The sequence below is a fragment of the Paraburkholderia ginsengiterrae genome, from assembly GCF_001645125.1.
Classification (GTDB): domain Bacteria; phylum Pseudomonadota; class Gammaproteobacteria; order Burkholderiales; family Burkholderiaceae; genus Paraburkholderia; species Paraburkholderia ginsengiterrae.
In genome coordinates this window covers 113,230-168,361 of sequence record NZ_LXKA01000022.1, presented here as the reverse complement: position 1 = coordinate 168,361, position 55,132 = coordinate 113,230, and the positions used below count along the sequence as shown (strand labels likewise).

Sequence of the window (55,132 nt, the reverse complement as noted above, 5' to 3'; positions counted from 1 at the left end):
GATCGTCACCGAAGACCACGACCGTGCGATGCGTTTCCTGCGGGAAGTGGATTCCGCGAGCGTGATGGTCAACGCGTCGACGCGATTTGCCGACGGCTTTGAATTTGGCCTCGGCGCGGAAATCGGCATTTCGAACGACAAGCTGCACGCGCGCGGCCCGGTGGGGCTGGACGGGCTGACGTCGCTCAAATACATCGTGCTGGGGCACGGCGAAGGGCGGCAATAAGCCATCAGGGCCTCTCGCCACCTCGTTTTCGCAAAGGCGCGCCGGCCCGCGCGCGCCGCTTTGCGCCACTACATGCACAAGGATCGCTGATGCTTTGGGTAAAAACGTTTCACATCGTCCTGATTGCTTCCTGGTTCGCGGGCCTCTTCTATCTGCCGCGCATCTTCGTCAATCTGGCGATGGAGACGGAACCCGCCGCGGTGGCGCGACTGTTGATCATGGCGCGCAAGCTGTTCCGCTTCATGACGTTTATCGCGGTGCCGGCGCTGGCGTGCGGATTGTGGCTGTGGCTCGCGGTGGGAATTGGCAGCGGGCAGGGCTGGATTCACGCGAAGGTGGGCGTGGTGGTGCTGCTGATCATCTATCACGCGTATTGCGGCGTGCTGCTGCGGACCTTCGAGCGCGGCGAGAATCGTCGCTCGGATAAGTGGTATCGGATGTTCAACGAGCTGCCGGTGCTGGGGATGCTGGCGGCGGTGGCGTTGGTGGTGATCAAGCCGTTTTAGGACGTGGGCGGTTTTTGATTGGGTGCTGCAAGTTGCAGGCTTCGATTTGTGAAAGGGCGGCTTGCCGGATTCGGTAAGCCGCCTTTTTTATTGTTGGTGCCGGTGTTGGACGCTCTGATTACGTTGTCCGAACACCTATGCGCTGGCACCACACGTCGTACTTGACGACACAATATGCCATGACTCTCCACGTCAGCGCGAACAGGACGTCGGCGTTCGTGCGACGCGCACCGTTAGGCATCGTCTCGGCGAACGAGTCGTCGAGCAGTTGGTCAAGGGTTGCGCGGTCACCGCGGATCGCGGCATCGACCCACGCCTGCTCAATCGAGGCAAAGGTGGCGTCGGCTTGCATCTCGGTATGAAGCCCAAGTGCTAGCACGCCGGCTGATAGGCCTATGACGCCAAGAAGCTTAGGTGTTTCATGACTTCCCTCTGATGAACTGGCGGACCGCGCCGTGCCGTGCTGGCCGCGGCGTCAAGATTACGTTGAGCCGCCGCTATATAGCCTTAGCGCAAGGGCCTGAGCGACATGCGAGACGAAATGACATGCCAGCCATCTGGGCGTCTTGCATAAACATCGGTGAATACATATTTCGTCGCTACAGAGCCAGGCGCTGGGGAATAGTAGTTGACGCCGGTGACGACACCAATATCACCGCTTACCTGCGCCTTGAGTTCGTCTAGCGACTGGGACGAACCCGCAGGCAGACCAGGCGCGGCGAGCGCATCTGCTTTCCTGCGATGCGTGCCGTTGGCCGTGACCTCGACATACGAATCGTCAAGCAATTTGTCGAGCGCGGCTTCGTCGTGACTGGAGGCGGCCTTCGCCCAGGATTGCTCGAGCGCGATCAGAGCGACTTCGTCTTGCGTCGCGGCGGATGCAGGCGATGCGGTCGACGCAAGCAGCAGGCCAACAGTGGTCAGAATGGCGGCGAGTTTCATGAGGATTCCTTGTGGAAGCTTTCCCTGGGAGGATGCCGAATTGGTTGATCGTCCGCGGGTGTGAATGAATGGGGCTGAGCGCTTAAGGTTGCTTGCGAATTCCACATGAAAATCGCACTGGCTAGTTTGATTGCGCCCTTTTTTGCGACCGTCCCGGTGATACGGACTTTGTCAGAAACAATGAATTCGATTTTGTAGATGGCCGCCGAATTTTTAAATAAGGCAATTCTTAGAAATTATTATATTTAACTGAGAAAATTTCGACGATTAAGCCAATAAATTCATGGCGAACGATTCATCAGGAAAGTTGATACTCAGTATCCAGTCTTTCAGACTAATCCTAGTGGTCGCGGCGTAGCCAAAAAAATCGCTGACTCTTTTATTGATTGTATTTTTTTGTCAAGCACTCTGATCAGAAGGGGAGGCATCGCGGACCGTAATTAAGACTAATCCTATGTAAGCTCTACTATTTTAAGATGTCTTCGCATGGTTTTAAGAATTTTCCCATGGAGGTATATGGTGGCCGATTTTATATTCGAATCATCGATCGAAGGTTTAATGAGATTGGTTGCAAGTTTCCTTTGGTAATCGGCTTTTCATTCCTTCGATAACTACCTGGTCTGCGTGCGGCACTCAAATTAGTCCGCTGCAAATCGGAAACATTTTTAACATGTTCGAAGGGAATGAATCCGTGAATAAGTCTTACAAAACTGTCTGGAATGAAACCACCGGCACTTACGTCGCTGCATCGGAAACGGCGAAAAGTCGAGGGAAGAAGAGCAGGAGCAAGGTGCTGCTTACGACCGCGCTGTTGGCGGCAGGGGCGGGCGTGTCGATGGATGTGTCTGCAGGTGCCCTGGACGGCGGCTCAGTGGTCGCGTCGTCGCAGGAAGCAATTGGCACTGGGGCAAGGGTGACGTACAACGGCAATGATGGCGGCAAGGGTGTCGCCATCGGCACGCAGGCGCTCTCGTCGGGAAGCTTAGCACTGGCTGTCGGAGCGTCCGCCACTGCTTCGGGCGACTCAAGCACTGCCGTAGGCAGCGGTGCAACCGCCAGTGGGACTTTCGGTCAGGCGTTTGGTTACTATTCGGTTGCGACAGGGTTTGCTGCACAAGCGATGGGTGAGGAGGCGACGGCGTCAGGCAGAGAAAGCCTGGCAATTGGCGCTCTTGCAAGCGCAACGACAACCAACTCTGTGGCACTGGGCTCAAGGTCAGTGGCGAACTCGACGACGCTGACGACGGCGGGCTTCACGCCGACCGGCGGCACGGCGATCTCGGCAGCGACGGCAGCCGGTGGTGAAGTGTCGGTGGGCTCGGCAGGCGCAGAGCGCCGTATCACGAACGTGGCGGCGGGCCTGAGCGGCACGGACGCGGTGAACGTGAGCCAGTTGATGTCGGAAGACGCAAAGGTAAATAACGTCATCGCGCAGGCCTTTTTCAATTTCATTAGTTTCTCAACCCTCGCCGTCGATCCTCAACCGGCCGATCACCCCTTTCGCCTGGCCCAACCGCTCCACCAATTCTGGCCCACGCTTGAGCGCTACGCCGACCGCCAGAATGTCGCCGATCGCCAGATGCGACATGCGCGAAGTCATCGGCGAAAACACGTCGTTTTCCTCCACGACGTTCGAGAACAGACAGATTGTCGCGACCCGCGCAAGCGGCGAACTGCCATGCGTAATCGCGATCACCTTCGCGCCGCGAGCGAGCGCCGAGCGCGCTGCTTCGATGATGTCGCGGGTGCGGCCCGTGTTGGACACCGCCACTACCACGTCGCCGGGTTCGAGCAGCGCCGCCGACATCGAATAAGTATGCGGATCGGAGTACGCGACGCTCGGCATGCCCAACCGGAAGAACTTGTGCTGGATATCCTGCGCGGCAATGCCCGAACCGCCCGCACCGTAGAACTCGATACGCGCCGCGTTCGCCAGCAGTTCGACTGCTGCTTCGACGCTATCCGGCGACAGGCTGTTGCGCACCTCGATCAGCGTGCCGATGGTCCGGTCGAATACTTTGGCGATCAGTCCGGGCGCGCCCTCATCCGGCCGCACGTCCCGATAGACGGTCGGCACGCCCGACGCAATCCCTTGCGCGAGCCGGATCTTGAACTCACGAAAGCCCGAAAACCCGAGCGCATGACAGAACCGCGCAATGGTCGGCTGGCTCACGCCGGCGCGGGCGGCCACTTCCGTCATCGACAGATCGAGCACTTCGCGCGGCGCCTCGATCACGTAGTCGGCCAGCTTGCGCTCGGACGGCCGCAACTGGTCGCGCATCTCTTCCACTTGGGACAGCATCATCGGAAAACTCGCACTATGCTGAAGAATGGCTGGACTATAGCCGATTGCAGAAGAAGGTACAAAAACTACATTTTATGTTCTAGGTGTAATCCCTAGGTCGCCTGTATTGCAGGCCGAAGCAAGGCCAGTAGGGCCGTGCGGCCGGATTTGGGATGCGGCGGCGCAGCAGGAGTTGTCGTTGCGATCATGTAGTTTTTCTACTAAGATGGCAACGTCAGCTGATCTGACATTCCCGCGATACTTACCTGGCATAGTGCGCGCCTGCCCGCCCGTCTCTTGGCCAGCGACGAAGGAGCTCCGATGGTTTCCCCGCATTCGCAATTGTTGAAGGTCACGCAACGCGTGGTCGAGCGCAGCAAGCCCACTCGCGAGGCGTACCTGGCCCGCATCCACCACGCGCAGGGCAAGTTTCCGGCGCGCGGCGCGCTCTCGTGCGCCAATCTGGCCCACGGTTTCGCCGGCCTCGAAGGCAACGACAAGCTCGCCATCAAGGCGATCCGCGAGCCGAACATCGGCATCGTGTCCTCGTACAACGAGATGCTGTCGGCTCACGCGCCGTACAAAAACTACCCCGAAATCATCAAGCAGGCCGCGCGGGAAAACGGCGGCGTCGCGCAAGTCGCCGGCGGCGTGCCGGCCATGTGCGACGGCATCACGCAAGGCAATGCGGGCATGGAACTGTCGCTGTTCTCGCGCGAAGTGATCGCGATGGGAACGGCGGTCGCGCTCACGCACAACATGTTCGATGCGGCGCTGTGCCTTGGCATCTGCGACAAGATCGTGCCGGGCCTGCTGATCGGCGCGCTGCAGTTCGGCCATATTCCGACCATCTTCGTGCCGGCCGGCCCGATGGGCAGCGGCCTCTCGAACGACGACAAGGCCAAGACGCGCCAGCTTTTCGCCAGCGGCCAGTGCGACCGCGGCGCGCTACTCGAAGCGGAAGCCGCCGCGTATCACAGCCACGGCACCTGCACGTTCTACGGCACCGCAAACAGCAACCAGATGCTGATGGAAGTGATGGGACTGCATCTGCCGAGCGCGGCATTCGTGCATCCGCACACGCCGCTGCGCGACGCGCTCACCGCGCAGGCCGCGCGCCGCGTGCTCGATCTGACGGTGGAGCGCGGCAACTACACGCCGATCGGCCACGTGATCGACGAGAAGGCGATCGTCAACGGCATCGTTGCTTTGCTGGCCACGGGCGGCTCGACCAATCACACATTGCACCTGGTTGCGATTGCACGCGCGGCGGGCATCGTGATCGACTGGGACGACTTCGACACGCTGTCACAAGCCGTGCCTCTGCTCGCCAAGATCTACCCGAACGGCAAGGCCGACGTGAACCACTTCCACGCGGCTGGCGGCGTCGCGTTCCTGGTGCGCAATCTGCTCGAAGGCGGCTTGCTGCATGAGGACGTGAACACCGTTGCGGGCAAAGGCCTCAAGCACTACACGGAAGAGCCGAAGCTGCTCGACGGCAAGCTGCAATGGGTGCCGGGCGCAGCGGCGAGCGCAGACACGGCGGTGTTGCGCGGCATTAAGGAGCCGTTCCAGCCGGACGGCGGTTTGCGTCTGATGCAGGGCAAGCTTGGGCGTGGCGTGATCAAGATTTCCGCGGTCGCGGCGCAGCACCGCAAGGTGAAGGCGCCAGCGATCGTGTTCGATTCGCAGGAAGCCGTGCAGGAAGCGTTCGACAACGGTGAACTGAAGCGCGACTTTGTCGCCGTGGTGCGTTTCCAGGGCGCGCGGGCAAACGGCATGCCTGAGCTGCATCGTTTGACGCCGTTGCTCGGTGTGTTGCAGGATCAAGGTTTCCACGTTGCATTGGTTACGGATGGTCGCATGTCCGGCGCGTCGGGCAAGGTGCCGGCGGTGATTCACCTGTCGCCGGAAGCGCTGCTGCAAGGGCCGATCGGCAAAGTGCGCACCGGCGACATGCTGGTGATCGACGCCGAAGCCGGCGTGCTCGACATCGAGATCGACGCGGCCGAATGGGCGGCGCGGCCGGGTGCCGTGCCGCAGCATCAGGCGCAAAACGAAGTCGGCTTCGGCCGCGAGCTGTTCGGCGTGTTCCGCGCCGCGGCGGCGCCGGCGGAGCAGGGTGCCTCGGTATTCGGTCCGATGGTGGGCGAGCATGCGGCGCAACAAGGTCATCAGGGCCATCACGCTAAAGTACACAGCGCACAACACACCAGCACCACGCAAGCTAGCTAAGTGCCGCACAAACAAGGAGTCTGACTATGACCTCGAAAACAGTAAGCGAAATCGTGCGCCTGGGCCCGGTGATTCCGGTGCTCGCGTTCGACTCGGCGGAACAGGGCGAGCACGTGTCGCGCGCGCTGCATGCGGGCGGCGTGAAGGTGCTTGAAATCACGTTGCGCACCGCAGCGGGCCTCGCAGCAATCGAACGTGCGAGCCAGTTGGCCGACGACATCGTGGTCGGCGTCGGCACGATCACGAAGCCCGAGCACTGCGCTCAGGCGAAGAAGGCCGGCGCGCAGTTCGGCGTGTCGCCGGGCCTGACGAAAGACATGCACAAGGCCGCGCAGGATGCCGGTTTGCCGCTGCTGCCGGGCGTGATGACGCCCAGCGACATCATCGCCGCGCTCGAACTCGGTTACGAGATCGTGAAGTTTTTCCCGGCGCAGCAGGCGGGTGGTGTGCCGATGCTGCAAGCTTTTCACGGGCCGTTCCCGACCCTGAAGTTCTGCCCGACCGGCGGTATCACCGCCGAGACGGCCACGCATTTCCTGTCGCAGCCAAACGTGGTGTGCGTCGGTGGCTCGTGGCTGACGCCGAAGGCCGCGCTAGCCGCACAGAACTGGGACGAGGTCACGCGTCTTGCGCGTGCCGCCAGCCAACTGGTCGCGGCGGCGCATTAAGTTGCAGCAGCGTATGCGTTAGCCCATTATCAAGGTCCGACGTTAAGGAGCCTCGTCGATGCAGCCGGTCAGGCTGTCGCGGCGAGGCTCCTTTGTAATAGGTGCGTGGTAAGGGCGTACTTTTCAGACAGCAAACAGTAAAATTCAGCGTCCGCGCGGCTCGCCCGGTTTTCTGGCTCCGCACAGGTCGCCGTGAGACAAGATGCCGGTTCGTGTCCGGCACACAATCAATAACGCAAAAGGAGGAGCTTCATGGAAGCTGTCCACGGCAGTATGCTGCTGGTCTACGCGGTGATCGCCATCGCCTTGCTGATCTTGATGATCACGCGCTACAAGGTGTATCCGTTCCTTGTCCTGATCATCGTGTCGCTGCTGCTGGGTCTTGCAGCCGGCATGCCGATGGCGACCATCGTCAAATCGTTCGAAACCGGTAACGGCAACACGCTTGGGCACATTGCCATCGTGGTCGGCCTGGGCACCATGCTCGGCAAGATGATGGCCGAGTCCGGCGGTGCCGAGCGCATCGCCACCACGCTGATCAACTTCTTTGGCGAGAAGAACATCCACTGGGCAATGGTGGTCGTCGCGATCATCGTCGGCTTGCCGGTGTTCTTCGAAGTCGGTTTCGTGCTGCTGGTTCCGATCGCTTTCAACGTCGCGAAGCGCACCAACAAATCGCTGCTGCTGGTCGGCTTGCCGATGGTTGCGGGTCTGTCCGTCGTGCACGGGCTGCTTCCGCCGCACCCGGCCGCGATGCTCGCCGTGCAGGCGTATCACGCGGATATCGGCAAAACCATCGCGTATGGCTTGATCGTCGGCGTGCCGACCGCGATCGTCGCCGGTCCGCTGTTCGCGCTGCTGATCAGCCGCTATATCAAGCTGCCGAAGGAAAACGCGCTCGCCGCGCAATTCCTCGGTCACGATGATGCCGCTAAGAACGGCGCGCAGAACGTAGCGCCGAAGCGCGAACTGCCGAGCTTCGGCGTGACGCTGGTCACGATTCTGTTGCCGGTGATCCTGATGCTGGTCGGAAGCTGGGCCGATCTCGTCTCCACGCCGAAAACCTTGCCGAACGACCTGCTGCACTTCGTCGGCAATTCGGACGTCGCGCTGCTGATCGCCGTGCTGGTCAGCTTCTGGACCTTCGGTGCGAGCCGCGGTTTCAATCGCGAGCAGATCCAGAAGTTCTGCGGCGAATGTCTCGCGCCGATCGCGGGCATTACGCTGATCGTCGGCGCGGGCGGCGGTTTCGGGCGCGTGCTGATGGATAGCGGCATTTCGAAGGAAATCGTCAACGTGGCGACCGCGGCGCATCTGTCGCCGCTGCTGTTCGGCTGGATGGTCGCGGCAATGATCCGTCTTGCGACCGGCTCGGCAACCGTTGCGATGACGACCGCGTGCGGGATCGTCGCGCCGATCGCGGCGGCGAGCGGCGTGCAGGTCAAGCCGGAACTGCTGGTGCTCGCCACCGGCTCGGGCTCGCTGATCTTTTCGCACGTGAACGACGGCGGTTTCTGGCTGATCAAGGAATACTTCGGTATGACGGTGGGGCAGACCTTCAAGACATGGTCGCTCCTCGAAACCATCATTTCACTGATGGGCTTGGGTTTGACCTTCGCACTCGCGGCGGTCGTGTAAGGAGTTTTAGATGATTCTGATCGCAATGGGCGTGTCGGGTGCCGGCAAGTCGAGAATTGGCGAATTACTGGCGGAACGCTTGCAATGCACGTTCACTGACGGCGACGCGTTTCACAGCGCCGCTAACAAGGAGAAAATGCATCATGGCATTCCGCTCACCGACGAAGACCGCTGGCCCTGGCTGAAAACCATTCGTGCCGCGATCGAAGAAAAACAGAATGCGGGCGAGACGGCGGTGTTCACGTGTTCGTCGCTGAAACGCTCGTATCGCGACATTTTGCGTAACGATGACAAGGACGTGTGCTTCGTTTACCTGAAGGGTTCGCGTGAAGTACTGGAGCAGCGATTGACCACCCGTACGGGCCATTTCTTCGATCCGTCGCTGCTGCAAAGCCAGCTCGACACGCTCGAGGAACCGGGCCCGGATGAAGCGATCACGGTGAGCATCGAGTTGTCGCCGGATGAGATCGTCGACGAAGTGCTCAGGCAGGTTGAGCAGCGCAAGTGAGTTTGCCGCGTCGTTGCAGATGAAAAAAAACCGCTCCTCGGAGCGGTTTTTTTACGCCCCGAATCACGAGGCGATCCACAGGCAAGCAGAGTCGCTTAGGCGATCCGTTTCGCCAGTTCGACTGCCTTGCCGATGTACGAAGCCGGCGTCATGGCGAGCAGGCGATCCTTCGCGTCTTGCGGAATGGCGAGACCGGTCACGAACGTTTGCAGCGCTTCGCGCGTAATACCCTTGCCGCGCGTCAGTTCCTTCAACTGCTCATACGGATTTTCGATGCCGTAACGGCGCATCACCGTTTGCACCGGCTCGGCCAGCACTTCCCAGCAATTGTCGAGGTCTTCGTTCAGACGCTGCGCGTTCACTTCCAGCTTGTCGAGACCGCGGATCAACGAGTCGTACGCGAGCAGCGAGTAGCCGAACGCGACGCCGATATTGCGCAGCACCGTCGAGTCGGTCAGGTCGCGCTGCCAGCGCGACACCGGCAGCTTGTCGGCGAGGTGGCGCAGCGTGGCGTTGGCGAGCCCCAGGTTGCCTTCCGAGTTTTCGAAGTCGATCGGATTGACCTTGTGCGGCATGGTCGACGAACCGATTTCGCCGGCCTTCGTGCGCTGCTTGAAGTAGCCGACCGAGATGTAGCCCCACACGTCGCGGTCCAGATCCAGCAGGATCGTGTTGGCGCGCGACACGGCGTCGAACAGTTCGGCCATGTAGTCGTGCGGCTCGATCTGGATCGTGTACGGATTGAACGTGAGCTTCAGGCGCTGTTCGACGACTTCGCGCGAGAACGCTTCCCAGTCGAATTCCGGATACGCGGACAGGTGGGCGTTGAAGTTGCCGACCGCGCCGTTCATCTTGCCGAGCAGTTCGACCTTGGCGATGCGGTCGATCGCGCGTGCCAGGCGCGCGGCGACGTTGGCCATTTCCTTACCGAGCGTGGTCGGGCTGGCCGGCTGGCCGTGCGTGCGCGAGAGCATCGGCTGAGCGGCATTCGCATGGGCGAGCGCAACCAGACGTTGATGCACCGAGCGCAGCGCCGGCAGAATCACGTGTTCACGCGCGCCGGCCAGCATCAGGCCGTGCGACGTGTTGTTGATATCTTCCGACGTGCAGGCGAAGTGGATGAACTCGCTCGCGCGCTCCAGTTCTTCCTGACCCTTCACCGATTCCTTCAGCCAGTACTCGACCGCTTTCACGTCGTGATTCGTCACACGTTCGATTTCCTTGATGCGCGCGGCGTCGTGCGCGGTGAAGCGCTCGGCCAGTTGCAACAGGAATTGCTCGGACGCTTCGGAGAAGCGCGGCACTTCGGCGAAACCGGCGCGCGACAGCGCGATCAGCCAATGGATTTCGACCGTCACGCGATTGCGCATGAAAGCGGCTTCCGAGAGCCAGTCGCGCAGAGCTTCGGTTTTCGACGCGTAGCGGCCGTCGAGCGGGGAGAGCGCGTTCAGCGCGAACAGGGTGTCGGGGCGGGTGTCGGACATGGTGGGGGCGGAGCGCAAGGGTGAAAACGCGGAGAAAACTGCGGGAACCGCGAATTTTACCACTGGACGCGGATTGCCCCGCTGTTGCCGCTTATTGCCCCGTGTCTGCGCCGATATTGCCGCGATGACGTTGCAGCCCACCTCGACCACGTCACGTCGGTTCGCCCGCCGCAGCCACTAGAATGCTGACTTCCTCCCTACCGTTGGCAGCAGGCCCCTGCATGGAACTGAAATGGCTCGAAGACTTCGTTTCGCTCGCTGAGACGCGCAGTTTCAGCCGCTCGGCTGAACTGCGCCACGTCACCCAGCCGGCGTTCTCCCGACGGATTCAGGCGCTCGAAGCGTGGCTCGGCACGGAACTGATCGACCGTTCGGTTTATCCGACGCGGCTCACGGCGGCCGGCCAGGTGTTCAACGAGCAGGCGCTCGCGATGCTGTCGCAATTCCACGAAGCGCGTGCGCTGCTGCGCGGCCACACGGCGACGCCGCAAGCGACCATCGAGTTCGCGGTGCCCCACACGCTGTCGCTGACCTACTTCCCACGCTGGCTGCAGCGGATCGAAGCGCAGATGGGCCCGATTCACACGCGGCTGCGCGCGTTGAACGTGCACGATGCGGCGCTCTCTCTGGTGGAAGGCGGCTGCGATCTGATGATGGGGTATCACCACCCCAGCCATCCGATCGCGCTCGATCCCGGCCGCTACGACATGCTGACGCTCGGCAACGAGCCGATCAGCCCGTTCTCGGCGCCCGGCCGCGCGGGCCGGCCGCGTCATACGCTGCCGGGTGCGAGCGACGCGCCCACGCCGTATCTGTCGTACACGCCGAATGCGTATCTGGGGCGCATGACTGAGGTCATCCTTGCCAACGCGTCGGAGCGCCTGCACCTGGACCGCCTCTATGAAACCGATATGGCCGAGGGGCTCAAGGCGATGGCGCTGGCCGGCCACGGCATCGCGTTCCTGCCGCACAGCGCGGTGGAAGATGCCGTGGCCACCGGCAAGCTGATCCGCCTTGATCGCGCCACGCGTGGCACGCCCGAGGGACAACTCACGCTGACCATGGAGATCCGTCTCTATCGCGACAAGCTCGCGGCGAAGAGCGACGATGCGCGGCAGATTCTCGTGCGTCAGTTGTGGGACGTGGTGTCGGAGGAGCTGGCGCAAGGCGCGGCCTGAAATCCTGCCTCGCTACGACGTGAAATTGCGGCTTCCCGCAGGTTATGCAAAAAAAACATAATCGGATAAGGAAACGGCATTGGATTTCGATACGGCGTTTTTCGACAATGCTGCAACTCGATCAACGCCGGAGCGTTCATGTCATCCCAGCAACAAGCAGTTCAATCCGCATCAACGTTGCAGTCGGTTCCTTCCTACCTGAATAAAGACGACCTGGGCCCGTGGGGCAACTACCTGCGTCAGGTCGACCGCGTCGCGCCGTATCTCGGATCGCTGTCCCGCTGGCTCGAAACCCTGAAGCGCCCGAAGCGCATTCTGGTTGTCGACGTGCCCATCGAGCTCGATAACGGCACGGTCGCTCACTTCGAAGGCTATCGCGTCCAGCACAACGTGTCGCGCGGTCCGGGCAAGGGCGGTGTGCGTTACCACCAGGACGTGACGCTGTCGGAAGTGATGGCGCTGTCGGCGTGGATGTCGGTGAAGAACGCAGCGGTGAATGTGCCGTACGGCGGCGCGAAGGGCGGTATCCGTGTCGACCCGCGCACGCTGTCGCGTGGTGAGCTGGAGCGCGTGACGCGCCGCTACACCAGCGAAATCGGCATCATCATCGGACCGAACACCGACATTCCCGCGCCGGACGTGAACACGAACGAGCAGATCATGGCGTGGATGATGGACACGTACTCCATGAACCAGGGCCAAACGGCCACCGGCGTCGTGACCGGCAAGCCGATCACGCTGGGCGGCTCGCTCGGCCGCCGCGAAGCGACGGGCCGCGGCGTGTTCGTGGTGGCCTCGGAAGCCGCACGCCGTATCGGTGTCGATATCGAAGGTGCGCGTATTGCCGTGCAGGGCTTCGGCAACGTGGGCGGTATCGCTGCTCGCCTGTTCCAGGAAGCCGGCTCGAAGCTGGTCGCGGTGCAGGATCACACCGGCTCGCTGTACAAGTCGACGGGTATCGACGCGGTCGCCCTGCTGGATCACGTGGCGAAGACGGGCGGCGTGGGTGGTTTCCCGGAAGCCGACGCGATCGCGAACGAAGAATTCTGGACGGTGGAATCGGACATCCTGATTCCGGCCGCGCTGGAAAACCAGATCACCGAAAAGAACGCCGGCAAGATCAAGACGAAGATCGTCGTGGAAGGCGCCAACGGCCCGACCACCACGGCAGCGGACGACATCCTGCACGATCGCGGCATCCTCGTGATTCCGGACGTCGTGGCCAATGCGGGCGGCGTGACCGTGTCGTACTTCGAGTGGGTGCAGGACTTCTCCAGCTTCTTCTGGACGGAAGACGAGATCAACGAGCGTCTGGAGCGCGTGATGCGCGAAGCGTTCGCCGCAGTGTGGCAAGTGTCGAGCGAGCAGAGCGTGTCCGTGCGGACCGCGGCGTTTATCGTCGCGTGTAAGCGGATTCTGCAAGCGCGCGAACTGCGCGGCCTGTATCCCTGATCTTTTCTGGTCGCACGGCGGTTCCGCTATCTGCGGGGCCGCCACAATCCCTGCTTTAACGCGGTCCACAAGACTGCGTATTTGACCCGGCGGGCGGCATCATATCGATGCCGCCCGCCTTTGCATGTCCGCAAAGGTTGACTAACCTTTTCGAAGCGCTGCGAAAACGTCGCTGTGGACACGCAACAACATGGTTTATAGCCATACTTTCAGAATAATTACTTTGCTAAACTGGCGCCGGTTCTTGCCAAGGAGATCACACATGAAGGTTAAAAAAGCTGCGCTGCTGCTCGCGACTCTCGGACTGTTTACGGTTGGCGCGCATGCGCAAGACGCTGGCACGCTGAAAAAAATCAAGGATACGGGCGTCATTTCGCTGGGCCATCGCGAATCGTCGATTCCGTTTTCGTATTACGACGACAAACAGAACGTGATCGGCTACTCGCAGGAATTCGCCCTGAAAGTGGTGGAGGCCGTGAAGCAGAAGCTGAATATGCCTAACCTGAAGGTGAAGCTCACGCCGGTCACGTCGCAAAACCGTATTCCGCTGGTGCAGAACGGCACCGTCGACATGGAGTGCGGCTCGACCACCAATAATGCCGAGCGCCAGCAACAGGCAGCCTTCTCGAACACGATCTTCGTGATCGGCACACGCCTGATGACCAAGAAAGACTCCGGCATCAAGGACTGGGCCGACCTGAAGGGCAAGACGGTCGTCACGACCGCCGGCACGACCTCCGAGCGCATCCTTCGCAAGATGAACCAGGACAAGAGCATGGGCATGAACATCATCAGCGCGAAGGACCACGGCGAGTCGTTCCTGACGCTCTCCACGGGCCGCGCCGCTGCCTTTATGATGGACGACGCGCTGCTCGCGGGCGAGCGCGCGAAGTCGAACAACCCGGGCGATTTCGTGATCGTGGGCACGCCGCTATCGCACGAGGCCTACGGTTGCATGATTCGCAAGAACGATGCGGAATTCAAGAAGGTCGTCGACGACGCGATCGCCAAGGTCGAAACCTCGGGCGAAGCCGACGCGATCTACAAGAAGTGGTTCGAATCGCCGATTCCGCCGAAGGGCCTGAACCTGGCCTTCCCGGAAAGCGACGACATGAAGGCGCTCTTCAAGAGCCCGAATGACAAGGCAATCGATTAAACCTTAGCTGTTTTTTTGAAACGCTGAACGAAACGGAAGGGGCTACGCGCTTCTTCCGTTTCTTTTTGCTGGAGTCTTGGTCATGTCATATCACTGGAACTGGGGCATTCTGCTAAGTCCGGTCTCCACGGGCGAGCCGACCACCTATCTGGGCTGGCTACTGTCGGGCTTCTGGGTGACGATTACCGTGTCGCTGTCGGCATGGGTGATCGCGCTGATCGTCGGGTCGCTCTTTGGCGTGCTGCGCACGGTGCCGAACCAATGGGCGTCGCGTATCGGCACGCTCTATGTCGCGATTTTCCGGAATATTCCGCTGATCGTGCAGTTCTTCATCTGGTATCTGGTGATACCGGAGCTGCTGCCCGTCTCCATCGGCAACTGGTTCAAACAATTGCCGCCGAGCGCGCAGTTCTTTTCGTCGTCGATCCTCTGTCTCGGGCTCTTCACCGCCGCGCGCGTGTGCGAGCAGGTGCGCTCGGGCATCAACGCGTTGCCGAAGGGCCAGCGCGCCGCGGGTCTGGCCATGGGCTTCACGCAATGGCAGACGTATCGCTACGTGCTGTTGCCGGTCGCGTACCGGATCATCGTGCCGCCGCTCACGTCCGAGTTTCTGAATATCTTCAAGAACTCGGCGGTCGCGTCGACGATCGGTCTGCTCGACTTGTCCGCTCAGGCGCGTCAGCTGGTCGACTACACGTCGCAGACGTATGAGTCGTTTATCGCGGTCACGCTCGCGTACGTGCTGATCAATCTGGTCGTGATGCAACTGATGCGCTGGGTCGAACACAAGTCCCGGTTGCCCGGCTATATCGGAGGCAAGTGATGCACCATTTCGACTGGAGCGGTATTCCGGGCGCAATGCCTACGCTGTGGACCGGCGCCCTCATTACCATCAAGATCACGCTGATTGCGATCGTGATCGGCATCGTCTGGGGCACTGTTCTGGCAATCTTGCGTCTGTCGTCGTTCAAACCCTTCGAGTGGTTCGCGAAGGGCTACGTGACGATCTTCCGTTCGATCCCGCTGGTGATGGTGCTGCTGTGGTTCTTCCTGATCGTGCCGCAAGTGCTGCAGAACGTGCTGGGTCTGTCGCCGGATATTGACATTCGCCTCGCGTCGGCCATGGTCGCTTTCTCGCTGTTCGAGGCGGCGTACTATTCGGAGATCATCCGTGCCGGCATTCAGGCGGTGCCGCGCGGGCAGGTCAACGCGGCGTTCGCGCTCGGCATGAGCTACCCGCAGGCCATGCGCCTGATCGTGTTGCCGCAGGCATTTCGCGCCATGGTGCCGCTGCTGCTGACGCAAGGCATCGTGCTCTTTCAGGACACGTCGCTCGTCTACGTGATCAGCCTCGCCGACTTCTTCCGCACTGCCACGAATATTGGCGACCGTGACGGTACGAACGTCGAAATGGTACTGTTCGCGGGCGCGTGTTATTTCGTGATCTGCGTGATCGCGTCGAGCCTCGTCAAAGGTCTTCAGAAAAAGGTCGCAAGATGATTTCTATCAAGAACGTTTCGAAGTGGTACGGTCAGTTTCAGGTGCTGACCGACTGCACGACGGAAGTCAAAAAGGGTGAAGTGGTGGTGGTGTGCGGGCCGTCGGGCTCGGGCAAGTCCACGCTGATCAAAACCGTCAACGGCCTCGAGCCGTTCCAGAAGGGCGAGATCGTCATCAACGGCCAGTCGCTCACCGACAAGAAAACCAATCTGTCGAAGCTGCGTTCGAAGGTCGGCATGGTGTTCCAGCACTTCGAGCTGTTTCCGCATCTGTCGATCGTGCAGAACCTGACGCTCGCGCAGGTCAAGGTGCTCGGCCGCTCGAGCGACGAAGCGACCGCGAAGGGCCTCAAGCTGCTCGATCGCGTGGGTCTGCGCGCTCATGCGGACAAGTTCCCGGGGCAGTTGTCGGGTGGTCAGCAACAGCGCGTGGCGATTGCGCGCGCGCTGTCCATGGACCCGATCGCCATGCTGTTCGACGAGCCGACCTCGGCGCTCGACCCGGAAATGATCAACGAAGTGCTCGACGTGATGGTCGAACTCGCGCAGGAAGGCATGACCATGATGTGCGTCACGCACGAAATGGGCTTCGCGAAGAAGGTCGCGCACCGCGTGATCTTCATGGACAAGGGCTTGATCGTCGAAGACGACCGCAAGGAAGACTTCTTCGCCAACCCGAAGTCGGACCGCGCGAAGGACTTCCTCGCGAAGATCCTGCACTGAGCGTCGTTATCGGGCGCTGCGCCGTTCCACCGGCGCGGCCCGAAGGCAGAAAAAAAGCCGCTTCTGGTTAGAAGCGGCTTTTTCGTTTCTGCTGACCCGTCCTGAATCAGGTGGACGAGCGCTGTTACGTTTAGGCAAGCGGTCAGGATTCGAATGCGGCGGCGTCGTCGGCCGCTTCGAGGTCGACTTCGGTCTCGGCCACTGGGACGGCCGCCGACGAAGCCGCAATCGTGCTTGCCGAAGCCGATGCATCCAGAGCCGGATTGCGCAGCTTCTCCAGCACCGAGGCCGGCACGGGCACGTTGACGCGGCCGATCACTTCGCCGCACTGGAACATCATCAGATCGCCCGGCTTGAACGCGGTCCACACCTCGTTGTCGGTCAGCGGCTTGGTCGCGATCACCGCGACGCGGTCTTCCGGCGTGGTGTACTTGGCGAAATCGATCGAGACGTCCGCGTCGACCAGATGCGCGGTGGAAAACGGCCAGCGCCGCACGATGTAGTGCAGATGCGTCGAGCAATGCGCGAACTGGGCTTGGCCATTCGACATCAGGAAATTGAACACGCCGAACTGCGTGATCTCGCGCGTGAGCGTTTCGAGCGCGGCGAACAGTTCGTCGAGCGGCGGCTGCTGCGCACCGGGAAAGGCCTTGCGCAAACCTTCGAGCAGCGCACAGAAAGCGAGTTCGCTGTCCGTTGTGCCGACCGGCTGATAAATGCCGTTGAGCACGGGCGAATAGTCTTTCAGGTCGCCGTTGTGCGCGAAGATCCAGTGACGCCCCCACAGTTCACGCATGAACGGGTGGCAATTTTCCAGCAGGATGTGCCCTTGCGTCGCCTTGCGGATATGCGCGATCGTGTTCTTCGATTTGATCGGATAGCGCTTGACCATCTCGGCGATCGGCGAGGTGGCCGACGATTGGTGGTCGATGAACAGGCGGCAGGCTTTATCTTCGAAGAAGGCGATGCCCCAGCCGTCGGCATGGTGATCGGTGACGCCGCCGCGCGCCGCAAAGCCGGTGAACGAGAACGTGACGTCCGTTGGTGCGGCGCAGTTCATTCCAAGAAGTTGGCACATGTTGCTGGTAAGCCTGTTAACGGGGCGAGCCGTTACAATGATGATTTTCCAAGCATATCACCGAGCTAGAAGCGCCAAATAGCAAAATTGACGTGTGTTCAGGCCGCAACACGACGGTTTGACCACTGAATTGGCTTCCTTTGGGACTCGTTCTGGTCTCGTTCTGGTTTTTAGTCGCTGAAACTCGCTGCCCTCTCGCCATGACTGCCTCCAACGCTTCCCTCGACTCCATCACGCTTGCCCGCCCGGACGACTGGCACCTGCACGTCCGCGACGGCGAAATGCTGGCCGCCGTGCTGCCGGACACCGCGCGCCAGTTCGGCCGCGCGATCATCATGCCGAACCTGAAGCCACCGGTCACGACTACTGCAATGGCCGCGGCGTACCGCGAGCGCATCGTCGCCGCCATCCCGGCAGGCGCGAAGTTCGAGCCGCTGATGACGTTGTACCTGACCGACAACACGCCGCCCGACGAAATCCGCCGCGCGCGCGAAAGCGGCTTCGTGCATGGCGTGAAACTGTATCCGGCGGGCGCCACGACCAACTCGGACGCGGGCGTGACCGACATCATGAAGTGCGCCAAAACGCTCGAGGTGATGCAGGAAGTGGGCATGCCGCTGCTCGTGCACGGCGAAGTGACGGATTCGTCGATCGATCTGTTCGATCGCGAGAAGGTGTTCATCGACCGGGTCATGACGCCGCTGCGCCGTGACTTTCCGGCGCTGAAGGTGGTGTTCGAGCACATCACCACGAAAGACGCGGTCGACTATATCCGTGAAGCCGGCGTGGCGCCGGGGCTGCTGGGCGCGACCGTCACGGCGCACCATCTGCTGTACAACCGCAACGCGATCTTCCAGGGCGGCATTCGTCCGCATTACTACTGCCTGCCGGTGTTGAAGCGCGAGACGCATCGCGTGGCGCTGGTCGAGGCGGCGACGTCGGGCAATCCGCGCTTCTTCCTCGGCACCGACAGCGCGCCGCATCCGAAGGGGTTGAAAGAGCACGCCTGCGGTTGCGCGGGCTGTTATACGGCGCTGCACGCGCTCGAGCTTTACACCGAGGCCTTCGACAAAGCTGGCGCGCTCGACAAGCTCGAAGGTTTCGCGAGCTTCTTCGGCGCGGATTTCTATGGTTTGCCGCGTAGCGAGGAGAAGGTCACGCTGCGTCGCGAGGAATGGACGCTGCCGGCGGAACTGCCGGTCGGCGATACCCCGGTCGTGCCGCTGCGCGGCGGCGAGTCGATCGGCTGGCGCATGGTTTGAGGTCGCGCTAGATGCAGGTGCATGAAGCGGACCAAGCGGGTTTCGCCGGTATCGACTGGTCGAAACCATGGTTCGCGCAGTTTGCCGGGCGCGGCCGGCGCTGGCAGCAGGCCGCGCTGACGAGCTACGCGGCGCTGCTCGCGCAGATGAACGCCGACGCCCGCGAGATGCGTCGAACCACCGGGCGGGGCCAGCGCCTTGCGTTTATCGCGCAGGACGATCTGCCGCCCGGTGCGGCTTACGAGGCGCATATCGCGTCGACGGGCTGCGTGCCGACCCGCCACAATCTGCACGACTTCTTCAACGGGTCGATGTGGTTTGCATTTCCACGCATCAAGGCGGCATTGAACGCGCGGCAGTCGGCGGCCATCGACGTGCTGGGCGTGGGTCCGACCCGCGGCGGCGTGCGCGATACGCTGACTCTGTTCGATGAGAACGCGCTGTTGTTCGCATGCGCGGATCCGGCTTTGAGCGCAGCCTTGCGCGGATTTGACTGGCAGACGTTACTGGTCACCGGGCGCGGCGCATGGGGCACGCAGTGCGAAGTGCGCTGCTTCGGCCACGCGTTGCTGGAAAAGCTGATTGCGCCGTTCAAGGCTTGCACGGGGCATGCGTGGGTCGTCGAGGTGCCGCCAGCCTACTTCGACTGGGACGCCGCGACGCGCGACGCATGGCTTGACGAGGCCGTCAGCGCGGCGCTGCTGAACACCGAAGCATTGACGAGCCGCATGTTCGCGCCGCTTCCCGTGCTGGGCATTCCTGGCTGGTGGCCTGAGAACGAGTCGCCTTCGTTTTACGATGATGCCGCGGTATTTCGCACGGGGCGGCGCACCCGCTAGGTGCGCTCACGTCGTCTCTTGGCTTGGCGACCCTCGGCCATTCGGCCAATTCTGCTTCCGAACCGGCCTGTGGGTCCCGCAGATGTTAAAATCCGCCCCAGCAAAGCAGGCCAGGCAGTCGCGGCCTTTGCGGCTTCGGCCAAAGAGGGCGAGGAAAGTCCGGACTCCACAGGGCAGGGTGATGGCTAACGGCCATCCGTGGTGACACGCGGAACAGGGCAACAGAAAGCAAACCGCCGATGGCCCGGCGCAAGCCGGGATCAGGTAAGGGTGAAACGGTGCGGTAAGAGCGCACCGCGGCTGCTGCAAGGCAGACCGGCACGGTAACCTCCACCCGGAGCAATTCCAAGTAGGCAGGCTAGCATCTTCGAGATGCAGGACGGGGCCCCCGTCACGTCTGCGGGTAGGAAGCTTGAGCGCGTCAGTAATGGCGCGCCTAGAGGAATGGCTGCCACGCGCGTCGCGTTTTCGGACGTTGCGCGTGCACAGAATCCGGCTTATCGGCCTGCTTTGCCACCCAACAAAAAATGCCGGCGTCCCAACGGACGCCGGCATTTTCTTTTTGTGCTGATGTTCGGTGACGGGCGCTGCGGCCCGCGTCGCAGCCGTCAGGCCGCGCTCAGCCCGCGACGATGTCGAACGAGTGCGTCAGCTCAGCGGTTTTCGCGATCATGATCGAAGCCGAGCAGTATTTGTCGTGCGACAAGTTGATCGCGCGCTCCACAGTGGCCGGATTCAGATTCTTGCCCGTCACGGTGAAGTGAAAGTGGATCTTGGTGAACACTTTCGGGTCTTCGCTGGCGCGTTCGGCCTTCAGCGTCACCGAGCAGTCAGAAATTTCCTGCCGGCTCTTCTTCAGGATCATCACGACGTCGTAGGCCGTGCAGCCGCCCGTGCCGAGCAGCACCATTTCCATTGGACGCGGCGCGAGATTGCGGCCGCCGCCTTCAGGCGCGCCGTCCATCGCAACCAGATGGCCGCTGCCCGTCTCGGCCGCAAATGCCATTCCGTCTTGCCCCATCCAGCTCACTTTGCATTCCATGCTGTGCTCCACCGCGCTTCGCTATATCGAGACGGCATTGTAGCCCGGTGTTTGAGTATCCGCCCGAGGCGACTTTTGCTGGAAATTATGCGGAATGACGGCTTGCGTGTTGCGCCGCCGCATGTTCGGCCGATTCGGGAATGCCCGCAGGGGTTTAGGGGTTTTACTCTAGAAGATGATTGGTGAGGCGGTCGTGCTGGATACTTTTAGTATCTGATTTAAAAGGAAATTTAGTGTAATGAGGCTGAGAAATGCGGTTCTCACATTATGAGATTGTATTTCGCGATGCAAATCTTCTTGCGCCGCACAAGGTGGACTCATATAATCTGATCCATCGGTTGCAGCAAGTGTGCAACCTCCGCTGTCTCCTCCACCTCCTCCTTTGGTGGATTAAACCCGAACCGCTCGTTCGGGTTTTTTTTCGCCAGCGAGCCCGCCTTTAGGCCCCGCGGCCACGCCGGTTTCGAGCCTGCCAGGGTGGCAAATGGCGCTGCTGGACGGTCGATGGCCGGGAAATTCGCGCAAAAGTCCCGTACGTTTTGACTTGGCGTCGCAAATTCCTTTATAATTCAGGGCTTTTCCGCATCCGCGCCCGCGGAGGAAGAACCAGGGAGAGCCTGCACGCGCCTCGATGCGCACACTACAAGCAGGAAAAAACACATTGGGCGCAGCAATTTTTTTGGATCGATCATGAAGACGTTTTCCGCAAAAGCCCATGAGGTGACGCGCGAATGGTACGTGATTGACGCGACGGATAAGGTTCTCGGGCGTGTCGCCAGCGAAGTGGCACACCGTCTTCGCGGCAAGCACAAGCCTGAATTCACTCCCCACGTCGACACCGGTGATTTCATCATCGTTATCAACGCCGGCAAGCTGAAGGTCACGGGCAACAAGACGACTGACAAGAAGTACTATCGCCATTCGGGCTACCCGGGCGGTATCTATGAAACGACGTTCGGCAAGATGCAAGAACGCTTCCCGGGCCGTGCGCTCGAGAAAGCGGTCAAGGGCATGCTGCCGAAGGGCCCGCTCGGCTACGCGATGATCAAGAAGCTGAAGGTCTACGCTGAAGCAACGCATCCGCATTCGGCACAACAGCCGAAAGCGCTCGAGATCTAAGGGGAGCCCACATGATCGGTAACTGGAATTACGGCACGGGCCGCCGCAAGAGCGCCGTCGCACGTGTGTTCATCAAGGCAGGCAAGGGCGATATCGTTGTGAACGGCAAGCCTATCGCCGATTACTTCTCGCGCGAAACGTCGCTGATGATCGTGCGTCAGCCGCTGGAACTCACGAACCACGGCGTTACGTTCGACATCAAGGTCAACGTGACGGGTGGCGGTGAAACGGGTCAAGCCGGTGCGGTTCGCCACGGCATCACCCGCGCGCTGATGGACTACGACGCAACGCTGAAGCCGGAACTGTCGAAAGCAGGCTTCGTTACGCGTGACGCTCGTGAAGTCGAACGTAAGAAGGTCGGCTTCCACAAGGCACGTCGCCGGAAGCAATTCTCGAAGCGTTAATCGTTTCGGGTGCGAGCCGGTCTTCGGGCCGGAGCGCTGCAAAAGCCGCCAACGCTGTCGCGAAGGCGGCTTTTTTCATTGTGGGGCAACAGTTTGCGGGGTTTTGGGCCGACGAGGCCTCACGGCGGCCCCGGCCCGGTGCAGGGCCGCGTCGGCGCCACCCGCGCCACCCACGCGCTGACCATCAAATCCTGTAAGAACCTATTGATTTTGTGGGCTTCAGCACGATATCGAGATCAGCCCTACAATAGCGGCTAGAAGCTTTTTGGAGAGTTCGAATGAACGCAGTCACCGATACACCCGTGACCGAGATGCCCGCCCCCTTCGTTTTTACCGACGCAGCGGCTGACAAGGTCAAGCAACTGATCGAAGAAGAAGGCAATGCGGACCTCAAACTGCGCGTTTTCGTGCAGGGCGGCGGCTGCTCGGGCTTTCAGTACGGCTTTACGTTCGACGAAGCCGTCAACGAAGACGATACGGTTATGAACAAGAGCGGCGTCCAGCTGCTGATCGATTCGATGAGCTACCAGTATCTGGTTGGCGCTGAGATCGACTACAAGGACGACATCAACGGCGCGCAATTCGTTATCAAGAACCCGAACGCCACGACCACCTGTGGTTGCGGCTCGTCGTTCTCGGTCTGATCGCCGGTTAAGCGACTGGTTGTATGGAAAACGGGGCTTCGGCCCCGTTTTTCGTTGTATGCACCGAAATCAGACGCGGCGATCAGCGCGGGTAGATCGCGCCAAGCACCCGTTCGGCGGCGGCACCCGTCACAGCCGGCAAATTGCCCGGCAGGCGCGCCATACAGCGCATCGCCAGCCATGCGAACGCCAGCGGTTCCACCTGGCTTGGCGGCACGCCGAGCGCATCGGTGGTCATGACGGGCACGCCACTCACGCCGCTATCTTCCAGCGCCTGCTGAAGCGCCTTCATAATCTCCGGATTGCGCGCGCCGCCGCCGCACACATAAACCGCTTCAACATCCGGCGCGTGCCGCTCGATTTCGCGGGCAACGGTCACCGCCGTCAGGGCGACCAGCGTCGCTTGCACGTCGGCCGGGTTCAGCCCGGTGAACGGCTGCAGCTTCGCGTCCATCCATTCGGAATTGAACAGATCGCGGCCGGTGCTCTTTGGCGGCTGCTGGGTGAAAAACGGTTCGTCGAGCAAGGCGTTCAGGAGCGTGCGATCCACCTGGCCGCTCGCCGCGAAATGGCCGTTTTCGTCGAACGGCTTGCCAAGATGGCGATGCGCCCACTCGTCGAGCAGCGCATTGGCTGGCCCGCAATCAAAGCCGCGCACGCTGCCGGTCGCGCTCAGAATCGTGATGTTGCTGATGCCGCCCAGATTGCAGACCACCCGCGTTTCGTTTTTCGCGCCGAACACGGTGGCGTGAAAAGCCGGCACCAGCGGCGCGCCCTGGCCGCCGGCCGCGACGTCGCGGCTGCGGAAGTCGGCGATCACGTCGATCTGCGTCATTTCGGCGAGCAGCGCGGGGTTGTTGATCTGCCGCGTAAAGCCCTTTTCCGGCCGATGCCGCACGGTCTGCCCGTGCACCCCGATCGCCCGGACCTCCGCGGCGGACACGTGGCTGCTGCATAGCAGTTCGTGGCAGCACACCGTGTAGCGGGTGGCGAGCGCATTGGCGGCCAGCGCTTCGCGCTCGATCTCGTTGTCGCCGGGCTGCTGCAGCGCGAACAGGGCGTCGCGCAGGCTGTCCGCGAAACCCACAAACGCTTCGGCCAGCACCTCCGGCGGCTTCCCTTGGGTGAACCGGACGGCCACGCCGTCCACGCCGTCCATGCTGGTGCCGGACATCAATCCAAAGTAGACGCCGTCTGCGGGGTCTTGCGCCACGTTGCTGCTCCTCTCTAGGGTTCGTTGCGATTCGTTGTAGCAGATTATTGGCCTAAACGCGGTCGGATATAAAGCGCTGCGACGGTGCCAGCGCGACTCGCGGCGCGGAAATCGTGTGCCGGCAGCGCGTTTGCGGCGGCGTGAGTGGGCGCGGCGGCGCGCATCTATGGGACAATCTCCTTTTATCGCGACTTCAAGTTTCCAGCATGAGCACCGAGTCCACCAAGCCCAATTCCGCCTCCGCCTTTCCGATCACCGACGAAGTCCGTCACGCGCTCGCCGTCACCAAGCGCGGTGTCGACGAACTGCTGATCGAAGAGGAGTTCGCGCAAAAACTCGCGAAGAGCGCGGCCACCGGTGTGCCTCTGCGCATCAAGCTCGGGCTCGATCCGACCGCGCCTGACATCCACATCGGCCATACGGTCGTGCTGAACAAGATGCGCCAGTTGCAGGATCTCGGCCACACGGTGATCTTCCTGATCGGCGATTTCACCTCGCTGATCGGCGATCCGTCGGGCCGCAACGCCACGCGCCCGCCGCTCACGCGCGAGCAGATCGAATCGAACGCGAAAACGTATTTCGAGCAGGCCGCGCTCGTGCTCGACCGTGAGAAGACCGAAATCCGCTACAACAGCGAATGGTCGATGCCGCTCGGCGCCGACGGCATGATCAAGCTCGCGTCGCGCTACACGGTGGCGCGGATTCTCGAGCGCGAGGATTTCACCAAGCGTTTCCAGGGCGGCGTGCCGATCTCGATCCACGAATTCCTGTATCCGCTGATGCAAGGCTACGACTCGGTCGCGCTGAACGCGGACCTCGAACTCGGCGGCACGGACCAGAAGTTCAACCTGCTGGTAGGCCGTGAGTTGCAGAAGCAGTACGGCCAGGAGCAGCAGTGCATTTTGACGATGCCGTTGCTCGAAGGGCTCGATGGCGTCGAGAAGATGTCGAAGTCGAAGAACAACTACATCGGCATCAGCGAAAAGCCGAATGACATGTTCGGCAAGCTGATGAGCATTTCCGACGTGCTGATGTGGCGTTACTTCGAACTGCTGTCGTTCCGTCCCATGGACGAGATCGCCGGCTTCAAAAAAGAGATCGAAGCGGGCCGCAACCCGCGCGACTTCAAGGTGATGCTCGGCCAGGAAATCGTCGCGCGCTTCCACTCGCAAGCCGACGCCGAGCGCGCGCTCGAAGATTTCAACCATCGCGCGAAGGGCGGCGTGCCCGACGATATTCCGGCCGTGACGCTCGCGGGCGCGCCGCTCGCCATCGGTCAGTTGCTCAAGCAGGCCAACCTCGTGCCGTCGACGAGCGAAGCGCTGCGCAACATCGAGCAGGGCGGCGTGAAGATCGACGGCGCGACCGTGTCCGACAAGGGGCTGAAGGTCGAAGCGGGCGAGTACACCGTGCAGGTCGGCAAGCGCCGCTTCGCACGCGTTACGCTGACGGCCTGATGGGCAGAACGTTGCAGTTGGAGCCGAGCCGATGATCGCGCTGATCCAGCGCGTGCGCCGCGCGGAAGTGCGCGTGGCCGACCGGGTGACCGGCGCGATCGAGGCGGGGCTGCTCGCGCTTGTGTGCGCCGAGCGCGGCGACACCGAGGCGGCGGCCGACCGCCTGCTCGCCAAGGTGCTCGGCTACCGTGTTTTCAGCGATGCGGCCGGCAAGATGAATCTTTCCGTGCAGAATCTCGACGGCGCCGGGCGTGCCGGCGGTTTGCTGCTCGTGTCGCAATTCACGCTGGCGGCGGACACCAATAGCGGCCTGCGCCCGAGCTTTACGCCGGCCGCGCCGCCGGATGAAGGCAAGCGTCTGTTCGACTACTTCGTCGCGGCGGCGCGTGCGAAGCATTCGATTGTCGAGACCGGCGAATTCGGCGCCGATATGCAGGTGTCGCTCGTCAATGACGGGCCGGTCACGTTCTGGCTGCAAACGAACGCCTGAGCGACAACGGTCGTTCCAAATGCGCGTCACGGCGCGCATCTCCCCTCCAGCCGCTTTTTGCGACAATAGCGGCTCGGCATTTCCGGGCCCTTGGCGCTTACTTCATCCCATGACTACGCAGATTTTGTTCATCCGTCACGGCGAGACCGACTGGAACCGCATCAAACGCATCCAGGGTCACATTGATATTCCGCTCGCAACGACGGGCCTTGCCCAGGCGCAACGTCTTGCGCGCCGCATGGCCGACGAGGCGAAGCAGGGCGCACGGCTCGACGCGATCTATTCGAGCGACCTGCAACGCGCGCAGCAAACCGCGCAGCCGATCGCCGATGCGCTGGGCTTGCCGTTGCAGCTTCGCGAAGGTCTGCGCGAGCGCTCATACGGTGCATTCCAGGGCCACGACAGCGACGAGATCGCGCTGCGTTTTCCCGACGAGTACGCGCACTGGCAAACTCGCGATCCGGGCTTTGCGCCGCCGGAAGGCGAGTCGCAGCGCACGCTTTACCATCGCGTGCTGCATGCCATTGAGCCGTTGGTCGCCGCGCATCCCGGCGGGCGGATTGCCTGCGTTGCGCATGGCGGCGTGCTGGATTGCGTGCGGCGGTTCGCCTGCGGTTTGTCGCTCGATGCGCCGCGTGATTACGCATTGCTGAACACGAGCGTGAATGTGGTGGATTTCAACGACGGCAAGGCGACGGTCGTGTCCTGGGCGGACATTTCACATCTCGACGCGCCGAGCGCCGACGATAGTTTCAAGAAGGTGCCGGAACCGGGACGTTAATCGGCTCAGCTACGCCGCGCCGCCAGCGTCAGCAGGGCGGCGGGGTTGGGTTTGCTCGCGCGACGTGTCTCGGCTCAGCTCGCGGCCGAATCCCACAAACCAGGCAGTCCGCTCGACGATTCCGGCGCGGCGAGACCGAAATGCCGGTAGGTCAGCAGCGTGGCGACCCGGCCGCGCGGCGTGCGCTGCAGGAAGCCTTGCTGGATCAGATACGGCTCGAGCACGTCTTCGATCGTGTCGCGCTCTTCGCCGATGGCCGCCGCCAGATTGTCGACGCCGACCGGGCCGCCGTCGAACTTGTGCAGAATCGCTTCGAGCAGCTTGCGGTCCATCAGATCGAAACCCACTGCGTCCACGTCGAGCATTCTGAGCGCGGCGTCGGCCACTTGCGCGGTGATGTTGCCGTCGGCTTTCACTTCGGCGAAGTCGCGCACGCGCCGCAGCAAGCGATTGGCGATCCGCGGCGTGCCGCGCGCGCGTTTGGCGATTTCAAATGCGCCGTCCGGGTGAATCTGCGCATGCAGTAGCGACGCCGAACGCGTGACAATGCGCGCCAGTTCCTCGGCGTTGTAAAACTCGAGCCGTGCCACGATGCCGAAACGGTCGCGCAGCGGATTGGTCAGCATGCCCGCGCGCGTGGTCGCCCCGACCAGCGTGAACGGTTGCAGGTCCAGCTTCACGCTGCGCGCGGCCGGCCCTTCGCCGATCATGATGTCGATCTGATAATCCTCTAGCGCCGGGTACAGAATCTCCTCGACGACCGGTGAGAGCCGATGGATTTCGTCGATGAACAGTACGTCGTTGGCTTCGAGGTTGGTGAGCAGCGCGGCGAGGTCGCCCGCGCGTTCGAGCACCGGCCCGGAGGTTTGCCGCAGATTGACACCCATTTCCCGCGCGATGATATGCGCGAGCGTTGTTTTGCCCAGACCCGGCGGGCCGAACAGCAAGACGTGATCGAGCGATTCGGAGCGGCGCTTGGCGGCCTCGATGAAGATTTCCAGCTGGCCGCGGACTTTTTCCTGCCCGACATATTCGTCGAGCTGGCGCGGGCGCAACGCGCGCTCGAACGCTTCTTCGTTCGACGAGACGGGCGTGGCCGCGATGATGCGCTCGGTGGCGAGTTTGTCGGTTTCGATCATGCGGCCATTGTACCGCGCGCGGGTGCGGGCGGCGCCTTACCTGACTGCCACGGGCCACCTGGCGCGCGCGCATGGCGGCGGGCCCGAAGGCCCGGCCTCAGGCCTTGGAGAGGGCCTTCAGCGCGAGCTTGATACCCTCGGACACGCCGGTGCCGGCCGGCACGTTCTTGACGGCCGCCAACGCTTCCTTCTCGGAGTAACCCAAGGCGATCAGTGCGTTCAGGATGTCCGAAGCGTGGTCGGATGCGGACGCCGCGCCAGCCAGCGTGCCCAGGTCGGCGCCGATCTTGCCCTTCAGTTCGAGGAGCAGCCGCTCCGCCGTCTTCTTGCCGATGCCCGGCACGCGCGTGAGGCGCGCCGCGTCCTGCATCGTCACGGTTTGCGCGAGTTCATGCACGCTCATGCCGGAGAGCACGGCGAGTGCCATGCGCGCGCCGATGCCGGTGATCTTCAGCAATTCGCGGAAGGTCGAACGTTCCTCGGCGGTGCCGAAGCCATAGAGTAGATGCGCGTCTTCGCGAACGATCATCTGCGTGAGCAAGACGACGCGCTCGCCGGTCGAGGGCAAGTTGTAGAACGTGCTCATCGGCACATCGACTTCGTAACCGACGCCGTTGCAGTCAACGAGCAGATGCGGCGGGTTTTTTTCCAGCAGAACGCCGGCAATGCGACCGATCATGGCGGATTCAATCTTGTGAGAAAGGGCGAGTGTAGCGCAGCGCGTGAGCGGGGAGTTATGCCGCATCTCAGTTGACCCGCGCGAGGCCGCCCCATAAACTGCAATCCCTTTTGGCGAGTTCTCGTCCCACTCACCCAGAAGGAGTTTTCATGCTGAGCCTCACCACCCTCGCGCTGTTTGCCGGCGCGTGCCTCGCGTTGACCGCTACCCCCGGGCCGGACATGTTGCTGATAGCCTCGCGCAGCGTCAGTCAGGGACGTTCCGCGGGCTTTGCTTCGCTAGCGGGTATTCTGGTCGGCACGTATTGCCATGCATTGGCAGCGGCGTTTGGCCTGTCGCAGCTCTTTCTGGCCGTACCCATCGCATACGACGTCGTGCGTTTCGCGGGCGCTGCGTATCTGCTGTACCTCGCCTGGAAAACATTTCGCGCGCAAGGCACGGTGCTCTCGCCGAATGCCTCGATGATCCGCTATCCGGTCGGCCGCATTTTCCGCCAGGGCCTCTTCACGAATCTGCTGAATCCGAAAATGGCGCTTTTCGTGCTCGCCTTGTTCCCGCAATTCGTGCGGCCTGAAGCGGGCTCGGTGGCGTTGCAGATCATGGTGCTCGCAACGGTGCTCAACGCGATCGGGTTTTGCGTCAACGGCGCGGTGATCCTGATGGCGAGCAAGTTGAGCCGCGGGTTGTCGGCGGGGCGCCGGCCGTCACGCTTGCCGCAGTATCTGCTCGGGACGGTGTTTGCCGGCCTGGCCTGCCGTCTCGCGCTGGCTAGCCGGAACTGACTGCTGCGCTACCCGACCAGGCGTCCGCGCCTCACACGCAGCCCTTTCTTCGCCAGTGAAGGCGCAATGCCGCCGAGCGTACTCAGCGTCGTGCCGCCGTGCGCGTGGCAGATCGCCATGCCGAGCGCGTCGGCGGCGTCGGTGCTGGGTACACCGGAGAGATTGAGCAGGCGCACCACCATCTGCTGCATCTGCTCCTTGGTCGCGCGGCCGTAGCCCACCACGGCCTGCTTCAATTGCAGCGCGGTGTATTCGGCGACCGGTACACCGCCCGCGACCAGTCCGCAGATCGCCGCGCCGCGCGCCTGGCCGAGCAGCAAGGTGGATTGCGGGTTGACGTTGACGAACACCTTTTCGATCGCCGACTGATCCGGCGAGTGCTGACGGATCAGTGTCGAGATGCCTTCGAAAATGGTACCGAGGCGCGATGGCAGATCGGCGTCGGCGGTTTTGATTACGCCGCTCGCGACGTAGCTGAGCGTGTGTCCGGTTTGATCGATGACGCCAAAGCCGGTGACGCGCAAGCCGGGGTCGATGCCAAGAATTCTCATGAGGTGCCGCAGATGCGGTGAAAACCAGTTGCTTGCGATACTACCGCACGCACGCCGTGTGGTCCCAAAGAAAACGGCCCGGCGGACAATGCCGCCGGGCCGTTTTGTCGAAGCTTGAAGCGCCGGCGGTAACCTCTGCTTCACAAGGAAGCCGGCGCCGCCAGTCCAACGCGAATCAATGACGGAAGTGACGCACGCCGGTCAACACCATGGCGATGTTGTGCTCGTCCGCTGCGCCGACCACTTCGTCGTCACGCATCGAGCCGCCCGGTTGAATCACGCAGGTCGCGCCAGCCGCGACCACCACATCCAGGCCGTCGCGGAACGGGAAGAACGCATCCGACGCCACCGCCGAACCCGTCAGCGTCAAGCCGGCGTTCTGCGCCTTGATGCTGGCGATGCGCGCCGAGTCCACGCGGCTCATCTGGCCCGCGCCGACGCCGAGCGTCATGCCGTTGCCGCAGAACACGATCGCGTTCGACTTCACGTACTTCGCCACGCGCCAGGCAAACAGCAGGTCGTCCATTTCCTTCGGCGTCGGGTGACGCTTCGTGACCACACGCAATTCGCGCGGCTGCACGTTCTTCGAATCGAGCGATTGCACCAGCAGACCACCGCCCACGCGCTTCAGGTCGAACGCGTTATGGCCTTCACCCAAGGCGATTTCCAGCAGACGCACGTTCTGCTTGGCCGCGAACACCTGGCGCGCGGCCGCGCTGAACGACGGCGCGATCAGCACTTCGACGAACTGCTTGGCCACAGCTTGCGCCGTGGCTTCATCCACTTCGCGGTTGAACGCGATGATGCCGCCGAACGCCGAGGTCGGATCGGTCTGGAACGCCTTGGCATACGCTTCGTTTGCGTCCGCGCCCACCGCCACGCCGCACGGGTTCGCGTGCTTGACGATCACGCAGGCCGGCACGTCGAAGGTCTTCACGCATTCCCACGCTGCGTCGGAATCGGCGATGTTGTTGTACGACAGTTCCTTGCCCTGCAACTGGCTATAGTTCGCCAGCGCACCCGGCTGCACCACCAGGTCGCGGTAGAACGCCGCGCTTTGATGCGGGTTTTCGCCGTAGCGCAGATCCTGCACCTTGCTGAACGCGAGGTTGAACGTAGCCGGGTAGGTGTTGCGCGACGAGTGTTGCAACTCGTCGGTCAGGCTCGTCAGGTAGTTCGTGATCGCGCCGTCATACTGCGCGGTGTGCGCGAACACCTTGGTGGCGAGACGGAAATTCGTCTTGTACGACACAGCGTTGCTGTTCGCGCGCATTTCTTCGAGCACGACCGCGTAGTCCGCCGGATCGACCACCACCGTCACGTCGCGGTGATTCTTCGCGGCCGAGCGCAGCATGGTCGGGCCGCCAATGTCGATATTCTCGATCGCGTCTTCCAGCGAGCACTCTTCTTTCGACACGGTCTGCACGAACGGGTACAGATTCACGACCAGCAGGTCGATGGTCGGAATGTCGTGCTTTTCAAGCGCGGCCATGTGTTCCGGCAGGTCGCGGCGCGCCAGAATGCCGCCGTGCACCTTCGGATGCAGCGTTTTCACGCGCCCGTCCAGCATTTCCGGGAAGCCCGTGTAATCGGCGACTTCGGTGACGGACAGACCCGCGTCCGCGAGCAGTTTCGCGGTGCCGCCGGTCGACAGGATCTTGACGCCGAGGTCCGACAGCGACTTGGCGAAGTCGACGATGCCGGACTTGTCGGAAACGGAGATGAGCGCTTGCTTGATCATGATGAAGACGAAAAGCCGAAGGGAAACGTGGCAGGAGCGCCCAAAAACTACAACAAACCGTGCTGTTGCAGCTTCTTGCGCAGCGTATTGCGGTTAATGCCGAGATACTCGGCGGCCAGCGACTGATTGCCGCCTGCCTGCTCGAGCACCACTTCGAGCAAGGGTTTTTCCACGCACGAAATCACCATGTCATAGACATCGTGCGGATTGGAGCCGTCGAGATCCTGGAAATACATGCCCAGGCTGTCGCGGACAGATTGTTCGATATTGTTCTTGCTCATGCTGCTAGTCGGTCGGTAGGGTCCTCGCCCGTGTTGTCGAGCGTTTCATCGACGTAGACGAGGCGGTCGGAGATCGCCTTTTGTGCGTCGAAGAATTCGTTGACGGCGAGGAGTTGTTCGCGCGTGGTGTCCAGCGTATTCATGCGATGCCGGAACACGTTGGCGCCGGAAAGGCCGCGAGTGTACCAGCCGATGTGCTTGCGCGCAGTGCGGACACCCGTGAACTCGCCGTAGAAGGCGTAGTGATCCTCGAGATGCTCGTTCATCACCTGCTGGATTTCGTCGATGCGCGGCGGCGGCAGCAACTCGCCCGTTTGCAGGAAATACTCGATCTCGCGGAACAGCCACGGGCGCCCCTGCGCGGCGCGGCCGATCATGATCGCGTCGGCGCCGGTGGCGGCAAGCACCTCGCGCGCTTTGTGCGGCGACGTGATGTCGCCGTTCGCCACGACCGGAATGCGCACCGCCGCTTTCACCGCGGCGATGGTCTCGTATTCGGCCTCGCCGTGATACAGGTCGGCGCGCGTGCGGCCATGCACGGTCAGCATGGAGATGCCGGCGGCTTCGGCGAGGCGCGCGATGGTCAACGCATTCTTGTTGTCGCGATTCCAGCCGGTGCGGATCTTGAGCGTGACGGGCACCGCGTCGGGCCCGACGCCCACCGCGCCCACCACCGCCTCGACGATGCGCTGCACCAGCGGTTCGTTCTGCAACAGGGCGGAACCCGCCGCGACGTTGCACACCTTCTTGGCCGGGCAGCCCATGTTGATGTCGATGATCTGCGCGCCGTTCGCCACGTTGTAGCGGGCCGCCTCGGCCATCATGGCCGGATCGGCGCCGGCGATCTGCACGGCGATTGGCTCGACCTCGCCCGCGTGGTTGGCGCGACGCATGGTCTTCTCGCTTTTCCACAGCTGCGCGTTCGACGCGACCATTTCCGACACCGCATAGCCCGCGCCCAGCCGTTTGCACAGTTGCCGGAACGGCCGGTCGGTCACACCCGCCATGGGTGCGACGAACAGGTTATTACGCAGATTGTGAGAGCCGAGAGTGGGCATGGCGTGGACGTGCGCGCGGCCGATTGCTCAGTTTCTGTCAATCGGAGTGGTCGCGAAATGCAAGGAAAACCACCATTTTAGCGTTAACGGCTAGCCGGTACCCGACATGTGGCTGTCGTAACTCATTAAATCTTCTATGAAAGTGTGCCGGATCATAGAGCCGGCGCCCCTCGCCCGGTGTTGTTCAGATCGGGCAGAGGGGGAGTGCGGAGTGAGCGTGCGGTGCGCTCAGCGGCGCTGTCCGAACATCATTTGCCGGGCCAGCGCCGTTTTTACCGGCGGCAAGAATTCGAGTGCCGTGAGCGCGAGGCCGCGCATGACCGCGAGCGGCGCGAAGTCGACGGTGAACAGGCGCGCGAGCGTGTCGGTAGCGCCAATCGTCATGCGCCGGTCGAGCGCGCGGCGTTGCGCGAACGTGGCCAGCGCAAACGGGGTGGGGCCCTCCGTTGCCAGGGCGTCCGCCAGCGCGTGAGCGTCGCGCAGACCGAGGTTCAGGCCTTGGCCCGCGACCGGATGCAGCGTTTGCGCCGCATTGCCGATCGCCACCACGCGGCCTTTCACGAGCGTCTCCACCGTGTTCAACCCCAGCGGGAACGACGCACGTCCGACGATTTGCGTGAAGCGGCCCATGCGGTCGCCGAACGCGGCGTCGAGTTCTCGCAGGAACGCTTCGTCGGACAGTTGCGCGCGGCGCGCGGCTTCCTCGGGCGCGCAGCACCAGACCAGTGCGTAGTCCGCTCCGCGCACGCCGCCCATGGGCAGCAGCGCGATCGGACCTTGCGACGTGAAGCGTTCCCACGCCACGTGCGGCTGCGGGGCGGACACGGTTACCGTGCCGACCAGCGCGGTCTGGCCGTAGTCGCGCGTCCCGTTCGTGGCGGGGCGTTTGCGGGATGACCCACCGGTGTGCTTGCCGGCCGGTGAGCCCGCGGTCTCGCCGGTGCCATCGCCTGCCTGCTTGTCCGCGCGTTGGTCGGTGCGCTTGTCGACTTTCTGGTCGCCGAACAGGCCGCCTTCCGCGCTCACGAGAACCCGCGTACGCAATTGGCGCGTGACGCCCGCGGTTTCGATCGGCAGCGTGACGCCGTCGGAATCCTGAATCGGCGCCGCGGCGGAGGTGGAACGGAACCAGTGCACGGAGGTGGCATGCACCGCCTCGGCGAGACCGTGCACGATCGAGCCGTAACGCAGCACGTAACCCAGTGCCGGCAAGCCGTGTTCGCTGTGGTCGATCAGCGTGCGGCCGAAGTGGCCGCGCTGCGATACGTGAATTCTCTGGATCGCGGTGGCGCTGGCGGGCCAGCGCAGCGGCTCCAGGATCATCCGGCTGCCGTGTGAAACGGCGATGGCGCGCGGGTCGGCGATCGAATCTTCCGGTTCGCGCGCATCGACGAGCGCGATTTTCAGCGCCTGCGTCGCGCTGCGGCGCGCCAGCCAGCCGGCCAGCGCGAGCCCGACCGGACCGGCGCCGACGATCGTCACGTCGAAATCGAAGGAATGATCGGCCGCTGCGGGCTTCAGGATCACCGCCGACTGTGAAACGTCGTTCATCGCGAATTACTTCCTTGTTTCGTGGGCCGCGCGGGCTTCCTGCATCAGCGCCTCGATCTCGGCGGCGGCCACCGGCACCTCGCGCGTGATCAGTTCACAGCCGGTCGGCGTGACGATGGCGTCGTCCTCGATGCGGATGCCGATGTTCCAGTAACGCTCGGGGACGCCTTCAGCCGGCCGGATGTACAGACCCGGCTCGATGGTCAGCGTCATCGAGGCTTGCAGCGTGCGCCATGGCAGGACGCCCGCCTCGTCGCGCGGCGCGCCGCGCTCGCGGTAGTCGCCGACATCGTGCACGTCCATGCCGATCCAATGGCCGGTACGGTGCATATAGAAGGGGGCGTAGGCGCGCTCGGCGATCACGTCGTCAACCGAGGCGAACTTGGTCCGCTCGATGATGCCCGTGTCGAGCAGGCCTTGCGACAGCACGCGCACGGCGGCCTGGTGCGGCTCGTCGAAGGTCGCGCCGGCGCGGGTGGCGGCGATGGCGGCCTGCTGCGCGGCCAGCACGATGTCGTACAGCTCGCGCTGCGCAGGCGTGAAGCGGCCGTTCGCGGGGAACGTGCGGGTGATGTCGGAGGCGTAGCCGTCGAGTTCGCAGGCCGCGTCGATCAGGATCAGGTCGCCGTCCTGGGCGATCGCGTTGCCGGCCGGGTAGTGCAGCACGCAGGCGTTGGCGCCTGCCGCGACGATGGACGTGTACGCCGGCGCCTGTGCGCCGAACTTGCGGAATGTGTACAGCAGCTCCGCTTCGAGTTCGTACTCGCGCACGCCGGGATGGCAGGCGGCCATGGCGCGGCGATGCGCCTCGGCGGAAATCTGCCCGGCGCGGCGCATGATGGCGAGTTCGTGGTCGTCCTTGGTGAGCCGCATGTCGTCGAGCAACGGCACCAGATCGCGTGCCGTGGCCGGCGCGGCGACGCCGCCGCGGCCCTGGGCGCGCACGGCGTCGAGCCAGCCGCGCACCTGTTCGTCCAGCTTCGCCGACGTGCCGAGCGCGTAGTGCAGCGACGGTTTGTCCGCGAGCAGCCGCGGCAGCTGCGTATCCGCTTCGCCGATGGCGAACGCGGCGTCGAAGCCGAATGCCGTGCGTGCGCCTTCCGGGCCGAAGCGAAAACCTTCCCACGTCTCGCGCTCGACATTTTTCTCGCGGCAGAACAGCACTGAAGCCGGCTCGCCGGGCGCGGCGCTGGCATCGAGCACCAGCAGCGCATCGGGCTCGGTGAAGCCGGTCAGGTAGTAGAAGTAGCTGTCGTGCCGGTACGGATAATCGGCGTCACGGTTGCGCAGCACTTCCGGCGCGGTCGGGACGATGGCGACGCCGCCACCCGCCGCACGCAGCGCGGCGAGTACGCGCTCGCGGCGCGTGCGGTAGACGTCGATGGCGATGGTGGGTTCGGTCGGCTGGTTCATCGTGCGATTGTAGCGTCCAATGGTATTGCGCCAATGCGCCGGGTTATTTTGCATGGGATGTCTGCGCAAGTCATGGCGAAGGCGCACGCTGCAACGTTGCAATCCGTCCACAGCGAGTCTGCATAAGGCTTTCGGAGCGCCCGGAAGGCGCGACTGAGTGGTCGCGCACGCCGCCAAACACTTATACTTTCGCCGGATTCAAGAAAAGGCAGATGGTCATGATGAAACTCATCGGTTCGCTCGCCAGCCCCTTCGTGCGTAAAGCGCGGGTCGTGCTGGCCGACAAGAAGATCGACTACGAACTGGTGCCCGAGAACGTCTGGGCGCCGGACACCAAGATTCACACCTTCAATCCGATCGGCAAGGTGCCGTGCCTCGTGATGGAAGACGGCGAAGCGGTGTTCGACTCGCGGGTGATCTGCGAATACGTGGACACGCTGTCGCCGGTCGGCAAGCTGATTCCCCAGTCGGGGCGCGAGCGCCTCGAGGTGCGCTGCTGGGAAGCGCTGGCCGACGGCGTGCTGGACGCGGCCGTGCTGATTCGCCTCGAAAGCACGCAGCGGTCGCCGGAGCATCGTGTGGACGCGTGGGTCGCGCGGCAGCAGCGCAAGATCGACGAAGGTCTGATCGCGATGTCGCAAGGATTGGGCAGCAAGCCGTGGTGCGCGAGCAATCACTACACGCTGGCGGACATCGCGGTGGGTTGCGCGTTGGCTTATCTGGACTTCCGCATGCCCGAACTGAACTGGCGCGAGCCGTATCCGAATCTGGACAAGCATTTCCAGAAGCTTTCGCTGCGCCAGTCGTTCATTGATACGGTGCCGTCCGACTGAGTGGACGGCTGATTGGATGGCACGAGGTCAGCGAGTTGATTAGCGTTGCCTGCAATGTCGGCAAGTTTGCAAAATGATGTCATTCATTCTTTCAAAAGCATGAATTAAAGCTTTCGATCGTGGTAAAAATGCGCCTGCTCGTCAGGCGCATTTTTTTTGGGCCTGCCACCGAAGTGAATAACATCGCAGAGATTTCCATCATGAAACACTATCGCGTTGCCTTTGCTGCTTCCGTCTGTGCCTTATTTGCCGCGTGCTCGAACGTCGGCAATATCGATTCGTCCGCGTTGATCAAATCCGGCCAGCTGGCCACGCAAGCCGCCACGCTAAGCGAGACTGACGTGCGTGCACTGAGCGACAAATCGTGCGCGCAACTGGATAGCGAAAACCAGATCGCCGCCGCGAACAGCAAGTATCAGAAGCGCCTGAACACCATTGCCGCGCAACTGGGCGACAACATCAACGGCACGCCGGTGAACTACAAGGTGTACGTCACCAAGGACATCAATGCATGGGCCATGGCCAATGGTTGCGTGCGCGTCTACAGCGGTCTGATGGACATGATGAACGATTCGGAAGTGCGCGGCGTGGTCGGCCATGAAATGGGCCACGTGGCACTCGGTCATACGAAGAAAGCCATGCAGGTCGCGTACGCGACTTCGGCGATGCGTTCGGTGGCGTCGTCGGCAGGTGGCGTGGCAGGCGCGCTTTCGGGCTCGCAGTTGGGCGACTTCTCCGAGAAACTGATTAACGCGCAATTCTCGCAAGCGCAGGAAAGCGCAGCGGACGATTATTCATTCGACCTGCAGAAAAAGAAGCATCTCGATCCTTCGGGATTGGTGACGGCATTCAACAAACTCGCGCAAGTGGATGGCGGTAAATCGAGTATGTTGAGTTCGCATCCGTCGTCGCCGGCGCGCGCGCAGCATATTCAGCAGCGTATCGCTTCGAATCAGTAAGGCCGGATTCGTTCTGAAACGCGCGCCGACGGTATTGAGCGGCGCGCGTATTTTCTAATTGGGCTTGGGGCGCGCATTTCACCGCGCCGCATTCGCGACAAACGGCGTGTGCAAATGAATGCGCATTGTCGTTACTTATTGCCCGCCGTTTCCACGCCGCCGGATACCCGGCCCGAACGCAAAGCCGAATGCCAGCAGCAGTAATGAAACCGCCAGCACCGTGTTGTTGCCGCTCGTGACGTAAGGGGTGTTGCCCGAGGTGCCTTGCACCGTGACGTCGAGCGAGCCGACCGTGTACGGCGTCAGGCGTCCGAGCACCTTGCCATTCGCGTCGATGGCGGCTGTCATTCCGGTGTTGGTCGCGCGCAGCATCGGCCGGCCGGTTTCCAGCGACCGCATGCGCGCGATCTGCAGATGCTGGTCGAGCGCGATCGTGTCGCCGAACCACGCGAGATTGGTCGAATTGACCAGCACGCCGGCGGGCGTCTCGTTTTCGCGGATGCTGCGCGCAATCTCCTCGCCAAAAATATCCTCGTAGCAGATGTCGACCGCGACCGGCTGGTTGTGGACCATGAACGGCTTCTGCACCGGAGCGCCGCGGAAGAAGTCGCCGAGCGGAATGCTCATCAGATTGACGAACCAGCGAAAGCCCCACGGCACGAATTCGCCGAACGGGACAAGGTGGTGCTTGTCGTAGCGGTACACATTGCGTGTGCCGGGCGTTACGCCGAACAGGCTGTTCGTGTAGTCGATCACCTGGCCTTCCGGCGTGATCGTGCCGCCGATCGCGCCGAACAGGATCGCGCTGCCGGTCGAATCCGCGAAATTGCGTACCGCCGAGGCGAACGGCGCCGGCAATTGCTGCGCGAGGACCGGAATGGCGGTTTCCGGCGTGACGATCAGATCGGCCGGCTTCGAGGTAATCATCTGCTGATACTCGGCGATCGCGGCGCGCATGCCGGATTCCTCGAACTTCATGTCCTGCTTGACGTTGCCTTGCAGAAGCCTCACGGTCAGCGGCGCGTTGGCCGGTACGGTCCACTGCGCGAGCGGCAGCAGCAGGCCGGCCACGATGAGCGCCAGCGCTACGGCGCCCGGCACCACGGTGCGCGACATGCCGGGTTTCGCGCCGTTGCCGTTTCTGGCGTCGCCCTGGCCGGATTGTCTGGCAGGCATGAGCGGCAGGAGTGCCTGCACGATCAGCGCGGCCACGAGCGCCAGCATCCAGCCGACGCCGTACACGCCCGCCACCGGCGCGAATCCGGCAAACGGGCCGTCCACCTGCGCATAGCCGCTCGCCAGCCACGGAAAGCCGGTAAACACCGTGCCGCGCAGCCATTCGCCGATCGCCCAAGCGCTCGCGAATGCCAGCGCGCCGTGCCAGGTCGGCGAGAACGGCGTGTCGTCAACCGCATTGCCTTTGCGCGCGTGGCCGGCACAGAACGACCAGATGGCGGCGGCCAATGCCGGATAGATAGCCAGATAGAGCGAGAACAGCACGACAGCCGCGCCGGCGAGCGGCGCGGCCATGCCGCCGTAAAAATGCATGCTGACGTACAGCCACCACACGCCGCTCACGAAATTGCCGAAACCAAATGCACCTCCCGTCAGCGCGGCGCTTTTCCAGCCGGTGGTACGCGTGAGCCAGGCGAAGAAGAACACGAAGATCGCGAGCTCCAGCCAGCCGCCGTGCGGTGTCGGCGCAAACGACAGGGTGTTGGCGGCGCCCGCGGCCAGCGCGACGAGGTAATGCCAGCGGGGCAGTACGCGGCCACGCGTGTCCGGGGCGGCAGACGCGCTCACGCCGCGAGGCGAACGGGAAGTAATCGGGTCGGCCATTGTTGCGTGGTCGGCGTGAGAGGTTGAGGAGGCAAAGAAGCGAACCGGCGCGAGGCCGGCCTAGCTCTGCACGTGCTGCGCTTCGCGTTCGCGCTGGCCGGCCAGCGGATCGCGGCGCACCAGCAGCATATGAACCTGGCGAGCGTCGCCGCGCAGAATCTCGAAGATCAGGTCGTCGAGGCGGACTTTTTCTCCGCGATGCGGCACGCGCCCGAAATGATGCGTGACGAGTCCGCCGATCGTATCGACTTCCTCGTCGGAGTAGTGCGTGCCGAAGGCCTCGTTGAACTGCTCGATCTCGGTCAGCGCGCGCACGCGGAAACGTCCGTCGGGCGAGGCGATGATATTGCCGCTTTCCTCGTCGAAATCGTATTCGTCTTCGATATCGCCGACGATCTGTTCCAGCACGTCTTCAATCGTGATCAAACCGGCCACGCCGCCGTATTCGTCGACCACCACCGCGAGGTGATTGCGATTCACACGGAAGTCATGCAGCAGCACGTTCAGGCGCTTCGATTCGGGGATGAACACGGCGGGGCGCAGCATGCCGCGCACGTCGAATTCTTCTTCGGCGTAGTAGCGCAGCAGGTCTTTGGCCAGCAGCACGCCGATGATGTTGTCGCGGTTGCCTTCGAAGACCGGATAGCGCGAGTGCGCTTTTTCCAGCACGTAAGGGATGAACTCGGCGGGATTGTCCGCGATGTTGATCGCGTCCATTTGTGCGCGCGGCACCATGATGTCCCGGGCGCTCAGTTCGGACACCTGGAACACGCCTTCGATCATCGACAGCGAGTCGGCGTCGATCAGGTTGCGCTCGTGAGCGTCCTGCAGAATTTCCAGAAGTTCGGCACGCGAGTCGGGCTCGGGCGAGATGAAGTCGGTCAGACGCTCGAGGAGCGAGCGCTTTTCCTGCGGTTTGTCGGTTTGTCGTCGACTGGGATACGTGTCGTTCATGGTAGTGCGCCCGGCAAGACTGGGCGCGCTGTTGCAGAGCATTAAGGATACACCAGCCACATGGCGGGACCGTGTCCCGCCCGGCTGGGCGATGGTGAAGCGGCTCCGCCGCGGCGGCGGTGCGTAGGTCAATCCTAACTGATTACGCGCGGAAAAGCGTTCTGGAGCAAAAAAGCGTTACTTGAGGCTCGTCTCGCGGCACCGTTCGAGCAGCGCTTCGAGCGCGCGGTCGGGCATGCCGCTTTCGCGCAGCGCATGCACGGTGCGGCTGACGTAGTCGAGCGTGGTGCCGTAGCGCCCGCTCGCGCAGCCGAGCACGGTCTTGACGATGTCGTCGCGCAGCTTGCCGGTGTAGCTCGGCGCGTCGCGGCGCATCACGAACGCGAGCGCGTCGACCCGCCGGCCGTCGGCGAGCACGCAAGGCAGCCATGCCGGACGATACGAGCCCATCGGCATTTCGCGGCGCCAGAGCGCTTCGAGATGCGGCATCGAGCCCTCGGCAGCCAGTCGGAACGCGATGCCGCTGCACGAACCGCCGCGGTCGAGCGCGAGCACGAGGCCCGGCTGTTCGGGCGTGCCGCGGTTCACGCGCGACCACAGGTACAGTCCGCGGTGATAGCCGTGCACCTTCGAGCGCGTTGCCTCGACAGTGGGCAGGCCGGGGTTCCAGATCAGCGATCCATAGCCGAACAGCCACAGATCGCTCTTGCGGTCCCAGCCGCGCAGCGTGCATTCGAGCGACGCGCGCAATTCCTCGTCCGTCAGGAGCCGTGATTCGCCGAGCACCGGCGGGTAATCCGGGCAGGGCGTTCGGGTATCGGCTTCAGGGGACGAGGTGCTCACGGTCAGTTTGAATCGGGGTTGCGGTTGGCGGCGCGCCAGAAGATGGCTAGACGAGGGCTAGAAGCGCCGGCTTATTGATAAGGGTCGGGAAAGCCCAGCTTGCCGAGGATTTCCGTTTCGATCGCTTCCATTTCCTCGGCTTCTTCCTCGTCTTCGTGGTCGTAGCCTTGAGCGTGAAGCGTGCCGTGCACCAGCAGATGGGCGTAGTGCGCGACGAGCGGCTTGCCCTGCTCAGCGGCTTCTTTCTCGACCACCGGGCAGCACAGGATCAGGTCGCCCGTCACCGGATCGTCTTCCGATTCGGCGTACGCGAAGGTCAGCACGTTGGTCGAATAGTCCTTGCCGCGATAGGTGCGGTTCAGCGTGCGGCCTTCTTCGGCGTCGACGAAACGCACCGTCAGTTCGCCGTCCGCGAACAGCGCCGCTTTGATCCAGCCGGCCACCGTTGCGCGCGGCAGAAGCGCCTTGTGTTCCGGCCAGGCCTTGGCGGCGGGAAATTGCAGATTCAACGTCAGTTTCGGGGCGCGGCTCATGCGGTTTCGATGGGTTGCACAATCATGGAGCGTGGTTCAGCGCGAATCCACCGGACCGGCGGTTTTCTGCGAATGCGCATCGTACGCCTCCACAATTCGCGCGACCAGCGGATGCCGCACCACGTCTGCGCTGGTGAAACGCGTGAGCGCAATGCCGCGCACGTCGGCGAGCACCTGCTGGGCTTCGATCAGCCCGCTCTTGTGGCCGCGCGGCAAGTCGATCTGGGTCGTGTCCCCGGTGACCACCGCCTTCGAGCCAAAGCCGATCCGCGTGAGGAACATCTTCATCTGCTCGGGCGTGGTGTTCTGCGCCTCGTCGAGAATGATGAACGCGTGGTTCAGCGTGCGGCCGCGCATGTAGGCGAGCGGCGCGATTTCGATCATCTGCCGCTCGAACATTTTCGCCGTCTTGTCGAAGCCGAGCAGGTCATACAGCGCGTCGTACAGCGGACGCAGATACGGATCGACCTTCTGCGCCAGATCGCCCGGCAGGAAGCCGAGCCGCTCGCCCGCTTCGACCGCGGGACGCGTCAGCACGATGCGCTTTACCTGGTCGCGCTCCAGCGCGTCCACCGCGCACGCCACCGCGAGATAGGTTTTGCCGGTACCGGCCGGGCCGACACCGAGGGTCACGTCATGCGAGACGATCTGCTTCAGGTACTCGCGCTGCGCCGGCGTGCGTCCGCGCAGGTCCGCGCGGCGCGTGTACAGCTTCGGGCCGAGTTCCTGGAGGTCGTCGTCGCCGGCGTCGGCGGGCTGGTCGAACGGATGATCGGGATTGCCCGGGAAGCGCGGGTCGCCCGCTTCATCGCCATGACCATTGCCGTTGCCGTTCGTGCGATGGCGCGCCGGATGGCGCACTTCCACCAGCGCGAGCTGGATGTCGTCGACCGACAGCGGCTCGCGCGCGTTGTTGTAGAAGTTTTCGAGCGCGGTGAGCGCGAGTTTCGCGCCGCGCCCGCGAATCGTGATGCGGTGGCCACGGCGTTGCAACGTCACGTCGAGCGCCTGCTCGATCTGGCGCAGATTTTCGTCGAGCGGTCCGCAGAGGTTGGCAAGCCGCGCGTTGTCTTCGCGCGGTGCGGTGAATTCCAGATGCTGCTGAGTGGTCTTCAAGGCGGTGGGTCGATCCTGTCGGTTTCGATACGCGGGTGATGCCGCTTAATGCGTGGTGGCAGCGGTGTCGTCATGCACCAGCACGAGCTCGCCACGCAGCGAATGGGGGTACGCATGGACGATTTTCACGTCGACCATCTGGCCGATCAGCCGGGCGTGCGAGGCCACCGGCGCCGGGAAATTCACCACGCGGTTGTTCTCCGTGCGGCCGGCGAGTTCGTTCGGGTCCTTGCGCGCCGGGCGCTCGACCAGAATGCGCTCGATCTTGCCGACCATCGAATCGCTGATGCGCTGGACGTTTTCCTCGATGGTGGCCTGCAAATGTTGCAGGCGCTTGAGCTTCACTTCGCGCGGCGTGTCGTCGTGCAGATTCGCGGCGGGCGTGCCGGGACGTGGGCTGTAGATGAACGAGAAGCTGGTGTCGTACTTCATCTCGTGCACGAGCGCCATCATCTTGTCGAAGTCTTCGTCCGTCTCGCCGGGGAAACCGACGATCATGTCCGTGGAGAGCGACAGGTCAGGGCGAATCGCGCGCAGCTTGCGGATCACCGACTTGTATTCGAGCACCGTGTAGCCGCGCTTCATGGCCATCAGGATGCGGTCGGAGCCGTGCTGCACCGGCAGATGCAGGTGGCTGACGAGCTTCGGCACCTTCGCGTAGGTGTCGATCAGGCGCTGCGTGAATTCTTTCGGATGCGACGTGGTGTAGCGAATCCGTTCGATGCCCGGAATATCCGCGACGTATTCGATCAGCGTCGCGAAGTCGGCGATTTCCGTCGAACCGAGCGTCAGGCCGGCGCGGTAGGCGTTCACGTTCTGGCCGAGCAGCGTAACTTCGCGCACGCCCTGGTCGGCGAGGCCGGCGATTTCGGTCAGCACGTCGTCGAGCGGGCGCGATACTTCTTCGCCGCGCGTGTACGGCACGACGCAGTAGCTGCAGTACTTGCTGCAGCCTTCCATGATCGAGACGAAAGCGCTCGGACCGTCGACGCGCGCCGGCGGCAGGTGATCGAACTTTTCGATTTCCGGAAACGAGATGTCCACTTGCGCGCGGCCGCTGGCGCGGCGCCTGTCGATCATTTCCGGCAGACGATGCAGCGTTTGCGGACCGAACACCAGGTCGACGTACGGTGCGCGCGAGACGATCGAGGCGCCTTCCTGGCTAGCCACGCAACCGCCCACGCCGATAATCAGATCCGGATTGGCTTCCTTCAGTTCGCGCACGCGGCCGAGGTCGGAGAAGACTTTCTCCTGCGCTTTTTCGCGTACCGAACAGGTATTGAACAGAATGACGTCCGCGTCTTCGGGCGTGTCGGTCTTGACGAGTCCTTCAGCCGCACCGAGTACGTCGACCATCTTGTCGGAGTCGTACTCGTTCATCTGGCAGCCAAAGGTCTTTACATAAACTTTCTTGGTCATCGAATTTCGCCGGTCGCAGTGGTTAACCTGGGGGCGTCGTTTAAAAGGTGAAGAGGCGCAACGTGCCGGCGGCGTGCGGGCAGGTGGGCGGCATGCCGCCCTGGAGCCGACAGGCGGCGCTTTAAGCCACGGGTTGGGCCGCCAGTGGGGCCGCCTGGTGCGGCCGGTTCCCGGGCCGAGCCTGAGGCCGGTTCCGCGGCACGGTTGCAGCGTAGCTCAATATTATAGCGCTTCACGCGACGCGGTTTCCGGCCCCGCCTTGCTGTCTGAGTGCTCTGGCGGCAAGCCCAACAGGCGTTCCAGTTCGTCCGACACCTGCGCGAAGCGTTCGCTCAGGAAGTCCAGCAGCGCGCGCACGCGCGGCGCCATGAAACGGTTGCGGTGATAGAGCGCGTGCAGCGGCGCGTCCGGGTAGCGCCATTGCGGCAGCAGGACTTTCAGGCCGTCGGCGCGCAGATCCGCTTCCACGTCCCACATCGACTTGATCACGATGCCGTAGCCGCGCAGCGCCCATTCCCGGGCGAGCGCGCCGTCGTTGGTCTCGCGGGCGGTGTCGAGCGGGACGGTGTAGTGCTGCACCTCGTCGCCGCGCGTGAAGCGCCACTCGTTCACCGGCCCGGACGCCGTGCCCAGCACGATGCAATCGAAATTCGCCAGATCGTGCGGGTCCTTCGGCGTGCCCTTGCGCGCGATGTAAGCCGGCGACGCGCAGAGCACGCGCCGGTTCGGCGCCAGCCGGCGGGCGACGAGCGAACTGTCCTGCGGCACGCCGAAGCGGATCGCCAGATCGATGTCTTCCTGCACCAGATTCGACAGCGAGTCCGACAGCGTCAGCGCGAAGGTGACTTCCGGGTAGAGCGCGTTGAATTCGTCGAGCCAGTGCACCAGCAGATTGCGGCCGAAATCCGAGGTCGCCGACAGGCGCACCTTGCCGCGCACCACGCCCTGGCCGGCTTGCAGCGCGGCTTCGGCGTCGTCGAGCGACTGCAGCGCCTGACGGCAGCAGTTCAGGTAGAGGCGGCCCTCGTCGGTGAGCCGCAACTGGCGGGTGGTGCGGTCGAACAGGCGCGTTTTCAGCGCGGCTTCGAGTTTGGCGAGGGGCGCGCTCGCGGCGGCCGGCGTCAAACCCATCTTGCGGCCCGCCGCCGACAGGCTGACTTGCTGCGCTGCTTCGACAAACAGGCGGATATCGCCGAGGTTGTCCATCATGATCTTTCAAAAGATATTTGAAAATCATTCAAATGCTACGCCAATTATCAAATCGGCGTCCAAGCTCGACAATTCATTCATCGTAAACCCTAGTACTGCGCCTTTTGCCGCTTTTCGCCGTCGGTTGGCTGCGAACCGGCGGTTGGCGCAACGCCCGAACCCGGAGTTAAAAATGCCCATTCCATTACTGGCGCTAGCCATCAGCGCCTTCGCGATCGGCACGACGGAATTCGTCATCATGGGCCTGTTGCCCGAGGTCGCGCGCGATCTGGCCGTGTCGATCCCGTCGGCGGGGCTGCTGGTGAGCGGCTATGCGCTCGGCGTCGCGGTCGGCGCGCCGCTGCTCGCGGTGCTGACCAGCAAGATGCCGCGCAAGCTGGCGTTGCAGTTGCTGATGGGCGTGTTCATTGTCGGCAATACGCTGTGTGCGCTCGCCTCGGACTATTCCGTGCTGATGGTCGCGCGCGTGGTGACGTCTTTCGCGCATGGGTCGTTCTTCGGCATCGGCGCGGTGGTGGCGGCTTCGCTGGTGCCGGCCGAGAAGCGCGCGAGCGCGATCGCGCTGATGTTCACCGGACTCACGCTCGCGAACGTGCTCGGCGTGCCATTCGGCACGTTCATCGGCCAGGAGTTCGGCTGGCGCGCGGCGTTCTGGATCGTCAGTGCGTTCGGCTTGCTGTCGCTCGCGGGCATCACGGCGCTGGTGCCGAATCGCCACGATGCCGGGCCGGTCGGTCTCGGCCATGAAGTGCGCGTGCTGAAGGACCCGCAAGTCTGGACCGCACTCGCGATGACGGTGCTCGGCTTCGGCGGCGTGTTCGTCGTATTTACGTATATCGCGCCGATTCTGGAACAGGTGAGCGGTTTCTCGCCGCGTGGCGTCACGCTGATTCTGGTGCTGTTCGGCGTGGGCCTGACGGTTGGCAATACGGTGGGCGGCAAGCTCGCGGACCGCGCGCTGATGCCTTCGCTGATGGGCATTCTGGCCGCGCTCGCGGTGGTGATGGCGATCTTCGCGCGCACCAGTCATTCGCAGGTGGGCGCGGCGGTGACGATCTTCGTGTGGGGCATTGCGGCGTTCGCGACCGTGCCGCCATTGCAGATGCGCGTGGTTGAAAAGGCCGCCGCGGCGCCGAATCTGGCCAGCACGCTGAATATCGGCGCGTTCAATGTCGGCAATGCGGGCGGCGCGTGGCTCGGTGGTCTCGTGATCGGTCACGGTCATTCGCTCGATACCTTGCCGTGGGTCGCCGCCGCGGTCAGCGTGGCGGCCTTGCTGCTCACGTGGTTTGCCGCGCGTGCGGACGCCCCGGCGGCGACGGTGGCGCAGCGCGCCTGAGTGCGGGTGCCTTATGAAAAACGCGGACAAGCATTGCGAAAGACGTCCTCCGCAATGCTGATAACAGTGTGAAGATAACTTCGTTGGGCGCGGCGGGGCGCAATGCTATCTTGCTTCCACTAACTGCTTGCCCGCCGACCGGCGGTGCTTCTGGAGGCAAACATGCATTCTCCGCTTGCGCTGGTTCGCGATCCCGCGGCCGATACCGATGCGTCGCCGCGTGCCGCCGAACCCTTCGATGCACTGGAGCATCTGGTCGGCGTGAATCTCGCGCGCTTGCGCGCCGAACGGCAACTGTCGCTCGATGCATTGGCCCGCGCGTCGGGTGTGTCGCGCGCGATGCTCGCGCAGATCGAATCGGCGCGCAGCGTGCCGTCCATCAAGGTGCTGTGCAAAGTGGCGGCGGCGTTGAAGGTGTCGGTGGCGGCGTTCTTGCGGCGTCACGCGACCAACGGTTTCGAGCATTTGCCGGCGGAACGCTCGTCGCGTGTCGTCAGTTCGAACGGGCGTTATTCAGCCCGGCCGCTTTATCCCGACAGCGAGCCGACCGCCGCAGAGTTTCACGAATTGCGCATCGCGCCCTTGCACACCGAAACCGGCACGCGCCGCGCGCCCGGCACGACGGTGAATCTGGTGGTTAGCGAAGGCACGCTGGAAGTCAGCGTGCACGATCAGCGCCAATTGCTGGCCACGGGCGACGCGATCGTGTTCGACGCCGACCAGCCGCATAGCCTGCGCAATCCAGGCGACACCGAAGCGCGCGCGTTTCGCGTCACGCTGAGGGCGGAGACGCCGCCGCGCTGGGATGTGCCCACCGCCCACCACGAGGCGGCGCGCGAGGCTACGCCGGTTTGATCGAATGGGCCTGCAATTGCAGGGTCCATTTGCCCAGTAGGGGCTGCGCTGCAGGTTTTTTGCGACTGCTGTATGCTTTGCCAGCCGGTTAATCCGGTAATCAGTGCGTCTTCAGGGCGGGGTGAAATTCCCCACCGGCGGTATGCCGGCAACGCGAGAGCGTGAGCCGGTGAGCCCGCGAGCGCCCACGTAGTCCGTTTATTGGGACCTGTGCAACTACGTTGCATGGGACCAGAGTAAGCGCTTAAGCGCTAACTCTGGTCGACATGGGGTCAGCAGATCTGGTGAGAAGCCAGAGCCGACGGTCAGAGTCCGGATGGAAGAAGATGTGCAGATAGTCATGTTCGTTTCCTTGGCGCCGCCTGCCAGTCCGGGCGGTGCGCGAGCGCCGTTTTGCGCGGCGTTCGAAGGCGCGTCTTTGTCTGTTTGCAATGCCCTGAAACGTTTCTCGCCCAACTTTTGCGATGAGCGTTTCAACTATGTCCTTTGTTACTTTTCCTGCTCCGTCGGTGGATGTGGACTCCGCATTCCTCGATCTCCCGCTGCTCGACACCGAACCCGTTCCGCCGCGTATCGCCGCCGCGTTGCAAGCCATGCGCGATGGCCGTGCCGTCGTTCTCCAGGACGATCACGACCGCGAGAACGAAGCCGATCTGATCGTTTCCGCCGAGCGTCTTTCCGTTGAAACCATGGCGCTGCTGATTCGCGAATGCAGCGGCATCGTGTGTCTGTGCCTGCCCGACGATAAGATCCGCGCGCTCGAACTGCCGCCCATGGCCGTCAACAATGAAAGCCGTCACGGCACCGCGTTCACGGTTTCGATCGAAGCACGCGACGGCGTGACCACCGGCGTGTCGGCGCTCGATCGCGTCACGACGATTCGCGCCGCGATTGCCGATACGGCCAAGCCCGCCGACATCGTGCGCCCGGGCCACGTGTTTCCGTTGCGTGCGCAGCCCGGTGGCGTGCTGGCGCGGCGCGGGCACACCGAAGGCACGGTGGATCTGGCGATTCTCGCGGGTCTGAAGCCGGCCGGCGTGCTGTGCGAACTGATGAACCCGGACGGCACGATGACGCGCGGCGCGGAGGTGGAACGCTTCGCCGCGCAACACAATCTGCCGATGCTGACCATTGCCGAGTTGGTGGAGTTTCGTCAGGCGCTGGCGCAGGCGCGCGAGTGCGTGGCCGACGAGGTTTGATGTCGATGCTGCGCGTGGCGCACGGCGGGAGTTTCATCCGTGTGCCGCGCTTACCTGAAGGAAGACCGGCTGCGCGCGCAGCCGGTCTTTTATTGCCGCGGCGGTGAGCGGCTACGACTGAACGTCGCCGAACTCGCCGCGCACGCCGGCTTCGACCAACGCGGGCAGTTCGTCCATATGCTGCATGATGCGTGTCATGCCCATCTTGCGTAGCGCGTCCGCGTAGCCGTCGGGAATGTGGCTCGCGCCGACGAAGGCGATCGTCTTCATACCCGCCGCGCGCGCCGCGTTCAGTCCCGCTACGCTGTCTTCCACCACGATGCAGCGCGACGGCTCCACACCGAGTGTCTTCGCGGCGAACAGATAAACGTCGGGGTAAGGCTTTGGCCGGGCGACCTGTTCGGCGCTGAAAATCCGCTCACCGAAAATCTGCTGCAAACCCGCGCGCCGCACCGACGCGGTCACACGCGTCATCCGGCTGTTGGAGACGACAGCGGCCGGCAACGTGACACGTTGCAGCGCTTCGCGCACGCCGTTGATCGGGCTCAGCGAGGCGGCGAGCTCGAGCTCGACGTTGTGCTCGATGGTGTCGAAAAAATTCTCGGGCAGCGTGATGTCGAACGATTTCTCGATGCTTTCCAGAAAACGCGAGGTCTGCTGGCCAAAGGCCGTTTTGACGATGGGTGCGAAGTCGAGGCCGGGGAAGGTGGTGCTCAGCGTGTCGAACATTACGCGGTCAGCGATGATTTCGCTGTCGACGAGCACGCCGTCGCAGTCACAGATGAGGTGGTCGATCATGCCTGAAAACAGAAAGCGGAGCGCATGGGCGAGTGGACTGCATGCTCATGCGCGGTGATTGAAAGCAATATGATACGTGCTTTGGCGCCGCCTGAGCGGCGCCCGCGCTTTCCGTTCGCGTCTGATTGCGCGTTGAGCACTCGTTCAGCGTGCTCAACGCACAATCAGGCGCGCGCCGCAACGAGGCGATGCGGCCTATGCAGCCACACGATCAATGCGCGTGCAGGTACAGATACAGCGCCGTTGCCAGTGCGCCGCCCAGCAGCGGGCCGCACACCGGAATCCACGAATAACGCCAGTCGCTGTCGCGCTTGCCCGGAATCGGCAGCAGCGCATGCATCAGACGCGGCGACAGATCGCGTGCGGGGCTCATCGCATAGCCGGTCGGGCCGCCGAGCGAAATACCGATGCCGAGCACGAGCAGGCCGACCGGCAGCGCGTCGAGCGCGCCCAGACCAACTTGCGGCGAGGCCAGGTACAACACGCCGAGGATCAGCACGAACGTCGCGATCATTTCGGTGAGCAGGTTATGCGGCACGCTGCGAATCGCAGGCGACGTGCAGAATACGCCGAGCTTCACGTCGGCATCGCCTTCTTTCGCAAAGTGCTGACGATACGCGATCCACACGAGCAGCGCGCCCGCCATACCGCCGAGCATCTGCGAGGCGACGTAGCCGGGCACCTTGGCCCACGCGAACTTGCCCGCCAGTGCGAGGCTGACCGTCACGACAGGATTCAGGTGCGCGCCGCTGTACGACGCAGTGACGTACACGGCGATGAACACGGCCATCGCCCAGCCCATCACGATCACGATCAGGTCCGCGCCCTTGCCTTTGGTACGCGCCAGCAGCACGTTGGCGACCGCGCCGTTGCCGAGCAGCACCAGCAGCGCGGTGCCGATAAATTCCGCAATGTAAGGAGACATTGTTGGTTATCCGAAATATAGTTATTAGGGAAGCCGCTGGATAAGCGGCTTCGTTATGTCGAAAGATGTTGGGTGAAAACCAGAATCAGGGCGTATCGGCCCAGGCCTTCGCAGCGCGGATCGCGCGCTGCCATCCATCGAGGCATTCCTTGACGTCGGCGTGCGGCAGGGCGGGCGTGAAGCGGCGGTCGAGCTTCCACTGGCTTTGCAGCTCGTCCATGTCTTTCCAGTAACCGACTGCGAGACCGGCCAGATAGGCCGCGCCCAGCGCAGTCGTTTCCGATACCTGCGGGCGCACGGCGTCGACGCCGAGAATGTCCGCCTGGAATTGCATCAGCAGATTGTTCGCGCAAGCGCCGCCGTCCACGCGCAGTTCGCCGATGCGAATGCCGGAGTCGGCTTCCATCGCCTTCAGTACGTCGAGCGATTGGTAGGCAATCGAGTCGAGCGCGGCGCGCGCGATATGCGCCGAGGTCGTGCCGCGCGTCACGCCGAACAGCGTGCCGCGAGCGCGGGCATTCCAGTGCGGCGCGCCGAGGCCGGCGAAGGCGGGCACCAGATACACACCGTCGGTATGCGGCACGCTGCGTGCCAGCGTTTCGATTTCCGCGGCGTTCTTGATGATGCCGAGGCCATCGCGCAACCATTGCACCACGGCGCCGCCAATGAAGATGCTGCCTTCCAGCGCATAGTTGATCTTGTCGCCGATCTGCCACGCGATCGTGGTGACGAGGTTGTTCTTCGATTCGATCGGCTTGTCGCCGGTGTTCATCACGAGGAAGCAGCCCGTGCCGTAAGTGTTCTTCACCATGCCCGACTGCGTGCACATCTGGCCGAAGAGGGCGGCGTGCTGGTCGCCGGCGATGCCCGCCAGCGGAATCTTCGACGCGAACACGGTGGTCTTGGTCGGCCCGTACACCTCCGACGACGCGCGCACTTCCGGCAGCATGTTGCGCGGAATGTCGAGCGCTTCGAGCAGTTCGTCGTCCCACTTCAGCGAGTGGATGTTGAAGAGCATCGTGCGCGACGCGTTGGTCACGTCCGTGACGTGCAGGCCGCCCTTGGTGAAATTCCACACCAGCCAGCTATCCACCGTGCCGAAGGCGAGGCGGCCTTGCCTGGCCTTTTCGCGTGCGCCTTCCACGTTGTCGAGAATCCAGCGGATCTTGGTCGCGGAGAAGTAGGCGTCGATCGGCAGGCCGGTCTTCGCGCGGACTTTTTCTTCGAGACCCTGCTCCTTGAGCTGGTCGCAGAAGTCGGCGGTGCGGCGGTCCTGCCAGACGATCGCGTTGTAGATCGGATGACCGGTTTCCCGATCCCACACGATGGTGGTTTCGCGTTGGTTGGTGATACCAATCGCCGCGATCGAGGTGCCGTTCATGCCGGCGCGCGTGACCGCTTCGGCGGCGACTCCGGCCTGGGTCGACCAGATTTCCTGCGGATCGTGTTCGACCCAGCCCGGACGCGGATAGATTTGCTGGAATTCTTTCTGAGCGGTCGACACGACGTTGCCGAGCCGGTCGAACAGCATCGCGCGCGAGCTGGTGGTGCCTTGGTCAAGCGCGAGGATGTACTGATCCTGCATTGTCTCTTCTCCATGCGTTTTATGAATCGCCGGACAACTGGCCGGCGACGGGAACGGCTTGTTGTTTTAAGCAGGCTGCAACAGTTTGCGATGGTGCGTGCCGGCTTGGTTCAGCCGAGGGGTGAATCGATCTCGTAAGGGTGCGGCGGATGCGCTGCGGCGCGGCGCCTGATTAGGCGCTCTGTCGCTCGGGTTCGTGGGCGAACCACGTGTCGATATCTCGTGTGATCGTATCGAGTGTGCCAGGTTCGACGTGCAAGCCGAGTTTCGAACGCCGCCACAACACGTCCTGCGCGCTGCGCGCCCATTCGGTATCGCGCAGGTACCTCAGTTCAGCTTCGTAAAGACCGGGTGCGAAGGCGCGGCCGAGATCGGCCACCGAGCGGGCGTCGCCGATCACGTGCCTGACGCGCGTGCCGTAGGCGCGGGCGAGGCGGTGGGCCAGATCGGCCGGCAGCCATGCATGGTGCTGCCGGAAATCGTTCAGGAAGCGCTCGAAATTGGCGTTCGGAATGTCGCCGCCGGGCAGCGGCGCGCCGGCCGTCCATGACGATCCGTCTTTATGCAGCGCCTGCGCGAGCTGATCGACCGCTTCTTCGGCCAGTTTGCGGAACGTGGTGATCTTGCCGCCGAACACCGACAGCAGCGGTGCTTCGCCCGAGGGCGCGTCGAGTTCGAGCGAATAGTCGCGGGTGACCGCCGACGGGTTGTCCGCCCCTTCTTCCTCGAGCAGCGGACGCACGCCCGAATACGTCCAGCGCACGTCGGCCGGCGAGATCTTCTGCTTGAAATAGCGATTGATCGAATCGCACAGGTACTGCGTTTCCTCGGCGTTGATCGCCACTTGCGATGGGTCGCCGCGATACTCGAGATCGGTGGTGCCGATCAGCGTGTAGTCGTGTTCGTACGGAATCGCGAAGATGATCCGCTTGTCCGGATTCTGGAAAATGTACGCGTGGTCGTGTTCGAACAGGCGGCGCGTGACGATGTGGCTGCCTTTCACGAGGCGCACGCTATGCGATGCGGCGCGGCCCAGCGCGCCCTGCAGCAGTTCGCCGACCCACGGACCCGCCGCGTTCGCGATCGAGCCGGCGCGCACGTCCAGAATCGTGCCGTCAGCGCGCTTGAGTTGCGCGCGCCATTCGCCGCCGGCGCGCACGGCGCTCAGCAGCTTGGTGCGCGTGAGAATGGTCGCGCCGCGCTCCTGCGCGTCCAGCGCATTCAGCACGACCAGCCGCGCGTCGTTGACCCAGCCGTCCGAATAGACGAAGCCGCGCTTGATCGACTCGACGAGCGGTGCGCCGGCCGGATGGTTGCGCATCACGATGCCGCGCGAGCCGGGCAGCAGTTCGCGTTTGGCCAGGTGGTCGTACAGGAAGAGACCCGCGCGGATCAGCCAGGCCGGGCGCAGATCGGGCATGTGCGGCATCACGAAGCGCAGCGGCCACATGATGTGCGGCGCGGCGCGCAGCAGCGTTTCGCGCTCCTGCAAGGCTTTGCGCACCAGCCCGAACTCGCGGTATTCGAGGTAGCGCAGACCGCCGTGAATCAGCTTCGTGCTGGCCGAGGACGTATGCGACGCCAGATCGTCCTGTTCGCACAGCAGCACCGACAGGCCGCGGCCCGCCGCATCGCGAGCGATGCCTGCGCCGTTGATCCCGCCGCCGACGACGAGCAAATCGTATCTCGAGCCTTGCGTCACCTGCTGTGTCCCCTGCGTCGTAACTAGTAAGCCGTTTGGAAAATCTATCGAACCGATAGTGTTCGTTTGCGAACTTTAATGAACATATTCGAAAAAGTAAAGTTCGGTTTGCTTAGGTGAACCTCTAATGGCCGTCCGGGAGTGGCGCAACGCGCGGCCACGGACGATACTCTTGACAGCAGCCATTTCGAGGTGATTTCTCATGCGTGGATTTTTGACGATCGGCGCCGTCGCGCTTCTCGCGGGGTGCGTCAGTTCACCGAGCCTGACCGGAACGACGGGCGCGCGATCGTTCGTGTCGATTCAGCAGATGTGCAGTGCCCAGACGGTCGACTACGGCAACGACGCGCAGGGCGTCTACGCGGCCATGTTCGACGCCTACGTGGCGAATCGGCGCGGCAAGTTGTCGAAGGACGATTTCTGCGCGTTCCAGGCGTCGATCGCGCAGCGTTATGCGAGCCAGGGCGCGAGTGCCGACCCGCAGGTCCGCAATCAGTGGGTGACGTTCTTTACAGACCAGCGGGCCCGGGCGCTGAGCTGGCGCGCGGGCGTCGATCCGACGCTGCGCAACGGCTGAGCGCGGCGCTTGAAGCGTCGCGCCTTTTTGTCGGAGTCTGCTGAACCGACTGGCGCTTGACGAGCGCTAGCCGCGTTGCGGCTGCGCGCCGCGCCATAACATGCGGCGAATCTGAGCGAACACGGCTTCGCGCGTCGGCCCACGTGCGTCGGCAGACTGTTGCGCTTGTGGCAACGGCAGCTGATTGGCGAGCGCGAGCATCGTAAAGCCATGCAGACTCGCCCAGTACGCGTAGCCGATCAACTGCGGATCCCCCTCCAGAATGCCCGCGGCGACGAGCCGCTCGAAGTGCTCGCCGAGCATGCGCCATGCGCGCCGCGACGCGGCGGCGAGTTCCGGATATCCGCCTTCCTGCTGAGCCAGATCGAACATCAAACGGTAGGCGTGCGGCTCGTCGAGTGCGAACGCCACGTAGGCCTCGGCC

Annotated in this window: 54 protein-coding genes, 1 other RNA gene, 1 pseudogene and 1 riboswitch (2 of these 57 running past the window's edge); of the genes and pseudogenes, 29 read left to right on the top strand and 27 right to left on the bottom strand. The window is 63.1% G+C overall.

Annotated features, from left to right (window positions below):
• Both A6V37_RS01860 and A6V37_RS01855 read left to right on the top strand, forming a co-directional pair.
• A protein-coding gene (locus tag A6V37_RS01860; RefSeq protein WP_064268851.1) for a glutamate-5-semialdehyde dehydrogenase crosses the window boundary here: on the top strand, positions 1 to 226 show its 3' end. It extends 1,046 nt beyond the left edge of the window; the window shows 226 of its 1,272 coding nt (coding positions 1,047–1,272); its start codon lies beyond the left edge, outside the window; the stop codon is at positions 224 to 226.
• Between the two features lie 89 nt (positions 227 to 315).
• Positions 316 to 732: a CopD family protein gene (locus A6V37_RS01855; RefSeq protein ID WP_064268850.1), complete on the top strand. Its 417-nt coding sequence runs from the start codon at positions 316 to 318 to the stop codon at positions 730 to 732.
• Positions 733 to 850: 118 nt separating this feature from the next.
• Here A6V37_RS01855 and A6V37_RS01850 read toward each other — a convergent pair whose 3' ends face one another.
• Positions 851 to 1,084 (bottom strand): nuclear transport factor 2 family protein, encoded by a 234-nt coding sequence (locus A6V37_RS01850; protein ID WP_064268849.1) that lies wholly within the window; start codon positions 1,082 to 1,084, stop codon positions 851 to 853.
• 155 nt (positions 1,085 to 1,239) lie between these two features.
• Positions 1,240 to 1,674 carry a nuclear transport factor 2 family protein gene (locus A6V37_RS01845; protein WP_064268848.1) on the bottom strand — a complete coding sequence of 145 codons (435 nt, stop codon included), beginning with the start codon at positions 1,672 to 1,674 and terminating at the stop codon, positions 1,240 to 1,242.
• Between the two features lie 670 nt (positions 1,675 to 2,344).
• On the opposite strand from A6V37_RS01845, the pseudogene A6V37_RS42990 reads away from it, so the two are divergent.
• A pseudogene (locus A6V37_RS42990) lies at positions 2,345 to 3,061 on the top strand (ESPR-type extended signal peptide-containing protein); the annotation flags it as partial.
• A 72-nt stretch (positions 3,062 to 3,133) separates the two neighbouring features.
• On the opposite strand, the gene A6V37_RS01835 reads toward A6V37_RS42990, so the two are convergent.
• Complete coding sequence (locus A6V37_RS01835; protein ID WP_064268846.1) at positions 3,134 to 3,979, bottom strand: MurR/RpiR family transcriptional regulator; 846 nt, start codon at positions 3,977 to 3,979, stop codon at positions 3,134 to 3,136.
• 300 nt (positions 3,980 to 4,279) lie between these two features.
• On the opposite strand from A6V37_RS01835, the gene edd reads away from it, so the two are divergent.
• The 4 genes from edd (at position 4,280) to A6V37_RS01815 (ending at position 9,007) form a co-directional block, all read left to right on the top strand.
• Positions 4,280 to 6,193 carry a phosphogluconate dehydratase gene (edd, locus tag A6V37_RS01830; RefSeq protein WP_064285716.1) on the top strand — a complete coding sequence of 638 codons (1,914 nt, stop codon included), beginning with the start codon at positions 4,280 to 4,282 and terminating at the stop codon, positions 6,191 to 6,193.
• 26 nt (positions 6,194 to 6,219) lie between these two features.
• Positions 6,220 to 6,861, top strand: coding sequence for a bifunctional 4-hydroxy-2-oxoglutarate aldolase/2-dehydro-3-deoxy-phosphogluconate aldolase (gene eda / locus A6V37_RS01825; RefSeq protein WP_064268844.1), 642 nt, complete (start codon positions 6,220 to 6,222; stop codon positions 6,859 to 6,861).
• 252 nt (positions 6,862 to 7,113) lie between these two features.
• Positions 7,114 to 8,499, top strand: coding sequence for a GntP family permease (locus A6V37_RS01820; protein WP_064285714.1), 1,386 nt, complete (start codon positions 7,114 to 7,116; stop codon positions 8,497 to 8,499).
• 10 nt (positions 8,500 to 8,509) lie between these two features.
• Complete coding sequence (locus A6V37_RS01815) at positions 8,510 to 9,007, top strand: gluconokinase (protein WP_064268842.1); 498 nt, start codon at positions 8,510 to 8,512, stop codon at positions 9,005 to 9,007.
• Between the two features lie 95 nt (positions 9,008 to 9,102).
• On the opposite strand, the gene purB is transcribed toward A6V37_RS01815, so the two are convergent.
• Entirely contained in the window at positions 9,103 to 10,491 is a 1,389-nt protein-coding gene (purB, locus tag A6V37_RS01810; protein ID WP_064268841.1) for an adenylosuccinate lyase, read from the bottom strand.
• 221 nt (positions 10,492 to 10,712) lie between these two features.
• On the opposite strand from purB, the gene A6V37_RS01805 reads away from it, so the two are divergent.
• The 6 genes from A6V37_RS01805 to A6V37_RS01780 all read left to right on the top strand — a co-directional run bounded on the left by A6V37_RS01805 (position 10,713) and on the right by A6V37_RS01780 (position 16,499).
• Positions 10,713 to 11,669, top strand: a complete 957-nt coding sequence (locus A6V37_RS01805) for a LysR family transcriptional regulator (protein ID WP_064268840.1) — start codon at positions 10,713 to 10,715, stop codon at positions 11,667 to 11,669.
• 138 nt (positions 11,670 to 11,807) lie between these two features.
• The gene (locus A6V37_RS01800) at positions 11,808 to 13,121 is read left to right on the top strand and encodes a Glu/Leu/Phe/Val family dehydrogenase (protein WP_064268839.1); all 1,314 of its coding nucleotides are present in this window, start codon (positions 11,808 to 11,810) and stop codon (positions 13,119 to 13,121) included.
• A gap of 262 nt (positions 13,122 to 13,383) precedes the next feature.
• Positions 13,384 to 14,277 (top strand): glutamate/aspartate ABC transporter substrate-binding protein, encoded by an 894-nt coding sequence (locus A6V37_RS01795; RefSeq protein WP_064268838.1) that lies wholly within the window; start codon positions 13,384 to 13,386, stop codon positions 14,275 to 14,277.
• Between the two features lie 82 nt (positions 14,278 to 14,359).
• Positions 14,360 to 15,100, top strand: a complete 741-nt coding sequence (locus A6V37_RS01790) for an amino acid ABC transporter permease (RefSeq protein WP_064268837.1) — start codon at positions 14,360 to 14,362, stop codon at positions 15,098 to 15,100.
• Positions 15,100 to 15,777: a glutamate/aspartate ABC transporter permease GltK gene (gene gltK / locus A6V37_RS01785; protein ID WP_064268836.1), complete on the top strand. Its 678-nt coding sequence runs from the start codon at positions 15,100 to 15,102 to the stop codon at positions 15,775 to 15,777. The genes A6V37_RS01790 and gltK overlap by 1 nt, the downstream gene beginning before the upstream one ends.
• Entirely contained in the window at positions 15,774 to 16,499 is a 726-nt protein-coding gene (locus A6V37_RS01780; protein WP_064268835.1) for an amino acid ABC transporter ATP-binding protein, read from the top strand. The genes gltK and A6V37_RS01780 overlap by 4 nt, the downstream gene beginning before the upstream one ends.
• Positions 16,500 to 16,641: 142 nt before the next feature.
• Here A6V37_RS01780 and A6V37_RS01775 read toward each other — a convergent pair whose 3' ends face one another.
• Positions 16,642 to 17,577: a class II glutamine amidotransferase gene (locus A6V37_RS01775; protein WP_075643394.1), complete on the bottom strand. Its 936-nt coding sequence runs from the start codon at positions 17,575 to 17,577 to the stop codon at positions 16,642 to 16,644.
• Between the two features lie 200 nt (positions 17,578 to 17,777).
• Between A6V37_RS01775 and pyrC the strand changes: the two genes are divergently transcribed.
• From pyrC to rnpB, 3 genes are all read left to right on the top strand, one after another.
• Positions 17,778 to 18,839 carry a dihydroorotase gene (pyrC, locus tag A6V37_RS01770; RefSeq protein WP_064268833.1) on the top strand — a complete coding sequence of 354 codons (1,062 nt, stop codon included), beginning with the start codon at positions 17,778 to 17,780 and terminating at the stop codon, positions 18,837 to 18,839.
• A gap of 11 nt (positions 18,840 to 18,850) precedes the next feature.
• Positions 18,851 to 19,678 carry a DUF3025 domain-containing protein gene (locus tag A6V37_RS01765; protein WP_064285712.1) on the top strand — a complete coding sequence of 276 codons (828 nt, stop codon included), beginning with the start codon at positions 18,851 to 18,853 and terminating at the stop codon, positions 19,676 to 19,678.
• A 102-nt stretch (positions 19,679 to 19,780) separates the two neighbouring features.
• Positions 19,781 to 20,194: RNase P RNA component class A (gene rnpB, locus A6V37_RS01760), an RNA gene on the top strand.
• 103 nt (positions 20,195 to 20,297) lie between these two features.
• On the opposite strand, the gene A6V37_RS01755 is transcribed toward rnpB, so the two are convergent.
• On the bottom strand, positions 20,298 to 20,720 hold the full coding sequence (locus A6V37_RS01755) for an OsmC family protein (protein ID WP_064268831.1): 423 nt from the start codon (positions 20,718 to 20,720) through the stop codon (positions 20,298 to 20,300).
• Between the two features lie 690 nt (positions 20,721 to 21,410).
• Here A6V37_RS01755 and rplM point away from each other — a divergent pair.
• From rplM to erpA, 3 genes are all read left to right on the top strand, one after another.
• Entirely contained in the window at positions 21,411 to 21,839 is a 429-nt protein-coding gene (rplM, locus tag A6V37_RS01750; RefSeq protein ID WP_007587440.1) for a 50S ribosomal protein L13, read from the top strand.
• 11 nt (positions 21,840 to 21,850) lie between these two features.
• Positions 21,851 to 22,243: a 30S ribosomal protein S9 gene (gene rpsI, locus A6V37_RS01745; RefSeq protein WP_011489810.1), complete on the top strand. Its 393-nt coding sequence runs from the start codon at positions 21,851 to 21,853 to the stop codon at positions 22,241 to 22,243.
• A gap of 278 nt (positions 22,244 to 22,521) precedes the next feature.
• On the top strand, positions 22,522 to 22,887 hold the full coding sequence (gene erpA, locus A6V37_RS01740) for an iron-sulfur cluster insertion protein ErpA (protein WP_007180424.1): 366 nt from the start codon (positions 22,522 to 22,524) through the stop codon (positions 22,885 to 22,887).
• A gap of 82 nt (positions 22,888 to 22,969) precedes the next feature.
• Here erpA and A6V37_RS01735 read toward each other — a convergent pair whose 3' ends face one another.
• Positions 22,970 to 24,100, bottom strand: a complete 1,131-nt coding sequence (locus tag A6V37_RS01735; protein WP_064285710.1) for an anhydro-N-acetylmuramic acid kinase — start codon at positions 24,098 to 24,100, stop codon at positions 22,970 to 22,972.
• A gap of 206 nt (positions 24,101 to 24,306) precedes the next feature.
• On the opposite strand from A6V37_RS01735, the gene tyrS reads away from it, so the two are divergent.
• From tyrS to A6V37_RS01720, 3 genes are all read left to right on the top strand, one after another.
• Positions 24,307 to 25,557: a tyrosine--tRNA ligase gene (gene tyrS, locus A6V37_RS01730; RefSeq protein ID WP_064268829.1), complete on the top strand. Its 1,251-nt coding sequence runs from the start codon at positions 24,307 to 24,309 to the stop codon at positions 25,555 to 25,557.
• Positions 25,558 to 25,588: 31 nt separating this feature from the next.
• Complete coding sequence (gene dtd / locus A6V37_RS01725; protein ID WP_064268828.1) at positions 25,589 to 26,047, top strand: D-aminoacyl-tRNA deacylase; 459 nt, start codon at positions 25,589 to 25,591, stop codon at positions 26,045 to 26,047.
• 109 nt (positions 26,048 to 26,156) lie between these two features.
• Positions 26,157 to 26,828, top strand: a complete 672-nt coding sequence (locus A6V37_RS01720) for a histidine phosphatase family protein (RefSeq protein WP_064268827.1) — start codon at positions 26,157 to 26,159, stop codon at positions 26,826 to 26,828.
• 74 nt (positions 26,829 to 26,902) lie between these two features.
• Here the strand turns inward: A6V37_RS01720 and ruvB are convergent, their stop codons facing one another.
• Both ruvB and ruvA read right to left on the bottom strand, forming a co-directional pair.
• On the bottom strand, positions 26,903 to 27,967 hold the full coding sequence (gene ruvB, locus A6V37_RS01715) for a Holliday junction branch migration DNA helicase RuvB (RefSeq protein ID WP_064268826.1): 1,065 nt from the start codon (positions 27,965 to 27,967) through the stop codon (positions 26,903 to 26,905).
• A gap of 97 nt (positions 27,968 to 28,064) precedes the next feature.
• The gene (ruvA, locus tag A6V37_RS01710) at positions 28,065 to 28,646 is read right to left on the bottom strand and encodes a Holliday junction branch migration protein RuvA (protein ID WP_064268825.1); all 582 of its coding nucleotides are present in this window, start codon (positions 28,644 to 28,646) and stop codon (positions 28,065 to 28,067) included.
• Between the two features lie 149 nt (positions 28,647 to 28,795).
• Here ruvA and A6V37_RS01705 point away from each other — a divergent pair, with 149 nt between their 5' ends.
• Positions 28,796 to 29,428, top strand: coding sequence for a LysE family translocator (locus A6V37_RS01705; RefSeq protein ID WP_064268824.1), 633 nt, complete (start codon positions 28,796 to 28,798; stop codon positions 29,426 to 29,428).
• 8 nt (positions 29,429 to 29,436) lie between these two features.
• Here the strand turns inward: A6V37_RS01705 and ruvC are convergent, their stop codons facing one another.
• From ruvC to A6V37_RS01675, 6 genes are all read right to left on the bottom strand, one after another.
• The gene (gene ruvC / locus A6V37_RS01700; protein ID WP_064268823.1) at positions 29,437 to 29,979 is read right to left on the bottom strand and encodes a crossover junction endodeoxyribonuclease RuvC; all 543 of its coding nucleotides are present in this window, start codon (positions 29,977 to 29,979) and stop codon (positions 29,437 to 29,439) included.
• 175 nt (positions 29,980 to 30,154) lie between these two features.
• On the bottom strand, positions 30,155 to 31,720 hold the full coding sequence (gene purH / locus A6V37_RS01695; protein ID WP_064268822.1) for a bifunctional phosphoribosylaminoimidazolecarboxamide formyltransferase/IMP cyclohydrolase: 1,566 nt from the start codon (positions 31,718 to 31,720) through the stop codon (positions 30,155 to 30,157).
• Positions 31,721 to 31,767: 47 nt separating this feature from the next.
• The gene (locus tag A6V37_RS01690; protein WP_007180440.1) at positions 31,768 to 32,001 is read right to left on the bottom strand and encodes a Fis family transcriptional regulator; all 234 of its coding nucleotides are present in this window, start codon (positions 31,999 to 32,001) and stop codon (positions 31,768 to 31,770) included.
• Positions 31,998 to 33,059: a tRNA dihydrouridine synthase DusB gene (gene dusB, locus A6V37_RS01685; protein WP_064268821.1), complete on the bottom strand. Its 1,062-nt coding sequence runs from the start codon at positions 33,057 to 33,059 to the stop codon at positions 31,998 to 32,000. The genes A6V37_RS01690 and dusB overlap by 4 nt, the downstream gene beginning before the upstream one ends.
• 228 nt (positions 33,060 to 33,287) lie before the next feature.
• Positions 33,288 to 34,610, bottom strand: coding sequence for a UbiH/UbiF/VisC/COQ6 family ubiquinone biosynthesis hydroxylase (locus A6V37_RS01680; protein WP_064285708.1), 1,323 nt, complete (start codon positions 34,608 to 34,610; stop codon positions 33,288 to 33,290).
• A 6-nt stretch (positions 34,611 to 34,616) separates the two neighbouring features.
• Positions 34,617 to 36,023: an aminopeptidase P N-terminal domain-containing protein gene (locus A6V37_RS01675; protein ID WP_064285724.1), complete on the bottom strand. Its 1,407-nt coding sequence runs from the start codon at positions 36,021 to 36,023 to the stop codon at positions 34,617 to 34,619.
• 218 nt (positions 36,024 to 36,241) lie between these two features.
• On the opposite strand from A6V37_RS01675, the gene A6V37_RS01670 reads away from it, so the two are divergent.
• Positions 36,242 to 36,856 (top strand): glutathione S-transferase C-terminal domain-containing protein, encoded by a 615-nt coding sequence (locus A6V37_RS01670; RefSeq protein WP_207547637.1) that lies wholly within the window; start codon positions 36,242 to 36,244, stop codon positions 36,854 to 36,856.
• 200 nt (positions 36,857 to 37,056) lie between these two features.
• Entirely contained in the window at positions 37,057 to 37,815 is a 759-nt protein-coding gene (loiP, locus tag A6V37_RS01665; RefSeq protein ID WP_064268928.1) for a metalloprotease LoiP, read from the top strand.
• Positions 37,816 to 37,950: 135 nt separating this feature from the next.
• Here the strand turns inward: loiP and lnt are convergent, their stop codons facing one another.
• From lnt to A6V37_RS01630, 7 genes are all read right to left on the bottom strand, one after another.
• Positions 37,951 to 39,654, bottom strand: a complete 1,704-nt coding sequence (lnt, locus tag A6V37_RS01660; RefSeq protein ID WP_064268818.1) for an apolipoprotein N-acyltransferase — start codon at positions 39,652 to 39,654, stop codon at positions 37,951 to 37,953.
• 60 nt (positions 39,655 to 39,714) lie between these two features.
• Positions 39,715 to 40,608: an HlyC/CorC family transporter gene (locus A6V37_RS01655; RefSeq protein ID WP_064268817.1), complete on the bottom strand. Its 894-nt coding sequence runs from the start codon at positions 40,606 to 40,608 to the stop codon at positions 39,715 to 39,717.
• A gap of 177 nt (positions 40,609 to 40,785) precedes the next feature.
• On the bottom strand, positions 40,786 to 41,451 hold the full coding sequence (locus A6V37_RS01650) for a gamma-glutamylcyclotransferase (protein ID WP_064268816.1): 666 nt from the start codon (positions 41,449 to 41,451) through the stop codon (positions 40,786 to 40,788).
• A 71-nt stretch (positions 41,452 to 41,522) separates the two neighbouring features.
• A complete protein-coding gene (ybeY, locus tag A6V37_RS01645) occupies positions 41,523 to 41,984 on the bottom strand; it encodes an rRNA maturation RNase YbeY (protein WP_064268815.1) in 462 nt (153 codons plus the stop codon).
• A 36-nt stretch (positions 41,985 to 42,020) separates the two neighbouring features.
• On the bottom strand, positions 42,021 to 43,100 hold the full coding sequence (locus tag A6V37_RS01640) for a PhoH family protein (RefSeq protein ID WP_064268814.1): 1,080 nt from the start codon (positions 43,098 to 43,100) through the stop codon (positions 42,021 to 42,023).
• A 45-nt stretch (positions 43,101 to 43,145) separates the two neighbouring features.
• A complete protein-coding gene (miaB, locus tag A6V37_RS01635) occupies positions 43,146 to 44,519 on the bottom strand; it encodes a tRNA (N6-isopentenyl adenosine(37)-C2)-methylthiotransferase MiaB (RefSeq protein WP_064268813.1) in 1,374 nt (457 codons plus the stop codon).
• Positions 44,520 to 44,741: 222 nt separating this feature from the next.
• Positions 44,742 to 45,725, bottom strand: a complete 984-nt coding sequence (locus A6V37_RS01630) for a LysR family transcriptional regulator (RefSeq protein WP_064285722.1) — start codon at positions 45,723 to 45,725, stop codon at positions 44,742 to 44,744.
• A 175-nt stretch (positions 45,726 to 45,900) separates the two neighbouring features.
• On the opposite strand from A6V37_RS01630, the gene A6V37_RS01625 reads away from it, so the two are divergent.
• From A6V37_RS01625 to ribB, 3 genes are all read left to right on the top strand, one after another.
• On the top strand, positions 45,901 to 47,067 hold the full coding sequence (locus A6V37_RS01625; protein ID WP_064268811.1) for an MFS transporter: 1,167 nt from the start codon (positions 45,901 to 45,903) through the stop codon (positions 47,065 to 47,067).
• 162 nt (positions 47,068 to 47,229) lie between these two features.
• Entirely contained in the window at positions 47,230 to 47,922 is a 693-nt protein-coding gene (locus A6V37_RS01620; protein WP_064268810.1) for a helix-turn-helix domain-containing protein, read from the top strand.
• A gap of 103 nt (positions 47,923 to 48,025) precedes the next feature.
• Positions 48,026 to 48,254, top strand: a riboswitch (FMN riboswitch).
• A gap of 147 nt (positions 48,255 to 48,401) precedes the next feature.
• Positions 48,402 to 49,121 carry a 3,4-dihydroxy-2-butanone-4-phosphate synthase gene (ribB, locus tag A6V37_RS01615; RefSeq protein ID WP_064268809.1) on the top strand — a complete coding sequence of 240 codons (720 nt, stop codon included), beginning with the start codon at positions 48,402 to 48,404 and terminating at the stop codon, positions 49,119 to 49,121.
• Positions 49,122 to 49,232: 111 nt separating this feature from the next.
• On the opposite strand, the gene A6V37_RS01610 is transcribed toward ribB, so the two are convergent.
• From A6V37_RS01610 to glpD, 4 genes are all read right to left on the bottom strand, one after another.
• Positions 49,233 to 49,919, bottom strand: a complete 687-nt coding sequence (locus A6V37_RS01610; protein WP_064268808.1) for an HAD family hydrolase — start codon at positions 49,917 to 49,919, stop codon at positions 49,233 to 49,235.
• A gap of 211 nt (positions 49,920 to 50,130) precedes the next feature.
• Positions 50,131 to 50,844, bottom strand: coding sequence for an MIP/aquaporin family protein (locus A6V37_RS01605; protein ID WP_064268807.1), 714 nt, complete (start codon positions 50,842 to 50,844; stop codon positions 50,131 to 50,133).
• 85 nt (positions 50,845 to 50,929) lie between these two features.
• Positions 50,930 to 52,429, bottom strand: a complete 1,500-nt coding sequence (gene glpK, locus A6V37_RS01600; protein WP_064268806.1) for a glycerol kinase GlpK — start codon at positions 52,427 to 52,429, stop codon at positions 50,930 to 50,932.
• 172 nt (positions 52,430 to 52,601) lie between these two features.
• Complete coding sequence (gene glpD, locus A6V37_RS01595) at positions 52,602 to 54,131, bottom strand: glycerol-3-phosphate dehydrogenase (RefSeq protein WP_064268805.1); 1,530 nt, start codon at positions 54,129 to 54,131, stop codon at positions 52,602 to 52,604.
• Between the two features lie 202 nt (positions 54,132 to 54,333).
• On the opposite strand from glpD, the gene A6V37_RS01590 reads away from it, so the two are divergent.
• Positions 54,334 to 54,708, top strand: a complete 375-nt coding sequence (locus A6V37_RS01590) for a hypothetical protein (protein WP_064268804.1) — start codon at positions 54,334 to 54,336, stop codon at positions 54,706 to 54,708.
• A gap of 66 nt (positions 54,709 to 54,774) precedes the next feature.
• Here A6V37_RS01590 and A6V37_RS01585 read toward each other — a convergent pair whose 3' ends face one another.
• On the bottom strand, positions 54,775 to 55,132 hold the 3' portion of the coding sequence (locus A6V37_RS01585) for a TetR/AcrR family transcriptional regulator (protein WP_064268803.1). The gene runs 269 nt beyond the window's last position; 358 of the gene's 627 nt are visible here — the last part of the coding sequence; the start codon falls outside the window, past its right edge — the gene reads right to left on this strand; the stop codon is at positions 54,775 to 54,777.

Coding starts and splice junctions, on each gene's coding strand:
- A6V37_RS01800 (WP_064268839.1), top strand. CDS start 11,808: ATGTCATCCCAGCAACAAGCAGTTCAATCCGCATCAACGTTGCAGTCG.
- ruvC (WP_064268823.1), bottom strand. CDS start 29,979: ATGAGAATTCTTGGCATCGACCCCGGCTTGCGCGTCACCGGCTTTGGC.
- A6V37_RS01655 (WP_064268817.1), bottom strand. CDS start 40,608: ATGAACGACACGTATCCCAGTCGACGACAAACCGACAAACCGCAGGAA.
- rplM (WP_007587440.1), top strand. CDS start 21,411: ATGAAGACGTTTTCCGCAAAAGCCCATGAGGTGACGCGCGAATGGTAC.
- A6V37_RS01795 (WP_064268838.1), top strand. CDS start 13,384: ATGAAGGTTAAAAAAGCTGCGCTGCTGCTCGCGACTCTCGGACTGTTT.
- miaB (WP_064268813.1), bottom strand. CDS start 44,519: ATGACCAAGAAAGTTTATGTAAAGACCTTTGGCTGCCAGATGAACGAG.
- A6V37_RS01815 (WP_064268842.1), top strand. CDS start 8,510: ATGATTCTGATCGCAATGGGCGTGTCGGGTGCCGGCAAGTCGAGAATT.
- A6V37_RS01855 (WP_064268850.1), top strand. CDS start 316: ATGCTTTGGGTAAAAACGTTTCACATCGTCCTGATTGCTTCCTGGTTC.
- A6V37_RS01820 (WP_064285714.1), top strand. CDS start 7,114: ATGGAAGCTGTCCACGGCAGTATGCTGCTGGTCTACGCGGTGATCGCC.
- rpsI (WP_011489810.1), top strand. CDS start 21,851: ATGATCGGTAACTGGAATTACGGCACGGGCCGCCGCAAGAGCGCCGTC.
- A6V37_RS01705 (WP_064268824.1), top strand. CDS start 28,796: ATGCTGAGCCTCACCACCCTCGCGCTGTTTGCCGGCGCGTGCCTCGCG.
- A6V37_RS01780 (WP_064268835.1), top strand. CDS start 15,774: ATGATTTCTATCAAGAACGTTTCGAAGTGGTACGGTCAGTTTCAGGTG.
- eda (WP_064268844.1), top strand. CDS start 6,220: ATGACCTCGAAAACAGTAAGCGAAATCGTGCGCCTGGGCCCGGTGATT.
- lnt (WP_064268818.1), bottom strand. CDS start 39,654: ATGGCCGACCCGATTACTTCCCGTTCGCCTCGCGGCGTGAGCGCGTCT.
- A6V37_RS01805 (WP_064268840.1), top strand. CDS start 10,713: ATGGAACTGAAATGGCTCGAAGACTTCGTTTCGCTCGCTGAGACGCGC.
- edd (WP_064285716.1), top strand. CDS start 4,280: ATGGTTTCCCCGCATTCGCAATTGTTGAAGGTCACGCAACGCGTGGTC.
- tyrS (WP_064268829.1), top strand. CDS start 24,307: ATGAGCACCGAGTCCACCAAGCCCAATTCCGCCTCCGCCTTTCCGATC.
- ribB (WP_064268809.1), top strand. CDS start 48,402: ATGTCCTTTGTTACTTTTCCTGCTCCGTCGGTGGATGTGGACTCCGCA.
- A6V37_RS01675 (WP_064285724.1), bottom strand. CDS start 36,023: ATGAACCAGCCGACCGAACCCACCATCGCCATCGACGTCTACCGCACG.
- A6V37_RS01630 (WP_064285722.1), bottom strand. CDS start 45,725: ATGGACAACCTCGGCGATATCCGCCTGTTTGTCGAAGCAGCGCAGCAA.
- gltK (WP_064268836.1), top strand. CDS start 15,100: ATGCACCATTTCGACTGGAGCGGTATTCCGGGCGCAATGCCTACGCTG.
- A6V37_RS01625 (WP_064268811.1), top strand. CDS start 45,901: ATGCCCATTCCATTACTGGCGCTAGCCATCAGCGCCTTCGCGATCGGC.
- A6V37_RS01690 (WP_007180440.1), bottom strand. CDS start 32,001: ATGAGCAAGAACAATATCGAACAATCTGTCCGCGACAGCCTGGGCATG.
- A6V37_RS01790 (WP_064268837.1), top strand. CDS start 14,360: ATGTCATATCACTGGAACTGGGGCATTCTGCTAAGTCCGGTCTCCACG.
- pyrC (WP_064268833.1), top strand. CDS start 17,778: ATGACTGCCTCCAACGCTTCCCTCGACTCCATCACGCTTGCCCGCCCG.
- glpK (WP_064268806.1), bottom strand. CDS start 52,429: ATGCAGGATCAGTACATCCTCGCGCTTGACCAAGGCACCACCAGCTCG.
- ruvB (WP_064268826.1), bottom strand. CDS start 27,967: ATGATCGAAACCGACAAACTCGCCACCGAGCGCATCATCGCGGCCACG.
- A6V37_RS01605 (WP_064268807.1), bottom strand. CDS start 50,844: ATGTCTCCTTACATTGCGGAATTTATCGGCACCGCGCTGCTGGTGCTG.
- purH (WP_064268822.1), bottom strand. CDS start 31,720: ATGATCAAGCAAGCGCTCATCTCCGTTTCCGACAAGTCCGGCATCGTC.
- A6V37_RS01845 (WP_064268848.1), bottom strand. CDS start 1,674: ATGAAACTCGCCGCCATTCTGACCACTGTTGGCCTGCTGCTTGCGTCG.
- A6V37_RS01775 (WP_075643394.1), bottom strand. CDS start 17,577: ATGTGCCAACTTCTTGGAATGAACTGCGCCGCACCAACGGACGTCACG.
- A6V37_RS01620 (WP_064268810.1), top strand. CDS start 47,230: ATGCATTCTCCGCTTGCGCTGGTTCGCGATCCCGCGGCCGATACCGAT.
- A6V37_RS01850 (WP_064268849.1), bottom strand. CDS start 1,084: ATGCAAGCCGACGCCACCTTTGCCTCGATTGAGCAGGCGTGGGTCGAT.
- A6V37_RS01835 (WP_064268846.1), bottom strand. CDS start 3,979: ATGATGCTGTCCCAAGTGGAAGAGATGCGCGACCAGTTGCGGCCGTCC.
- dtd (WP_064268828.1), top strand. CDS start 25,589: ATGATCGCGCTGATCCAGCGCGTGCGCCGCGCGGAAGTGCGCGTGGCC.
- ruvA (WP_064268825.1), bottom strand. CDS start 28,646: ATGATCGGTCGCATTGCCGGCGTTCTGCTGGAAAAAAACCCGCCGCAT.
- A6V37_RS01755 (WP_064268831.1), bottom strand. CDS start 20,720: ATGGAATGCAAAGTGAGCTGGATGGGGCAAGACGGAATGGCATTTGCG.
- ybeY (WP_064268815.1), bottom strand. CDS start 41,984: ATGAGCCGCGCCCCGAAACTGACGTTGAATCTGCAATTTCCCGCCGCC.
- loiP (WP_064268928.1), top strand. CDS start 37,057: ATGAAACACTATCGCGTTGCCTTTGCTGCTTCCGTCTGTGCCTTATTT.
- A6V37_RS01670 (WP_207547637.1), top strand. CDS start 36,242: ATGATGAAACTCATCGGTTCGCTCGCCAGCCCCTTCGTGCGTAAAGCG.
- A6V37_RS01610 (WP_064268808.1), bottom strand. CDS start 49,919: ATGATCGACCACCTCATCTGTGACTGCGACGGCGTGCTCGTCGACAGC.
- dusB (WP_064268821.1), bottom strand. CDS start 33,059: ATGCCCACTCTCGGCTCTCACAATCTGCGTAATAACCTGTTCGTCGCA.
- purB (WP_064268841.1), bottom strand. CDS start 10,491: ATGTCCGACACCCGCCCCGACACCCTGTTCGCGCTGAACGCGCTCTCC.
- A6V37_RS01720 (WP_064268827.1), top strand. CDS start 26,157: ATGACTACGCAGATTTTGTTCATCCGTCACGGCGAGACCGACTGGAAC.
- A6V37_RS01680 (WP_064285708.1), bottom strand. CDS start 34,610: ATGAACGACGTTTCACAGTCGGCGGTGATCCTGAAGCCCGCAGCGGCC.
- erpA (WP_007180424.1), top strand. CDS start 22,522: ATGAACGCAGTCACCGATACACCCGTGACCGAGATGCCCGCCCCCTTC.
- A6V37_RS01590 (WP_064268804.1), top strand. CDS start 54,334: ATGCGTGGATTTTTGACGATCGGCGCCGTCGCGCTTCTCGCGGGGTGC.
- A6V37_RS01765 (WP_064285712.1), top strand. CDS start 18,851: ATGCAGGTGCATGAAGCGGACCAAGCGGGTTTCGCCGGTATCGACTGG.